Origin of the sequence: Siculibacillus lacustris, from assembly GCF_004328075.1 — a bacterium.
Classification (GTDB): domain Bacteria; phylum Pseudomonadota; class Alphaproteobacteria; order Rhizobiales; family Ancalomicrobiaceae; genus Siculibacillus; species Siculibacillus lacustris.
In genome coordinates this window covers 1-43139 of sequence record NZ_SJFN01000039.1, presented here as the reverse complement: position 1 = coordinate 43139, position 43139 = coordinate 1, and the positions used below count along the sequence as shown (strand labels likewise).

Below are 43139 nucleotides of genomic sequence, written 5' to 3'. Positions count from 1 at the left end.
CTTCTCGCCCCATTCGGCACCGGTGTGGGCGCCGATCTCCAGCTCCATCAGGCGCTCCGCGGCGAAGCCGATCATCTCGCGCAAAACATCGGCGTCGGCGCTCTTCTCCACGAGCGTCCGTAGGCTCATCATCATGTCGGTCATCGGTGGCTCCTCGGTCGGGTTGGTTCTCGCAACTCCGACCATACCGCCGCACCGCCGATGACCACCGTTCTCGTCAGCTACACCACTTCATGGGACACGACCTCGGATTGCGGGCGACCCACTCGGCACCCTCGCGCCGCCCGTCGGGCAACCACCGACTGACGATCGCGTCGGAGCGAGCGAGAGCGGCGGCGGCGATGCGCTGAAAGGCGATGCGGTGAGCGGTCGTCGCGACGGAACCGCCCCAACTGCGAGCGCCCTCCGTCCAAGGATCATGGTTCGTCACGAGGTTGTTGCCGCGATCGACGGCGAGGAAGCGGCGATATTTGTCGGTCATCGCACGCCCTCGCTCGTGTTGGTGCGGACGCCGGCATTGACGAAGACGGCGAGATCCTCGACCGCATAGGCCACACGGCGGCCGATCTTGCGATAGATCGGACCACCGCCGGAGACCCGCCACGCCTGGAGCGTGCGCGGGCTCAGCCCGAGCCGCCCGGCGGCATCCTTTTCGTCGATCAACACGGGGAGTGAATTCGAAGCGCCCATAGGGCTCGCCTCCAACTTCCGGGGGGCACGATTGCCACCAACCGGAAACGATGGAAGTCGAGCAGGTGCGCTCAATCAACGGCATAGGTCGGCATTGCCATAGTTTGCCAAGACCCGCCGCGCGCCGCATGATCGCCGTCCGTCGCTGCACGCGGGCGCTGCGCAAGAACGGGAGTGGTCGAGCCATGGCCTTTGAATGGGACTGCCGGCGATTCGGTCCCTACGAAGACGCACGCTTCGCCAGCGGACCCTCACGGACGGCATCAGGGCAGCTCGCGCCGAGATCGCGAAACGTCGGTCCATGAAAATCTGACCACCGCCTCGGCGGTGGTCACTCGGGCGGGGCGGGACACTCGGCAATTTTCGCCACGGTGGCGCGGTTGCACCTGGTCACGGCCTGGACGATCGACCCGCCCGCGCCGGAACCGGCAAGTGACGGCCTGCGACTCGAAGCGGCCATCCACATTAGCGCCGACCGGTCGACGACCTACAGCGATCGCTCGAAGAAGACCAACCATTCGGCCATGCGCGGTGAAACCGGATAATAGGCGGGGACCCGCCGAAATCCCGATCGCTCGTAGAGGCGGATGGCTTCGGCCTGCCGAATGCTGGTGTCGAGGCGCATCAACCGGTAACCGGCATCCCGCGCATCGGTCAGAATCTGGCTTGCGAGCGCGGACCCGACACCACGGCCGCGAAAGGATTCCGGAACGAACATCCGCTTCATCTCGCAGAACCCGCTGCCCAGATCGTGCAAGGCGACACAGCCGGCCGGCGCTCCGTCGACGTCGGCCAGTAGGAGACTGCCGGACGGTGGCGCATATTTTCCAGGAAGGGCGGCCAGTTCGGCAGAAAAGGCGGCCTCGTCGAAATAGCTGTCGATCAAGGCCAATTCGTCGGGGTGCCTCTCGCGGTGCCACCGCACGAAGGCGCGCATCAGGTGGCGGACGTGGTCCAATTCGGTTTCGGTGACGGCTCGAACGACACGAACGCTCATCTTCCCCCCTATGACAGTTCTGCGGACGCCTTCCACGACATTCGTTCGGGCTTGGCGCCGTCAGCGCGGGTCGCGCGGCGGTGTGAGCGGCGGCGGGCGACGACGCGACAGAATTACGATGGCGATGCCGCCGAGCACCGCCGACGCGGCGACGGCCAGTCGCAACGACAGTGATTCCCCCAGCAGCAATACCGCACCGAGCGCGGCAATCACCGGCACGCCGAGTTGGACCGTGGCGGCGAATGTCGCGGTCAGGCCCGGAAGGGCGGCATACCAGATGGCATAACCCAGGCCCGAGGCGACGGCGCCGGAAGCAATCGCCCAGCCGACGCCGGCGGGGTCGGGACGGGCGTGAGCGATCAGAACTGCGCTGCCGACGAGGCTCAGTGGGACGGTGCGCAAAAAGTTTCCCGCCGTCGCCACGATCGGATGGCCGGCGCGCCGGCCGCGCAGCGAATAGACGCCCCAGGCGATGCCGGCGGCGCTCATCGCCAGCGATGGGATCAGGGCCGGTGCGGTGATGCCGGGCGCCATTAGGGTGATCAGGCCGCCCGCCGCCAGCACCAGTCCGGCCGACTGGATCGGCCGAAACCGTTCACCCTGCGACAGGCCCCAACCGATCATCGTTGCCTGCACGGCGGCAAAGAGGATGAGCGCGCCGGTCCCGGCGGCCATGGCGGTATAGGCGAAGGAAAAGAACACGGCATAGGCGAAGAGCGCGAGGGCCGATGGCCAATTGCCTTCGGCGAGCGGTGAACGCCGCATCCGGGCGGCGATCGCGGCGAGAATCAGCGCGCCGGAAACGAGGCGAATCGAAGTGAAGGTCATGGCGTCGATCGGCGTGTCGCGCAGCGCCGTGCGGGCGAGAAGCGAATTGCCGGCGAAAGCGACGAGGGCGACGACCGTCAACGCCGCCGTGCGCAGTGGGGGCATGTCGTCGCCTCGCTCTCTGGGCGGATCGATTGGATCTTTGCGGTTTCAATCGATCCAATAGAGCGTATCTCGTGCGAAATGGGAACGACGCGGTCGGCGCAGGCGTTGAAAATCGTCGATGAGGGCGGCGCGACGATGCTCAGATGAAGACGCTCGGCGACCAAGGCACGAAAACACGGCCGAATGCCCGATTCACGGCCGGGTCCCATTTGGCGCCGTCGGCCATCGATGCCGGATTCACTGATTGATCCGTGCGACCCCAACGAGCTTCCGCTTTCGGCGCTTAGCGGAGGCTCGTCGATGCCTCGCGCGCCCCTTCATTCTGCACGCGTCTCTTGCACGATAGAACCACTCGAGGTGGTCGGGTCCTCATATCCGTGCCCAATCACGCGTTTGCGCGAGATTCGGGGGCGGTGTGTGTCTCGGAACTCGATAAGGTCAACAATCCGATAGAAACACGGTATTCACTCGGGCCTCATGAGATAGTGCAGTCCGACTATTGCGGCAGCAAATCCGGAAGCCGCGCCGACGCCCAGCGCCCAGCGCGGACCGAAGGCATCGGCAACCCAGCCGACGATCGGGGCGCCGATCGGCGTCGCGCCGACACCGATCGCCAGACGCAATGCCATGACACGGCCGCGCATCACCGGCTCGGTCGATAGTTGCATCAGACTGCTCGTCGAATTGGTGAAGGTCAGAATCGAGACGCCGACGACGACGAGCGCGGCACCGAACAACCAGACGTTGGGCGCGATCGCGGCGAATGCGAAGCCGAGTCCGAAGATCGCGGCGGTGAGGGGGAGAAGCCCGAACCGAGGTTGCTCCCGTCTGGCGGCGAGCAATGCGCCGGCGAGCGTGCCGAGTGCCATGACCGAAGTCAGCAGCCCATACTGATCGGCTCCGCCATGGAAGACGCCGGTCGACATGGTCGAGATGAAGATCGGGAACTCGAGCCCGAACGTGCCGACCAGGAAGAGCATCCCGAGGATGACGATCAAGTCCGGGCGCGACCGGACATGGCGGAAGCCGTCCACGAGGCCGCCGCGGGCGCGCCCGGCGCGTGCGTTGGGATGAAGTTCCGCCACGCGCAGAAACCCGAGCGACACGAGCACGGCACCGAAGGAGGCCGCGTTGATCAAGAACGCCCAACCAGAGCCCACGACCGCGATCAGGACACCGGCGACGGCCGGCCCGACCATTTGCGCGACGTTGATGGATGCGGAATTCAGCGCCACCGCGTTGGAAAGGTCATCGTCTCCGACGAGATCGGAGACGAAGGTCTGTCGGGCTGGGCCGTCGACCGCATTGACGCAGCCGGATAGGAGCGCGAGCCCGTAGACATGCCACAGCTGGACGAACCCGGTGACGACGAGAAGACCGAGGACGAGCGCCAGGATACCCGAAGCCGCCTGAGTGGCGATCAGGAGCCTGCGTCGGTCGAAGCGATCGGCCGCATAGCCGGTCCACGGCAGCAGGAGAAGCTGCGGCCCGAACTGCAGGCCCATCACGATGCCGACGGCCGTTGCGCTGTGATCCGTGAGTTCCGCCAGAACCAGCCAGTCCTGGGCGGTGCGCTGCATCCATGTTCCGACATTGGAGACGAGCGAACCGAGGGCCCAGACGCGATAGTTGAAGACCTTCAGTGAGCGGAACGTGCCGTTGGCCATGCCGTCAGGAGCCGGTGGGCGAATTGCCGCCGTGGAACCGCCCGAACAGACGCGCGGACATCACACCCATGAGCAGAACGCCCAGACCTGCGGCAGTGACGTGATCGGCGGCTCGGAGAGTGAAGCATCCCACGCGGGCAATGAGAAGGTAGGCGACGACGAAGTTCGCAAATCCCCAGAGCACGTTCACGGTCGAGGACGACAGACCTTCTCCCGATGGCTTGGCAAACGGGCTCTGAAAAGACCGCCCCATCATGCCGCTGACGAAATGCGGAACGGCGTTCGCCAGAAAGGCGCCGCCGAACAGGTAGGAGAGGTCGTGAAGCCATTCCATGGTCAGGCACTCCTCTGCAGAAGATCGATGATGTCCCGCGTCGTGCCGGTTTCCCCGATCCGGGGAAAAACGCGGGTGATGCTGTAGGTGTGGGCCTCGGCGTTCGCGTCGGTCATCGCGTCGATTGCGAGGGTGACGTTGAAGCCGAGCTCAAACGCTTGGCGCGCGGTGACCTCGACGCCGTTGCTGGTGGCGACGCCGGCAATCACGACTTGGGTGACCCCGAGTGCCCTCAAATGGGCGTCGAGACCGGTATTGGTGAAGGCGCCCGGTGTGTGCTTCGTCACCACGTGGTCCTGCGGCTGCCGGTTCAACTCGGGGACGAGATCGGTCCAGCCGGTTGGAAAAGCCCCATCGAGGCGCCGCTGTTCGGTCCGGCCCGGCGCAACGCCGGCGACGTTGACCAACACGACCGGCAAGCCTTGCGCGCGAAAGGCCGCCGACATCGTGCCGACGCGCTCGATCACGGCCTCGATGGGATGCGTCGCGAGCAGCGAAACAATGCCTTTCTGGAGATCGATGACGATCAACGCGGTCTTCGGATCGAGGGCGGTCAAGGGCATGGGCGTGTCTTTCCATCCAAACGATCGAGAAGCATCAGGAATCCCCCAAGCGTTTGATGAGCGCCGCGGCGGACAGCAGCGTCTGTCGTTCTGCCGGATGGAGTTTTGCCACGGCCGCGAGTAGCCACGCGTGCTTTGCCAGACTTCGCTTTCGTCGCGCCTCGGCACCCGCCGCCGTCATCGAAAACAAAACTTGTCGTCCATCGGAAGGATGCGGCTTGCGCTCGACCAGGCCCTCCTGCTCGAGGCCGGCCAAGATGGTGCCCATCGACTGGGGTTTCATCGCTTCCGCACGTGCGAGATCTGCGGTGGTCATCCCGCCGCTCTCTTCCAACAGGGCGAGAGTCGCCGATTGTGAGAAGTTCAGACCGTCCGGATTTGCATCCGCACGCAGGCGGCGCAGCACTCGTCCGATCGCCTGCGTCAGCGCGGGAACGACGATTTCGGGAGATATCGGTGGTTCAGGGATGGTAGCCATTTCTCATATATCGCACATCAACAGATAGACTGGCAAGGTTGCCTGCGGATATGAGCTGCCGATGGCTTTCCGCCCATCGATGGCGACGGCGATGGCGGCTGCTCCGGTGCGGACTTCAGGAGTTTCGCACAATGCAAGAGTATTGGATTACCGGCATCTGCTCACGATCTGCCCCTCGCGCAGGCTGCCCGTTTCCAGAGTGATCCGGTACCTCGTGAGCTTTCGGCGCGACGCGGCCGGTGACGTGAGCGACTGCAAACGCCCGAGTGCGGCATCTAGGCGTGCTTCGCTCGATGTTTCCGCTGCCGTGGATTGTGGTCGGGCGACGCCGATGTTCATTCCTGCAACCATCTGGCGAGAGCCAAGGAGACGAGCAGCGGTTGTTCGATCGTAGAAGCATGCCCACAGTCGGGGACGACGACCAGAGTTGCTCCGGGAATAAGGGACGCGATCTCCTCTGACCGCTCCGGCGGCGTGAGCGCATCGCAGTCGCCGACGAGTACGAGTGTCGGAACCCGAATCGCCGCGAGACCCGGGCGGGAATCGGGACGGTTGATGACCGCTTCGGTTTGCCGAGCAAACCCTTCCAAACCGACAGCTTGGCCCATCCTTCTATTGATCTGACGCAGGTTTGCGTCCGCACGGCGCGAGGGATGCAGGATCGAGGTCAGCGTTTCTTCGCTCCAGGCGGCAAAATCGCTCTCCCGAGCGCGCGCCAACATCACCCGACGCTGGCTTGTCTGCTCAGGTGTGTCGGGTTGTGCCGACGTGTCGAGGAGTGCCAGCCTTGCTACCCGTTCGGGTGCCTGCCGCATGATCTCCATACAGATGTACCCTCCCATCGAGATGCCCACCAAGGCGAAGCGCGGTGGAGCATTGGCCAGGACAGCGGCCGCCATCTCGGCGATCGTTTCCCCTGACAAGGTCGATGCGGTCGTGATCGGCCCGAATTCCCAGAGGGCAACCGATTGAGGAGCGAAGGCCTCTGCCGAACAGAGCAGGCCGGGTACGAATACGATCGGGGTCATCGTCACCACCTCTTGGTTTTGAAACGGTCCTCGTAGCCAAGTCTGACTGGGTTGCCTCGGACTGCCAACCGACTTGCGGGCATAGAGGTCACCCATATCAGCCTCCCGTAGGGAAGAAGGACGCGCGGTACGGTGCCGGTGTTGTCGATACGGATCGTCAAGAACGACGCGGGGTTACCGACATTTTGGAAGCCGTAGCCGACCGGTGCGACCCTTACACGCTTGGAACTGGCGTGGGGGCAGCGGCCGATATCGGCGCGAAGCGGTAGCGTCGCCCCCCTCGCGGAGGATCCGCACCGAGCCCAGGTGGCCGAGGCCGGGCAGCGCCACGGCGAGACATTCGGTCGCTTGCGGTATGCCGACGAAGGACTTGTCGACAGGTACCCGGAGGCGCACGGTGCGCCCCGACCGAGCCGGGAGCCAGGCTGTGCACGACGCACGACCGCACACCATCGAAGAATGCCGCCCCGTCGCTGCGCGGACGGCGGCTCGTGCCGCCCTGCCGCACCGTATCCGCCGCTCGGTGGCGCTCGGACCGCGGGGTCGTCTTCGCCGTCGCGCCCCGGTCGGCGAGTCCCGGGACCGCACCGGCCATGAAGGTTTCGACGCCGAGCCTCGTGCTCGGCGTTTCCGTCTCGGCGGAGCGCGGTCGCTCCCCGGTGGCCGGGTGACCACATCGGTCGATCGCCCGCCCGCGAGATCCGAGAAACCGGGACGCCGGCGGGTCCGAGCCATACCGGACAGCCGGACGCGATCCCGGTCGATGGGCAGCCGACGACGAGAGATCGACGCAGGCTCGACGCAACGGGCTTTCGTTGCCCGACGACATTCGATACGGCGAACGGCATGACATCGATCGACGACCTGGTTCGAGCCAATCACGACTATGTCGTCGGTTTGCGCAGACACTTTCGAGCCCACCCGGAACTGAGCGGCGAGGAACACCGGACCCAGGCGCGGATCGCCGCCGAGTTGGCGGCGCTCGGCCTCTCGCCGCGGCCGATCGCCGGTACCGGTCTGGTCGTCGACATCGCGGGAGGCCGTGCGTCCGGGCGGGCGGGCCGGTCGATCGTCGCGGTGCGCGCCGACATGGATGCCCTGCCGATCACCGACGAGATCGAACGGGACTACCGTTCGACCGTCCCCGGCGTCTGCCACGCCTGCGGCCACGACGGCCACATGGCGATGCTTCTGGGCACGGCCAAGTCCCTCTGCGAGATCGCCGAGCGTCTGCCGGGCGACGTCCGCCTGCTGTTCCAGCCGTCGGAGGAGCAACTGCCGGGGGGCGCCCGCTCGATGATCGACGAGGGGGCGCTCGACGGCGTCTCCGCCGTGCTCGGCGCGCATCTGTGGCAACCCTTTCCGGTCGGGACGATCAACCTGACGCCCGGGCGTCTGATGGCGAGCGCGTTGGAATTCGCGATCACCATCCGGGGGCGCGGCGGTCATGGCGCCGCGCCGCATCGCACCGTCGACCCGATCCTCGTCGGGGCCCAATTGGTCACCGGGCTTCGGACGATCATCGGCGCCCAGGTCGATGCCCACGAGACGGCGGTGCTGACGCTCGGCGCCTTCAACGCCGGCACGGTGTTCAACGTGATTCCGGACAGCGCGGAACTGAAGGGCACGGTGCGGGTGTTCGACGCGGCGCTCGGCCGGCGGATCTTCGAGAGCATCGACCGCATGTGCGCCGGGCTCTGCGCCGCCTCCGGTGCCGAGTACCAATTCGTTCCGACCATCGGCTATCCGGCGGTGATCAACGAGTCCGGGATCGCCGGACTGGTCGCCGAGGCGGCGCGCGAGGCCTTCGGAGAGGCGGCCGTCCGCGAAGTCGAGCCGTTGATGGGCGGCGAAGACTTCGCCTATTACCTCGAACGGGTGCCCGGTGCGTTCTTCCTGATCGGCGCCGGCAACGCCGACGCCGCCGTGTACCCGCACCATCATCCGAAGTTCGACATCGACGAGGCGGCTCTCGACGACGGGTGCCGAGCGATGACGCATGCCGTTCTCAAAGTGCTCGAGCGAGCGCCCTGAGCATCGACGACAACCAGGGCCGGCGACAAACCGACCGAACACGAGAGGTTGGAAGATGAGTATGCAACGGATGATATTGACGGTCTTTCCCTTCATATGGACGATCGGTCTCTTGCCGTTCGCCAATCATGTCAAACCGTTCGTCTTCGGACTGCCGTTTCTGGCATTCTGGCTGTCGTTCAGCATCTATGTGACGTTCGTCTGCATCCTTCTCCTGTACCGGCTCGATTCTCGCGCCCGCCGAGCCGAGGGGGGCAACCTCGATGACTGACCAGACGATAGCCCTCGCCATCATTTTCGTGTTCGTGGTCGGCGCGACGGTGATCGGCCTCATTCCAGGCTCCAAGAAGAAGCTGTCGGTGGAAGAATGGGCGGTCGGTGGCCGCAACTTCGGACGGTGGCTGAGCTGGTTCATTCTGGCCGGCGAAATCTACACGGCCTTCGCCTTCCTCGGCGGCAGTGGCTGGGCCTATTCGCGCGGTGGCCCGACCTTCTACATCCTGGGCTACGGCGCCCTCGCCTACATGGTCGGCTACCATCTGCTGCCGGCGATTTCGCCGATCGGCCGGCGCCACGGGTTGATGACCCAGCCCGACCTGATCGAGCATCTCTATGGAAGCCGCACCCTCGGCGTCCTCACGGCCGCCGTCGGCGTCTGCTTCCTGCTGCCCTACCTTCAGTTGCAGCTGACCGGCCTCGGCCTGATCATCGAGACCTGTTCCTATGGCGTGATCACGCGGGTTCCGGCGATGCTGATCGCCTTCACCCTGGTCGCCGCCTTCGTCTATCTCAGTGGACTGAAGGGCGTGGCGCTGACCGCGGTGTTCAAGGACGTCACGATGATCATCGCCGTGGTGTTCTTCGGCCTCTACCTGCCCTACCACTTCTTCGGCGGTCTCGGGCCGATGTTCGATGCCATCGAGGCGGCGAAGCCCGGCTTCCTGGCGGCGCCGGGCGGCACCAAGAACCTCGACGTCAGCTGGATGATGTCGACGCTGGTCTTGACCAGCCTCGGCTTCTACATGTGGCCGCACTTCACCGCCAACGCCTTCAGCGCCAAGAACGCCGAAGTCCTGCGGCACAACGCGGTGTTTCTGCCGCTCTATCAGATCTGCCTGTTGTTCCCGATGCTCGTCGGTTTCGCGGCGCTGCTGATTCTGACCCCGGCGCTGAAGACCCCGGACATGGCCTTCATGACCATCGTCCGTGAAAACTTCCCCGGCTGGGCCCTCGGTCTGGTCGGCGGTGCCGGCGCGCTGGCCTGTATGATTCCGGCGGCGGACCTGATCCTGTCGACCTCGATGCTGACCACCCGCAATCTCTACGGTCGGACCGTCGGTGCCGGTACGTCCGCGGAACATCAGGGCAAGGTCGTCCGCTTCGTGGTGCTCGGCCTCACGGCGCTCGCCCTGGCCCTGGCCATCGGCGCGCCGAACATGTTGGTCAACCTGCTGTTGACCGGCTATTCGGGGGTGAGTCAGTTCTTCCCGCTGCTGGTCCTGGGGCTGTTCTGGAAACGCGCCACCCTGGCGGGTGCCTTCTGCGGCCTGATCACCGGCGAATTCCTGGTGTTCTGGCTGATCCTCGACAAGCTGGACCCGCTGGCGATCCTCGGCCTCAACCTCAATGCCGGCTTCGTCGCCCTGGTCGCCAATTTCGTGGTGTTCGTGGCGGTCAGCCTGGTCACCTCGAGCGAGGCGAGCATCGAACGCAAGGCGCGGGCGATCGCCTGACGCAAGCCATCCGGCTCCCGACCGCGCGCGTCGCGGCCGGGGGCAGGTCGTCCAATCCCAGGTTCGGGCCGGCGGGCCGGGCCGCGGCGACAGCGCTCCGGAGAGCACCGCGACGACGGAATTCGCCTGTCGCGGCATCTTCCGCATCACGAAGCGAACCCGGCGCGCGTCGAGGGGGGCGAAACTCTCCACCTCGATCGAGCAAACCTCCGGCCGTTTCCCGAGTCGGAAACCGACCCGGGCGAGACGTGAGACGGGTCTCGCGGACGCGTCTCGCAGGCGCCTTCCGAATTCGAACGAGACCCGTGACCGGTCCGACCGCTTCGGCCGACCCCCTCCCTTGGTCGGTGCTTGACCGTCTCCTCGGCGGCGGGGAAAGTAGCCTCCCTTTTTTCGACGGCGGGCGTTCCACCGTCGGTCTCGTCCGCCCACGGGCGAGACGTCCGGGAGAAACCGCATGTCCGCGCCCGACGCTCCACCCGGCCCCGCCGCGACGAGCGCCATTCGCCTCGACGATGTTCGCATCGCGTTCCCGATCAAGGGCCAGTCGACCTATGAAGCCGTGGCTTCGACCTCGTTCGCGGTCGCCGAGAGCGAATTCGTGTCGATCGTCGGCCCCACCGGCTGCGGCAAGTCGACCTTGCTCAACGCCGTCGCCGGTCTGGTGAAGCCGGCCGGCGGCCGCGTCTCGGTGCTCGGTCGGCCGCTCGTCGGGTTGTGCCGCGAGGCCGGCTATCTCTTCCAGCAGGACGCGGTGATGCCGTGGAAGACGGCGCTCGACAACGTCGCCCTCGGCCTGGAGGTGGCCGGACGGCCGCGCGCCGAGGCGGAGCGCGAGGCCCGCGACTGGCTCACCCGCGTCGGCCTCGCCCGCTTCGCCGATCGCTACCCCCACCAGCTCTCCGGCGGCCAGCGCAAGCGCGTCGGCCTCGCCCAGGTGCTGATCCGCCACCCCAAGATCCTGTTGATGGACGAACCCTTCGGCCCGCTCGACGCCCAGACCCGCCAGATCATGGGCACCCTGCTGCTCGACCTGTGGGCCGCCGATCGCAAGGCGGTGCTGTTCGTCACCCACGATCTCGAGGAGGCGATCGCGCTGTCCGACCGGGTGCTGATCATGTCGGCCGGCCCCAATGCCCGCATCATCGGCGATCATCGCATCGACCTCGCCCGGCCGCGCGACACCGCCGACATCCGCCTGGATCGCCGCTTCCACGAACTGCACCGGGCGATCTGGAGCGAGCTCAAGGCCGAAGTGGTCAAGACCTACGGGGAGGCGAGCGCATGAGCCGCTGGAAACTCCTGGTCCTCCAGGTCCTGGTCGGCGTGGTGGCGATCGCCGCGTGGTGGATCGGCTCGTCGGTGAAGATCGCCGGCGTGCTGCTGCTGCCGCCGTTCTTCTTCTCCACCCCCGGCGACGTCTTCGCCCGGGTGATCCGCATGTTCGCCACCGGCATGGTCTGGCGCCATCTCGGCATCACCCTGCTCGAGACGGCACTGGCCTTCGCCATCGGCGCGGTCGGCGGCATCGTCTTCGGCTTCTGGTTCGCCCGCAAGCCGACGGTCGCCGCCGTCTTCGATCCCTATCTGAAGATGGTCAACGCGCTGCCCCGCGTCGTCCTCGCGCCGATCTTCATGCTGTGGCTCGGCCTCGGCATCTGGTCGAAGGTGGCACTCGGCGTCACGCTGGTGTTCTTCATCGTCTTCTTCAACGTCTATCAGGGGGTCAAGGAGGTCAGCGCCGTGGTGCTCGCCAACGCTCGCCTGATGGGCATGAACGAGCGTCAACTGTTCCGCCACGTCTACTGGCCTTCGGCGCTCTCCTGGATGTTCTCCTCGCTCCACACCTCGGTCGGCTTCGCGCTGGTCGGGGCGGTGGTCGGGGAATATCTCGGATCCTCCGCCGGTCTCGGCTATCTCATCCACCAGGCCGAGGGCGTCTTCGACATCGCCGGGGTCTTCGCCGGCATGTTCGTCCTCGCCGCCTTCGTCCTGGTGATCGACTGGGCGGTGACCCTGGTCGAGAACCGTCTGCTGGTCTGGCGCCCGCAGAGCGCCCTTCTCAACGAATGACCCTCGAAGAGGGCAGAACACGCGATCAACAGGGAGAAAACGCGATGAAGCGCCTCGCACTCGGCCTCGCGGCCGGTCTCGCCGTCCTCGGCCTCGCCGTCGTCCCGGCCCTCGCGGTCACCCCGGAGAAGCCCAAGATCGAACTCGGGGTCGGCGGCAAACCCTTGCTCTACTACCTGCCGCTGACGCTGGCCGACCGCCTCGGCTATTTCAAGGACGAGGGCCTCGACGTCACCATCGACGACTTCGGCGGCGGCGCCAAGGCGCTGCAGGCGCTGATCGGCGGCTCGGTCGACGCCGTCACCGGCGCCTATGAGCACACCATGCGGATGCAGCAGAAAGGCCAGGAGATCACCGCGGTGATCGAGCTCGGCCGCTTCCCCGGCATCGTCTGGGCGGTGGCCAAGGCCAAGGCCGACAAGGTCAAGACCGTCGCCGACCTGAAGGGCCTGAAGATCGGCGTCACCGCGCCGGGCTCCTCGACGCACCTCACCACCGTCTATCAGCTCGCCAAGGCCGGGGTCTCCGCCGAGGACGTCGCCTTCGTCGGCGTCGGCAGCGGCGCCTCCGCCGTCGCCGCGCTCGAACAGGGCAACGTCGACGCCGTCGCCCATCTCGATCCGGTGATCTCCAAGCTCGAAGCCGACGATGCGGTCAAGATCCTGGTCGACACCCGCACCGAGGCCGGCACCCGTGCGGTGTTCGGCGGCACCAATCCGGCCGCCGTGCTCTACGTCAAGGCCGACTTCGCCAAGGCCAATCCCAACACCGTCCAGGCGCTGACCAACGCCTTCTATCGGACGCTGAAGTGGCTCGACAAGGCGACGCCGGCCGAGATCGCCGCCGCCGTGCCGGAGGACTATTGGCTCGGCGACAAGGATCTCTACCTGCGCGCCGCCAAGGCGTCGCTGCCGACCTATTCCAAGACCGGCATCGTGCCGCAGGAAGGCATGACCTCGACCCTGAACTTCCTCGAGGTGACCGAGCCCGGCTCCTTTAAGGACGCCAAGATCGATCTCGGGCGGACCTTCGACGATCGCTTCGTCAAGAAGGCCGCCGAAACCATCAAGTGAGACGGCGGCGGGCGGTGGTTCCCATCGCCCGCCCACGATCCTGCGGACGGGGGCGGATCCTCGGAGAGCGAAGGCGAGACGGCTCGGCGGCCGTTGCCGCGCGGGCGCCGCCGCCCTCGGAAGACGCCGCCCCGCCCGGACTCGTCGGGGGACCTCGGGTCATGCGCTTCGTCCTCGGTCTGCTGTCCGGCCTCCTCGGCCTTCTCGCCGGTTGGTTCGGCCTCGCCTTCCTGGTCATCGCCCTCGCCGGTCACGACCAGGACGGCGGCATCGCCATGGCCGCGGTCTTCCAGATCGGACCGCTCGGCGGCCTCGTCGGATTGGCCGCGGGCGTCGGCCTGTTCCTGTGGAAGGGCCGGGTACGCGGACCGGCGACGCCGGCCGGTCCCGCGCCGACGCGGACCTCACGCCCCTTCGCGGTCGCGGTTCTGGCGGTCACGGCCGGCCTCGTTTGGTGGGGCTGGTGGGAATTCGTCCGCTCGCCCTACCTCGGCCATGGCTTCATGACCCTCGAGCTGCAGTTCCGCCTGCCGTCCGGCATGGCGCTGCCGGCGTCGGCCGCCGACGTGCGGCTCGCCGTGGAGGAAGACGGGCAATCGGCGATCCCCATCCTTCCCGAAGGGCGGTGGCACGGCCACGACGGCGATCGCCCGGTGATCCTCGCCAGTGCCTCGCTCAGCCGGAAGACGTCCCGAAGGATCGTGCGGCTGGTGATGCCCGACGTCCCCGAACGGGTCTGGTGGCTCGACCTCCCCGCCGACCCCGACCCGACGCCGGGCTTCACGCCCTGGCGCCTCGCGACCCCCGCCGCCGCCCCGGCGATCGAGATGAACTATCGCCTCGGCGCCGACCGGTGAGCGGAAAACGGCCGGCCGATGGGGGCGATCCACCGGCCGACCGTTCGCGGACCGCCGACCCGGCACCGGGCCGGGTCGACCCCGTCCTCACTTGTCGAAGATCAGATGCAACGGCTCGCGCACCTGGGCGTGGCGGACCTGGGCATTGTCGAAGAAGGCGATACCGAAGCCGTAGACCTTTGAGAGGTCGGCGAACTGGACGTCGAACTTCGACGCCGTGGTCAGCGGGCGCTCGAACACGATCGTCCACTTGCCCTCGGCCCACTTGGCCGAGACCTTGATCACGCCGCGATCGCCGGTGAAGGGCGCGACCAGGATCGACGACACTTCGTCCCCGGGGACGAACTTGGAATCGTCGAACGCGACCTTGTCCTCGGCCTTGAGCCAGTAGGTGCCGCCCTTGTTGGCCGGCTTGGCGTCCTTGCTCATGAACTCCGGCTTGCCTTCGACCAGCTTGATGTCGGCGTAGCCGCCGGGGTTGCCGGCAGCGCTGGCGTCGGACTTGCGCCCGGCGTCGGGGAACTTGGCCGCGTCGAAGCGGGTGCTGTCGAGATACTGGTTGTCGGCCTGGCCATTGAAGCCGCCACGGACATATTTCATGTGCCAGATGTCGCCGAGCTCGCCCTCGTCCTCGGTGTACTTGTTGCCGTAGGGCTTGCCGGGTTCGCCGGCGTGGCAGGAGGCCTGACAACCGAACTTCTCGTCGAAGCCGAAGATCGAGTGATCGATGTTCCAGATCAGCGCGGTCTTGTCCTCGTAGTACTTGTTGTTGTCGCCGCCCTTGTCGTCGGGATCGACGAGCTTCTTCCACGAGCCGTCGGCCTGCTTGACGTAGGGCATGCGCCGCACCGACAGGGTCGGATCGTCATAGACCACCCGCAGCCAGATCGTCTTGGCGTCGTAGGCCGCCTGGATGGTGCCGGTGGTGTTGCCCTGGCCGTCCTTGAAGTTGATGCCCTTCTGGGCCTTGACCTCGGTTGCCGGCGCGGTCTTCCAGACGCCGTCGACGACCGCGGCGTCGAGCACCGGCGCCGCGGCGACCTTGACCGCATGAACGTCGATCGGCTTCAGCGGCACCCGCTTTTCTTCTTCGGCGAAGGCTCCGCTGGCATAGAGGCAGACCGGAAGGGTCAGCGCGACGGTGGCGAACAGACGTCTCATGGTTGTTTCCCCCTGGTGTTGGATCGGCACGGCGAGATCACTCCTCGTGCCAACCGGTGATCATCATCTTGAACAGCGAAGTCACTCGGACACCGGTGGTGCCGAGATAGATGTGGGCGAGCATGAAGAGGATGACGACGCTACCGGCGATGTAGTGCAGGAAGGCGACCGGCAGCAGACCATCGACACCGAACATCTTGGCCGGTGCGAATTGCGGGTAGAGAAAGACGAGCCCGGTGACGACGACGACCGGCACGACCGCATACATGATCAGCCAGTAGACGATCGCCTGGAGCGCGTTGAAGTTGGCTTCGACGGTTGGCGGATAGGGGTGTGGATCGCCCTTGAAGATGCCCCAGCCGTAGTACACCGCCTGGCGCCAACAGCGCCCGAGCACCCCCGGCGGCTTCGGCACGTATTGCCACCAGTTGCCGGAGAGGATGTTGGCGACGACGAAGAAGCCGTAGGTCGCGACCAGGGCGACGCCGGCGATGTCGTGGATCCGCGCGGCGAGGCTGAAGGGCACCAGCAGCGGGCCGGAGCCGGCGAAATGCAGGCTGGCGCCGGTGATCGCCAGCACGATCATCAGGACGGCGTTGGTCCAGTGCCACAGGCGCAGCCAGACCGGCAGGAGATAGATCCGATGGCTCACGACGACCTCCTGCGGCGGATCAGGGCGAGGGCGATGCGGAGCGCGCCGTGGCCGAGGAGCACGGCGACGGTCAGTCCGAACAGCACGCCGACGGTGCGGTCGACGATCGGATTGCGGGTGGCGCCGACCACATAGGCGCTGTCGAGAATCGCCGCGTTGGCGAAGCCGAGGTCGGCGGTGCCGTTCTCGGCGGCGAAGCGATAGAGGCGGGTCGCCAGCGCGGTCTCCTGCGAATGGCAGGTGACGCAGTTCTTCTCGGCCTTGTCCTTGCCGAGAATCTCGTGAGACATGCCGAGGCTCTTCACCGGCGAGGTCGGGGTGTGGCATTCGATGCAGCGCACCGCCTGCCAGTGCAGCCGGGTGTTGGGCAGCCAGGCGTGCAGGGTGTCGAGATCGGGGCGGACCTTCTGCGGCGTCACGCTCGCCGAGAACAGCGCGAAGCGCAGGTCCGAGTTGTGGCAGCCGACGCACATGGCGTTGTCCTGGGCCACGATCTTGTGCGGGTCGCCGAGCTTGGCGGCGACGCGGAAGGCGTGCGGGTCATGGCAGGTGCGGCAGGTGAACTGCTCCTTGAAGTTCTTGGCATGGACCGAGGCTTCGAACTGGGTCTCGATCCGCAGCGCCTTGGTGGCGTGGCACTCGCCGCATTCGCTGATCGACTGCTTCGCGCCGGCCGCGTGGGGAAAGGCCTTGTAGCCCTGCCCGTGACAGACGGTGCATTCCATGCCGGCGTGATTGGAGGCGTCGAACTGCGCGGGATCGTGGACCAACTGCCGCAGCTTCTCGAGGTCCAGGTCGGCGCGCGGCGGGGCCTTCAGACCCTGCTCGGTGTGGCAGCCGTAGCAGGCGGCATTCGACTGGCGGATCTTCTCGACCAGGGCCGGATCGCTGGGGGCGGCCCCCTTGACCTCGGCGGCGAACGCCGAGGCACCCGAGACGGCGACCCCGGCGAGCACGGCGAAGGCGAACAGCGATTGGGTGACCGACTTCATGCGGATTCCCTCGTCTCGGCGAGGAGGGAACCGCAAGATCGAGGCCAGCCGGGCCGCGGCGGGAACCGCGGCGTTTCTCGGCGGTTTCGCGCGGGCGAGGCGATCGATGGTGTCGCGATTTCACGACAGCTGTCGTCAATCGGTGACGATCGCCCAGCGCTTCATGCGGACATAGAGATTCTGGCGGGGAATGCCCGACAGGCGGGCGGCTTCCGAGATGTTGCCGCCGGCCGCGGCGAGCAGACCGCGCAGGTAGTCCCGTTCGAAGTCGTGTCGGGCCTGCTGGTAGCCGAGCGGCCCCGGCGCGCCGACCGCGGCGGCCGGCCCCGGCGCCACCGCCTCGATGACTCCATCGAGATGCGGCACGTCGACCGGGCCGCCGGGATGGAGCGCCACCAGTCGTTCGATCGCGTGTTTCAACTGGCGGACGTTGCCGGGCCACGGCTGGATCTCGAGGGCGCGCAGGGCCGCCGGCGAGAACGGCCCGACCTTCTTGCCGAACTTGGCGGTGAAGTGGTCGAGGAAATGGGTCGCCAGCAGCACCACGTCGCCGACCCGATCGCGCAGCGGCGGCAATCGCAGCACCACCACGTTGATGCGGTAGAACAGATCCTCGCGGAAGCTGCCGGCCGCCACCGCCGCCGCCAGGGGGCGATTGGTGGCGCAGATCAGCCGGAAATCGCTCGACCGCCGTTCGGTCGCCCCGACCCGGGAGAAGGCGCCGTCCTGCAGCACGCGCAGCAGCGACGACTGCAGCTTGGGGCTCATGTCGGCGATCTCGTCGAGGAACAACGAACCGCCGTGCGCCTTCTCGAAGGTTCCGGCGGTGGTCTTGGCCGCCCCGGTGAAGGCGCCCTTCTCGTAGCCGAACAGCAGGCCCTCGAGCAGGCTCTCCGGCAACGCGCCGCAGTTCACGTCGAGATAGGGGGCCTTGGCCCGTCGGCTCTCGGCATGGAGCATGCGGGCGACGACGTCCTTGCCGGTGCCGCTCTCGCCCTCCAGCAACACGGTGGTGTCGAGTTTGGCCACTTGGCGGATCTGCTCGGCCAGACGCATCACCACCGGCGAGGCGCCGATCAGGGACGGCCCGGCGAGCGACGCCTTCAGCGCATCGATCTCGCGATAGGCGCGGTCCATCTCCAGCGCCTTGCCGATCACCCGTTCGAGATCGTCGAGATCCTCGAAGGGTTTGGTACGGTAGTCGAACAGCCCTTCGCGCACCGCCGCCATGGCGTCCTTCACGTCGGCGTGGCCGGTGATCATGATCGCCGTCAGGCGCGGCCGGATCTTGCGGAACTCCCGCAGCAGATCGAGCCCGTTGGCGTCCGGCAGGCGTTGGTCCATCAGCACCAGATTGAAGTCCTCGGCGGCGAAGGCGGCGCGCGCCTGCCCCCCGGTCTCGGCCAGCCGCAGATCGAGGCAGCGCCCCCGCAGCAACCCGTCGAGGAGGGTGCGGGTGAAGTGGTCGTCGTCGACGACGAGGATCTTTGCGCTCTGCATCTCTCGCCCCGATCAAGCCTTGTGTCCGACGTCCGGCGAACCCTCCGGCCGGCGACCCTCCGCGAGCCGTCCTTCGGGAAGCCATAGAGCAAAACACGCACCACCCGCCGGTCGGTTGCTCGCGGTGACGATTCCCTCGTGCAGCAGGGCGATGTGCATGACCACGGCGAGACCGAGACCGGTGCCCTCCGGGCGGGTGGTGAAGAACGGCGTGAACAGCTTGGCGGCCACCGTTTCGGAGAGGCCGGGCCCCTCGTCCTCCACCGTCAGGCGCCAGCCGGCCCGACCGTCGTCGAGGCGCTCCGGGGCGAGGGTCAACAGGATGCGCCCGTCGTCGCCCATCGCCTGCGCCGCATTGGTCAGGAGATTGAAGAGGGCGTGGCCGAGCAGGTTGGGATCGGCGCCGATCGAGACCTCGCCGTCCGGCAGCCGGCGTTCGACGCCGACGCGGCGCCCGATGCTCTGGTGGAACAGCGCCAGGGCCTCGTCGATGATCGCGCCGAGATCGCTCGGGCGGCTGTCGAAGCTCGAGACCTTGGTGAAGTTGAGCATGCGCTTGACGAAGGCGCTGCAATTCTGCCCGGCCTTGCGGATCTCGCCGAGCAGTTCGCGCACCCGCCCGGGATCGTCGACCGAGCGCTCCGCCAGTTGGGCCATGTTGATGACCCCGACCAGCGGATTGTTGAGCTGGTGGGCGATCTCGCCGATCATCGTGCCGACCGCCGAGAGTTTCTCGATCTGCACCAGACGCTGGTGTTCGTTGGAGATGGTCAGCAGCCGATGCTCCAGGGCGTGCTGGCGCCGGTAGTCGGCCTCGACCCCGGCGAGGGCCCGATTGAACGACAGGAAGACGATCGTCCCGGCGCCGAGACTGACCAGGGTGGCGAGCACCATCCAGAAGGTGAAGGTCGCCTGCGCGCGGCTGCGGTCGCCGACCGTCACCAGCTTGCCGAGTTCGCGACCCGAAGCATCGCGCAGCGGCAGGACCATGACCGCCAGCGTGCGGCCGTCGATCGACACGCTGCGGGCGGCGGTGTCGCGGACGGCGGTCTGCAACAGCGCGGTCTCGGCGCCGTCGACCTCGGCGACCGACTGCGACACCAACACGTGATCGCCGAAGTCGAGCGGGGCGATGGGACGCCCCATCAGACGGCGCCCCTGCTCCCAGGCCGCGTGATCGAGGAGATCGCGCGCCAACAGCACATAGAGATGCACGCCCAGGGACGCACCGGTCTCGGTGAGGAGCGGCCCGACCTCCTTGCCCAATTCGATGAAGCCGATGATCCGGCCGTCCTGCCGCCAGGGACTGACCGAGCGCAGCGTCAGGGTTCCGAACGATCCCAACTCGATCCCCGCCGCGGTCTCACCGGTGGTCGCGGCCTGGAGCATGGTGAAGCGATCGATCAGGCCGCCGGAGTGCTCGGGGTCGTGGATCCGCACGAGGTTCACCCGGTCCGGACCGGTGAAATAGAGATGGGTGAGGGCGTGGTCGCGATGCAGATCGCGAAACAGCGGCGCGGCCAATGTCTCCAACGCGTCGCGATTCTGGGAGGCCAGCGCCCGGGCCAGGGCATCGGAGGCTTTGAGCGCGGTCGCAGTGGCCTGCATCAGCCCGCTGGAGGTCGCGATCTTCTGCGCGAACAGGGTCTCGACCGAGGTCGCCACGGCGACGAAGTCGTCCTCGCGGGTCTGCCGCTCGATCCCATAGACGGTCATGATGAAGGCCGCGACGACGAAACCGACCAGCCCCGCCAGCCGGGCCAACATCCGCCGACGGATCGGTGGTCGCGTGGTCGTCGCAACGAGCGTCATTAAGAATTCGAGCCCGGGAGGTGAGCAAGGGTCGACGAGCGATCACCTCATCTTCTGACACTTCGCCGGGCAACTGGCAAATTTCGCGAGGATCTGCCGTTCGGGCCGTCACGCCCGTCGAGACCGACGCCGTCCTCCGTCTCCCCACGCCTGCGAGCGCCCCTCGTCCCTGCCGACCGGACCGCCGACGCGACCTCCAGCTCGGGTCAGATGACGAACACGCCGCGGTGTTCGGCCTCGCCTTCCGGTTCGACGTGGATGGTGACGACCGCCTGCGCGATCACGCCGGCCAGCGCCGTCTCGATGCGGTCGCAGATGGCGTGGGCTTCGCGCACCGACAGGGTGCCGGGAACCACCAGATGGAAATCGACGAAAGTCGCCTTGCCGGCATGGCGGGTGCGGATGTCGTGGGCCTCGAGCGCGCCGCCGGCGTGGGCGCCGATCGTCGCGCGGATCTCGGCGAGCGTCTCGTCGGAGACCGCCTCGTCGAGCAGGCCGGACAGCGAACTGCGCGTCACCTGCCAGCCCGACCACAGGATGTTCAGCGCCACGATCGCCGCGAGCAGCGGATCGAGGATCATCCAGCCGGTGATCACCGCCAGGAGCACACCGAGCACGACGCCGACCGACGAGATCACGTCGGAGAGCAGATGATGCCCGTCGGCGACCAGCGCCGGCGACCGCAGTTTCTTGCCCTGCGACACCAGAACCCAGCACCAAAAGCCGTTGAGCGCGCTGGCCACGCCGTTGATCAGCAACCCTACGAGCGGCGCCTCGAGCGGCTGCGGGGCGAGAAATCCCTTGTAGGCCTCGTGGATGATCAGGATCGCCGCGACGATGATCATCACCCCCTCGAGCACCGCGGAGAAGAACTCCGCCTTGTGGTGGCCGTAGGGGTGTTTGGCGTCGGCCGGCCGGGCGGCGACGTGGATGGCGATCAGCGCGGCGATCGCCGTGGCGACGTTGACGGTGCTCTCCAACCCGTCGGAGAGCAGCGCCACCGAACCGGTCACCCACCAGGCCAGCAGCTTCAGCGCGAGGACGATCAGTCCGACGACGATGCTGCCGGCCGCGATGCGAATGGTCCTGTCCATGATCCCCCCGAAGGCCGATCCCCGGCCGACGTCAATCGTCCGCACCCCAGCGCCGGCCGTGGCGACCATGGCCGCCGTGATCGTCGCGCCCGTCGTCCTCGAGTCGTTCGAGCGTGGCCGGATCGAACCGCCCCTTGACGATCTCGCCGCGCCCGTCGCGGCCGATCGCCTTGTAGCAGCCGTCGTCTGAGCGGATCTTCGCCGCCGTCCAGCCGTCCGCCTCGAGCTTCTTCTGCAGGGCCTCGCGCGGTTGCCAGTCGGCGAGCGGCACGTCGCAGCGCGGCTCGGCGAGCCCCGCCCCGGCGGACATCAGCAGCACGACGGCGGCGAATACGGCACGGCGGGACAAGGGACGGCATCCTCCTCGAGAGGGGCGAGAGATCCATTCCACCACGCGGGCCTGAAAGCGACCTGAACGCGCGGTCGAAAATCGCCGCCGCGTTCGCCGCCGCTCGGTCTAGACTGGTGCGACGCGGCGGCATCACGACGGCGAGACGACCCATGCGCATTCTCTCGATCGAAGACGATCCGGTGCTCGGCCAGGCGGTGCGCGACCAGATCGTCGCCGACGGCCATTCCGCCGACTGGGTCACGCGGCTGGCCGACGCCGAGAGCGCGATCCGCACCGCGGTGTTCGATCTCGTCCTGCTCGATCTGATGCTGCCCGACGGGCGCGGCCTCGACTTCCTGAAGCTGTTGCGCAGCGGCGGCGACGTCACGCCGGTGATCGTCCTGACGGCGCGCGATCAGATCTCCGACCGGATCGCCGCGCTCGACGCCGGCGCCGACGACTATCTGGTCAAGCCGTTCGATCTCGCCGAACTGTCGGCGCGCATCCGCGCGGTCGGCCGCCGCTATTCCGGCAATCCCAACCCGCTGGTGACGATCGGCGATCTCGACGTCGATCTCGGCGGCCGCACCGTCCACCGGGCGGGCCGGACGGTGGCCTTGACCCAACGGGAATGGTCGCTGTTCGAGGCCTTCGTGCAGCGGCCCAATCAGTTGCTGTCCAAGGCCCAGCTCGAGGAGCGGCTCTATTCCTTCGAGTCCGAAGTCGAGAGCAACACCATCGAGGTCTATGTCGGCCGGCTGCGCAAGAAGCTCGGCGCCGCGGCGATCGAGACGGTGCGCGGCATGGGTTACCGGCTCGGCTCGCCCGGGGGCGGCACATGAGCGGACCGGCGCAGCGCAGGTGGAGCCTCGGGCGCCGGCTCGGCGTCGGCCTCGTCCTCGCCGTCACCGTCCTGTGGCTCGCCGCGGCGACGGTCGCCGGCCTGGTCCTGCGCCGGGAGATCGACCAGATCTTCGACAGCGCGCTGCAGGAGGTGGCGCAGCGCGTCCTGCCGCTCGCCTATTCCGAACTCCTGTCGCGCGAGGCCGGGGATGCCGCCCAGCACATGGCGCCGATCGGCCCGCATCGCGAATTCATCACCTATGTCGTGCGCGACGGCGAGGGCCGGGACCTGCTGCAATCCTCCGACGCCGAGCCGCACCGCATCCCGAAGGGCCTCGACGACGGCTTTCGCTCGGTCGACGGCCTGCGTCTCTATACCGAGTCGGCGGTGCGCGGGACGGTCCGCGTGACCACCGTCGAAGCCCTCGCCCATCGCGACGCGGCGGTGCGGCGGGCGGTGCTGGCGCTGGTCTGGCCGCTCGCCGCCCTGGTGCCGGTGGCGCTCATCGCCGTCGTCCTGCTCGGGCGGGCGACGCTGCGGCCGATCCTGGTGTTCCGCCGCGAGATCGAGGCGCGGGGCCGCGGCAATCTCTCGCCGCTCGCCGCCCGTGGTCTCCCCGACGAGATCGCGCCGATCGCCGGCGCCGTCGATGCCCTGCTCGACCGGCTGCGCGGGGCGCTCGAGGCGGAACGATCGTTCACCGCCAACAGCGCTCATGAACTGCGCACGCCGATCGCCGCGGCGCTCGCCCAGGCGCAGCGCCTCATCGCCGAAATGACCGACGAGACCGGCCGCGAGCGGGCCCGCGCCGTCGCCGCATCGTTGCGCCGGCTGTCCGGCCTGTCCGAGAAGCTGTTGCAACTCGCCAAGGCCGAAGGCGGCGGCCTGATCGCCGAGAAGGCCGCGCCGCTCGGGCCGGTGCTGGCGCTGGTCGTCGAGGAGATCGACCGGCGCTTCGACGTCGCCGAGCGGCTCGACGTGGCGATTCCCCCCGACGGCGGCGGGCCGAGCGACCTCGACCCCGACGCCTTCGCGGTCTTGGCGCGCAATCTGATCGAGAATGCGCTGAAGCACGGCGCGCGCGACGGCAAGGTCGCGGTGCGCCTCGGCGACCATCGCTTCGAGGTCGAGAACGACGGGCCGGCGGTCGCCCCCGATCGGCTCGAACGGTTGACCCGCCGCTTCGAGCGCGGGCCGACCACGGCGGAGGGCTCGGGTCTCGGCCTCGCCATCGTCGCGGCGGTCTGCCGGGGGGCCGGTCTGAGGCTCGATCTCCTGTCGCCGATTCCCGGCCGCGCCGAGGGTTTCCTCGCGCGCGTCGAACTTCCGCGCAGCCGATCTGCCGCCTGACGGCGAGCTGAACGCCGCCCGGTCGGTCGTTCAGGTGCCTGTCAGGTCGCCGCCGCAGGGTGATCCGGTCGCCTCAGACCGGAGCCCCCGATGAAAAGACCTCTCCTCCTCGCCGTCGCTCTCCTGGCCGGCGCCGCCTCGATCGGCGTCGCCTTCGCCGCCACCGACGTCCTCCATCATCGCCACGGTGCCGAACATCGCGATTCCGTCGCCGCCTCCGACGACGACGGCGCGTTCCGCGTCGCCGATCGCGAGCGGCACGGGCACCACGATCGCGACGGCCGCCACCGCCGCCATCACGACGACGAGGGCCACGGCGCGCGCGACGGCGCCCGCGCCGAGCGCCCGGCGGCGACCGACCCCGCCGCGCCGGTCCCCGACAACCGCCTGTTCCAGGGCAAGGCCCGCCCGACGGTCGAAGTGAACTGACGCCGCGCCGCGGCGCGCCGCTCTCCCCTCCCGAGACAACGGAACCCGGATCATGAAGATCGTTCTTCCCGCCCTCGCCATCGGCGCGGCCTTCCTCGCGCCGATCGCCGCCGAGGCGAAACAAGTCACCGTCCAGACCACGATGAAGGCTTACGGCGGCAGCGGCGCCTATGCCGTGCTGTGGGTCGGCGACGCCGGCGGCAAGTACAAGGGCACGCTGTGGCTCGCCGGCGACCGCGCCAAATACTGGCGCCACCTCGCCGATTGGCAGCGCGCCTCGGGCGGGCGGCCCGCGGAGGTCGACGGCATCACCGGCGCCAGCATCGGCTCGGGCCGCACGCTGAAGATCACCGTCGACATCGCCGACGCGCTGATCGACGCCGGCTACCAGCTTCACGTCGACACCGCCGTCGAGGACGGCCGCGAGGTCCCCGCCGACGCGGTCGTGCCGCTGTCGACCGATCAGGCCGGCAAGCCGGTCGTCGGCAAGGGCTACGTGAAGTCGCTCCTGGTCACCTTCTGAACCGGAGGCTCTCCGCCATGCTCCGCCGCCTGCACAATCTGCCCGCTCTCGTCCTGGCGCTGGCCCTGGTGGCGATCGCCGTCACCGGCGCCGCGCTCTCGGTCCTGCCCGCCGTCGATCGCCTCTCGACGCCGGCGATCGAACGGGGCACCTCGGTCGCCACCCTCGCCGGCGCGGTGGCGGCCCGCCACGAGGTCGTCTCGACGATCCGGGTCCGGGCGAACGGCGTCGTCACCGCCGCCTTCACCGACGGAGAGACCAGCGGCGTCGAGCGCGTCGACCCGGCGACCGGGGCCGGCCTCGGCTCTTTCGCCCCGGCGCCGGCCACGCGCTGGCTGACCGATCTGCACCGCGCCTTCGCCGCCGGCGACGGCGGTCGGCTCGTCGCCGGCCTGACGGCAATTGCCATGTTGGTCGTGGCGCTCTCCGGTGTGGCGCTGCTCGCCCGCCGGCTCGGCGGCGCCCGCGCCCTGTTGCGCCCGATCCGCGGCTCGGCGCTCGATCGCCTGCACGGCGAAGTGGCGCGTCTCGCCACCGTCGGCCTCGTCCTCTCGTCATTGACCGGTCTGTGGATGTCGGCCTCGACCTTCGATCTCCTGCCCGAGATCCCCGCCGCGGCCCCGCTCGTCGCGGCGAGCACCGGCGCCCCCGCACCGATCGACCGCCTGCGCGCACTCGCGGCCACCGACGTCGCCGATCTCCGCGAACTGACCTTCGCCGACCCCGCCGACCCCACCGACGTCGTCCGCCTGCGCACCGCGCGCGGCGAGGCGATCGTCGATCCGGCGAGCGGCGCGATACTCGCTTTCACCCCGGCGACCCTCGTCGAACGCATCGACGACGTCGTCCGGATGCTCCATACCGGCCGCGGCGCCTGGGCGCTCGGCCTGCTCCTCGGGCTCTCGGCGGCGAGCGTGCCGGTGCTGGCCGGCAGCGGGCTGGTGATGTGGCTGCGCCGCCGCCGGGCTGCCGCCGCGACGGTCGGCGCCGCGCCGGCTGTGCCGGTCGCGGCGGCCGATACGGTCGTCCTGGTCGGCAGCGAGACCGACAGCACCCGCGGCTTCGCCGCGACGCTCGCCCGGGCGCTGACCGCGGCCGGCCACGCCGTCCACCTCGGCGACATGAACGACCTCGGCGAGGCCCATGTCCGCGCCGACCGCCTGATCCTCCTCGCCGCCACCTGGGGCGACGGCGGGGCGCCGGCCTCGGCGAAGCGCTTCCTCGACCGGCTCGCAGCCCTCGAAGGCCGCACGGCCGTGGCGGTCCTCGGCTTCGGCGACCGCACCTTCCCGAACTTCTGCGCCTATGCCCGTTCGGTCGCCGAGGCGCTCGCCGCGAGAGACTTCCCGAAACTCCTGGAGATGCGGCGGATCGACCGGCGCTCGGCGCAGGAATTCGCCCAGTGGGGCCGCGATCTCGGCGCCGTGCTCGGTCACGCCCTGGTGCTCGAGCACGTCGCCGAGACCCCCGCCACCACCGCGCTCGAACTGGTCGAGCGCGAAGACTACGGCGCAGCGATCGGCGCCCCGGTGGCGATCCTGCGCTTTTGCGCGCCGCCGACCCGGAGCGGTCGGCCCGGCCGTCTGCCGGACTTCGAAGCCGGCGATCTGCTCGGGGTGGTGCCGAAGGGCGAGGTCCTGCCGCGCTTCTATTCGCTGGCCTCCTCGAAGGCGGACGGCGTCGTCGAGATCTGCGTGCGTCTGCGCCCCGGCGGTCTGTGCTCGACCCGGCTGCATGCGCTCGAGCCCGGCGACACCATCGACGCCTTCGTGCGCGCCAACCCGGGCTTCCGACCGGCCGACACCGCCTCGTCGCTGATCCTGATCGGTGCCGGCGCCGGCATCGGACCGCTCGCCGGATTCGTGCGCGCCAGCGACGGTGGCCGGCCGATCCACCTCTATTGGGGCGGCCGCAACCCGGCGTCGGATTTCCTCTACGAGGACGAACTGGCCCGTCATCTCGCCGAGAAACGGCTGACCTCGCTCACCACCGCCTTCTCGCGCGGTCCGCTGCCGAGCGCCCATGTGCAGGACCGCCTCGCCGCCGATGCGCCGCGGCTGCGCGAACTGGTGCGCCACGGCGCGCAGATCCTGGTGTGCGGCAGCCGCGACATGAGCGCGGCGGTCTCCCGCACGCTCGACGGCGTCGTCCGTCCGCTGGGTCTGGATCTGGCGACGCTCCGAACCGGAGGCCGTTATGTCGAAGACGTCTATTGAACCCTCCGCCGCCGGGCCCGCTTCCGTGCGCCGCGTGCTGAGCGGACCGGCGATGGGCGCCCGCTGGTCGGCGATCGTCTACGCACCGCAAGCCTTCGACACCGCGGACCTGGCCCAGGCGCTGGCCGACGCGGTCGAGGAGGTCGAGAGCCAGATGTCGAGCTGGCGCCCGGACTCCGACCTCGAACGGCTGAACCGCGCGCCGATCGGCGAGTGGTGCGCGATTCCCCCCCGGCTGCTGATGGTGCTCGAGCGGGCGCTGACCATCGGGCGCCTGTCCGAGGGCGCCTTCGACGTCGGGGTCGGCGATCTGGTCCGTGCCTATGGCTTCGGCGGCGGCCGTCGCACCCCCGACGCCGCGCGGATCGCCGAAACCGCCGGCCGCGCTTCGTTCGTGCCGCCGAAGACGCTCGAGCTCGATCCGGTCGGCGGCCGCGCCCGGCGTCTGGCTCCGCTGACCGTCGATCTCGCCGGCATCGCCAAGGGCTACGGCGTCGATCGTCTCGCCGAAGTGGCGATCGGCTTCGGACTCGCCGCGTTCCTGGTCGGCATCGACGGCGAGTTGCGCGCCCGCGGGACCAAACCCGACGGGCGGCCCTGGGCGATCGCCCAGGAGCGGCCCGATCGGGCGATCCGCGACGTCCTCGGGGTCATCGACCTCACCGACGCCGCCGTCGCCACCTCCGGCACCTATCGCCATGTCGTCGAGATCGACGGCGAGCCGCGGTCCCACACCATGGATCCGGCCACCGGCCGGCCGCTCCGGGGCGATCTGGTCCAGGTCAGCGTGGTGGCGCCCGACTGCACCAGTGCCGACGCCTGGGCGACGGCCCTGTTGGTGATGGGCCGCGACCGCGGTCTGGCGTTCGCGCGCCGCCTCGGCCTGAGCGCCATCCTGGTCGGCGCCGACGGCGCGACGCAGTCGACCTTGTGACGGCGGGCCCGCCGGGCGGATCCCGCGGCGCGTCGCCGGGCCCCTCCGGCCTCCACGGGAACGGGCCGCGGCGGTCGCGGGCGGCGCTCTGAACCGCAGACCGGCGGAACGGATTGTTGTATGTATCCCGGCGCGGACCGAACCTCCGGGAACGGGAGGGCGCGCTTTCGCAGGGAACAAGGGGGCCCCGGGATGTCGACTCACTCTCTCGATCGTCGACGGTTGCTGACCGCCGCCGGCGCCGTCGGTGTCGCCGCGGTGTGGCCGCGCCGCGCCCGCGCCGCCACCAAGGTTGCCCTCGGTGTCCTGCGCCTCGGCAGTCATGCTCCGAGTTTCATCGCCTTCGAGCGCGGCTATTTTCGCGACGAGGGCCTCGACGTCGAATTGAAGTTCTTCGAGGCGGCCCAGCCCCTGGCCGTGGCGATCGCCTCCGGCGACGTCGACTACGGCGTCACCGCGATGAGCGGCGGCCTCGTCAGCCTCGCCGAGAAGAACGCCGTGCGGGTGATCGGCGGGGCGCTGCGCGAGGAGAAGGGCAAGGTCGGATCGGTGGTGCTCGCCTCCAACAAGGCCTGGGAGGCCGGGTTGAAGAGCCCGAAGGATCTCGCCGGCCGCAGCTGGGGCATCACCACCGCCGGCTCGTCGTTTCATTTCATGATCCACAAGGTCGCGCTGGCGGTCGGCGTACCGCTGGCGTCGATCTCGCTCCGGCCGTTGCAGAAGCTCGGCAACCTCGTCGCCGCCCTGTCGAGCGGCCAGATCGACAGCTGGGCGATCCAGCAGAGCATCGCCAAGAAGATGCTCAACGAGGGCACGGCGCGGGTGATCGGCACGATCTCCGACTACGCCCCCGACTATCAGGTGACGACGGTGTTCACCTCCAAGGCCAACGCCTCCGACGAGCGCGAGAAGACCAAGACCTTCATCCGGGCTTATGCCCGCGCCGTCGACGACTACGACGCCGCCTTCGTCGACCGCTCGGCGCCGGCCGGCGAGATCGACGCCCTGACCCGCATCCTCCACACTTATGTCAGCACCTCGAGCCCCTTCGCCGAGGTCCGCGAGATGCTGGTCGACGACGCCACCCGTATCAATCGCGGCCTCGCCCTGTCGTTGACCTCGATCACCGAGCAGCTCGACTGGTTCAAGGCCGAGAAGATGGTCAAGGACACCATCACCCCGGAGATGGTGGTCGACACCTCCTACGTGAAGATCCTCTGACGGTCCGACGTCGTGACCGCATGCCCCCCATTCGGCCCCGTCCGGCGGAGACCTCGATGGACCTGTTGATCGAGAAGGTCGGCCATTCCTATGGATCGGTCGAAGTTCTGCGCGACGTCTCGCTCGACATTCCGCGCGGCCAGATCGTCTGCCTGGTCGGCCCCTCCGGCTGCGGCAAGTCGACCCTGCTGCGCTTTCTCGGCGGGCTCGAGGTGCCGGACCACGGACGGGTGCTGACCGTCGGCGAACCGCCGGCGGATTCGCTCAATCCCCTGACCTACGTCTTCCAGCACTTCGCCCTGCTGCCGTGGCGGACCGTCGAGGGCAACATCCGGCTGGTGCTCGAGGATCATCGCCTCGGACGCGCGGAGACCGAGGCGATCGTCGCCGACGTGCTGGCGCGCACCCGCCTCTCGGAGTTCCGCGGCGCTCTGCCCAAGCAACTGTCGGGCGGCATGAAGCAGCGCGTCGCCATCGCCCGCGCGCTGGCGGTGCGGCCGGCGGTGATGCTGCTCGACGAGCCGCTCTCGGCCCTCGACAGCCAGACCCGCGAATTGTTGCTCGACGACCTCGTCGCCCTGTGGACGCGCCAGCCCTTCACCGCGGTCTACGTCACCCACAACCTCGCCGAGGCGGTGCGCCTCGGGCATCGCATCGTCGTGCTGTCGCGCCGTCCCGGCCGGGTGCGGGCGGTGGTGTCGGTCGACATGCCGCTCGCCGCGCGCAGCCTCGGCGATCCGATCCTCGAGGCGCATCAGAAGGAGCTGTGGGACCTGATGCGCGACGAGGCGATGGCGGCGGATCGGGAGTTGATCGGTGACTGAGCTCAGGGGACGTCCGGTGGCCTTTCGCGGGCGGGGCTTCGCGCCGCGGCCGATTCCCGGCATCGGGCTGGTGGTGTTCGTGGTGCTGATCGGCGCCGCCGAACTCGGCACGCGCAGCGGCTGGATCTCGGCGCTGACGCTGCCGCGCCCCTCGGCGGTGTTCGCCAATTTCGTCGATCTATGGAAGAGCGGCCTGCTGTGGGTCCATCTGGTGCCGTCGCTGCGGCGCCTCGCGGTCGGCGGCTGCCTCGGCATCGGCGTCGGCGTGTCGCTGGGGGTCGCGATCGGCCTGTTCGGGCTGGTCCGGGCGGGGCTGGTGCCGCTGGTCGCGGCGCTGTTTCCGATCCCCAAGATCGCCCTGCTGCCGCTGTTCGTGATCTGGTTCGGCATCGACGAGACCTCGAAATACATGCTGATCGCCTTCGGCACCTTCACCCCGACGGTGGTCGCGACCTATGGCGCGGTCGACAACGTCGATCGCGGCCTGATCCGCATGGGCCAGAGCTTCGGCCTGAGCTGGTGGTCGATCGTCACCAAGATCGTGCTGCCCGGCGCCTTTCCCGGCATCCTGTCGGGCCTCAGGGTGTCGATCTCGATCGGCATCATCCTGCTCGCCGCCGCCGAGATGCTCGGCGCCGAATTCGGGGTCGGGGCCTATATCCTGGAGGCCGGCTCGCTCTACGATCTCGAGCGGCTGTTCACCGGCGTCGCTCTGCTGTCGATCCTCGGGCTGATCGTCAGCCGCGCGATCACCGCCGTCGAGAACCGCTTCCTCGATTGGCGCGGCTGAGGCGGCGCCTCACCGGAGCGCCGCCGTCGGCAGGATCGACGCGACCAGGGCGGCGAGGCGCTGGGGGAGGGTGAGATCGGGATCGTCGCGGATCAGGCGGGCGCCGAGATTGCTCGGCGGCGTGCCGACCGAACAGCCGCCGCTGCGCGGATCGCGGACGAAGTCGCTGACGTAGCCGCGATGGCGCCCTTCGACGACGCGCACACCGCAGTTGCGAGTCTCCCGCGGCCCGGCCCCGGCGCCGTCGACATGGCGCGACCAGCAGCCGTCGGTCCATTCCCAGACGTTGCCGGCGACGTCGGCGAGGCCGTGGGAGTTGGTGCCGAAATGGCCGAAGGGCCGCGGCTTGCGATCGATCGGGGCCGCCTTCGCCGATTCGGCGGCATAGGCGGCGAGCCAACGCCGGGCCGGATCGCGCGGATCGGCGGCGGCCACGGCGGTCTCTTCGACATGGGCTTCCGCCGCGAGCCGGACCCATTCGGCGTCGGTGGGCAGGCGATAATGGTGTCCGGTGGTCCGCGACAGCCAGGCCGCATAGGCGGTGGCGTCGCGCCAACTGAGGCCGACCGCCGGCAGATCGTCGCGGGCCGGGGCCTCGTCGGCGTCGTCGGGTCCGTCGCAGGCCTTCGCCGCGACACAGGCGCGATAGGCCGCGGCGCTGACCTGGGTGCGCATCACCGCGAGCGGCCGTTCGAACGTGACCGCGACCACCGGCGCATCGACGCCGCTGCCGTCGCGGCTGAAGTCGCCCGCGGCCCGGTAGGTGACCGTGGTCGGTGGCAGGATCACCAGATCGGTCGAATCGGTCGGCGGCATCGTCGGCGTGCCGATCAGCATGCCGACGGCGACGACGGTCGCGAGGCCGGAGGAGAGCAGGACCCGATGACGGGGGATCGACATGGTGATCGCTCCTCGGCCGGGCCCTGGACGGACCCGGCCCCTTGCGGTGCTCAGTGGGTGGCGATCGGGCCGGCGGCGGAGACCAGCTTCATCAGGTCGTCGTTCCAGGTGCCCTCGACCTTGAAATGGGCGGTGGCGCCGAGTTCGGTCGCTTCGATCAGGTTGTGGTTGACGTAGGCGTAGATCCCGGGCTGGCGGAAGGTGTAGAGCGCCGCGCCGGCCGATCCGCCGCGGATGAACCAGGTCTCGAGCCCGGTCTGGGGCGGGTTGTCGAACTTGCCGGTCTCCCACACGTAGTCGCCGTGGCCACCGATGATGTGCGGGCGGGTGTCGCGATTGGCCTGGGCGTGGACGATCAGCACCGTCTCGCCGACCTTGGCGGTGAGCGCGTGGTCGCCGGTCAGCGCCCCGACCTTGCCCTCGAACACCACGTGCGACGGGATCAGGCCGCGCATGGTCTTGGTGACGTCCTCGTAGGCGTCGCCGAGCGACGGGTAGGTCTTGTAGGCGCCCTTGGCGTCCTTGGGGACGTAGAAGTCGCTCTCGCCGATGTACCAGACGCGATCGTAGTGGAGCTTCTTGCCGGCGCGATCGGTGAGACCGCCGCGTGGCATCACCATCACCACGCCGTTCATGCCCGAGGTGACGTGCCAGGGGATCATGCCGGGAGGGGCGCAGTGATAGACGAACACGCCGGGCCGGGTCGCCTTGAACCGCAGGGTCGCCTGTTCGCCGGGCGCCACCAGGGTCAGTTCGCCGCCGCCGAGCGCGCCGGTCGCGGCATGGAAGTCGATGTTGTGCGGCATGGTGTTGGTGTCGGGGTTGATCAGCGTCAGCTGCAGATAGTCGCCCTCGTGGACGATCATCATCGGCCCCGGGATCCAGCCGTCGTAGGTCATGGCGTGCATCTTGGTGCCGTCGGAGTCGATGACGATCTCCTTCTCGACGATGGTCATGGTGAACTCGACCACCTTCGGCGCCTCGGCCGTCGCCTGCTCGTGGGCATGGACGAAGGGCGGGGCGACCAGATCGACCTTGACGTGGCGCAGCGCCGCGACGTCGTCGCCCGTGGCGGCGGCGAGGGCCGGAGCAGCGGTCGCCGCGGCGGCGGCGAGGGCGACCAGGGTGGAACCGAACAGGGCATCGCGACGGGAGAGCATGACCGGCGTCCTTCACAGCGGGTTTCGTGGGGCAGCAGCGTGTTTCGTTGGGAGGACCTTGCGCCCGGTCGGCGCTTCCTTCGTTGTCCGGGAACAAACTGGATTACACTCGCAGGTCGCGGCTCCACCGGAAGGGCCGTCCGGCCGCCCCACGCGGAGGAACCAGCGCTTGTCCGCCCGACGCCTCGATCGATCCCTGATCCGCGACCTCGGCCTGTTCCACTCGCTCGGCGAGGCCGATCTCGACACCGTCTTGGCGACCGCGCGGGTGCAGCGGATCGCCGAGGGCGCGACGGTGTTCGAACAGGGCACCGTCGCCGATGCCTTCTATGTCCTCCTGCACGGTCGGCTGAAGGCGGTGCAGTCGACGCCCGACGGCCGCCAGGTGGTGGTCCGCCACCTCGATCCCGGCGACCTGTTCGGCATCGCCATGGCAATGCGCCGCCCGGATTATCCCGCGAGCGCGGTGGCGGTGGTCGAGAGTCTGGTGATCGGCTGGCCGGCGAGCGAATGGGACGGCTTCGTCGGCCGCAATCCCACGGTCGCCCTCGATACGCTGCGCACCGTCGCCGAGCGTCTCCAGGACGCCACCACCCGCATCCGCGAATTGTCGACCGAGGAGGTCGAGCGCCGCATCGCCCATGCGGTGTTGCGGCTGGTCGCTCAGGCGGGCCGCAAGACCGACGAGGGCATCCTGATCGATTTTCCGATCACCCGCCAGGAACTGGCGGACATGACCGGATCGACGCTGCACACCGTCAGCCGCACGCTGAGCGCCTGGGAGGCCCAGGGGCTGGTGAAGAACGGGCGCCGCAAGATCGTGGTCTGCGCCCCGCATCGGCTGCGCCTCGTCGCCGACGGCGGCGAGCGCGAATCCGACTAGCGGGGGGCCTCGTGCGCCCGCCCGGCGGCGGCGGCCAATTGGGCGAGCACCGTGGCGCGGTCGAGCGCATGCTCGGCGCAGGCCTCGGCGATCGTGTGCATCCGCCCGACCGGGCAGCCGATGCAGTGCATCCGGTTGGCCAGGAACACCGCGATCGTCGCGGGCCACCGCCTCATGACGTCGTCGACGACGCTCTCCGGGTCGATGTCCATCGTCGCCGACCTTCCATTCGAGTTGGTCGTGACGATAGCGCCGCGGCGGCTGGCGTCGTTGTGCGGGAACAACCCCACGGGCGATGCCCGCGCCGCCGGTGATCGCCGCTCACCGGCGCGACGGGTCGCCGCCGGCCCTGCCCCCCCTTCACTTCTTCGGGACGAAGGCCGCGGTCGCGCCGTAGCGCTCGCCGGTGATCTCCTCGGGCGGAATCGCCGCTTCGATCGCCGCCACGTCGGCCGCCGACAGCAAGACGCTCGCTGCCGCGGCGTTCTCCTCCAGCCGGTCGATCCGCCGCGTGCCCGGGATCGGCACGATGTCGTCGCCCTTGGCCAGCACCCAGGCCAGCGCCAATTGCGCCTTGGTCGCGCCGTGGCTCTCGGCGATCTCTTCGAGGACCGCCACGAAACGGGCGTTGGCGGCGAGCGCCGCCTCCTGGAAGCGCGGCAGGCGGCGGCGGAAGTCGCCCTCGGCGAGGTCGGTCGCGGCGGTCACGCTGCCGGCGAGGAAGCCGCGGCCGAGCGGCGAGAACGGCACGAAGCCGATGCCGAGCGCCCGCGCGGCCGGCAGCACCTCGGCCTCGACGCCGCGCGTCCACAGCGAATATTCGCTCTGCACCGCGGCGATCGGATGCTCGTGGTGGGCCCGGCGCAAGGTCACGGCGTCGACCTCGGAGACGCCGACGAAGCGCACCTTGCCCTGGCGCACCAGGTCGCCCATCGCCCCGACGCTCTCCTCGACCGGCACCTTGGGGTCGACCCGGTGCAGATAGAACAGATCGATCACCTCGATGCCCAATCGCTTCAGGCTCTCCTCGGCGACCTTGACCGCGGTCTCCGGACGGCCGTCGAGCCCGATCATGCGGTCGACCGACGAGCCGGTGTCCGGGCCGATCTCGAAGCCGAACTTGGTGGCGATGGTGACCTTATCGCGCAGGCCCTTCAGCGCCTTGCCGAGCAGGATCTCGTTGGTATAGGGGCCATAGACCTCGGCGGTGTCGAAGAAGGTGATGCCGATGTCGACCGCGCGGCGCAGCGTGTCGATCGATTTGGCTTCCTCCTGGCCGCCGTAGGCATGGCTCATGCCCATGCAGCCGAGGCCGATGGCGGAGACTTCCAAATCGGGACCGAGACGGCGGGTGCGCATGGCGGAACTCCTCGAGGAACGGGTACGGGTTGGTACTATGGCGCCTGTCGCGGCGCTTGCCCAGGTTCACCGACGCCGACTCAGGGTCGCGCTCTCGGCAAGGGAGGCGATCCGGGAAGCCCCGACCTGCCGCGCGCTCGCGCCTCTGCTAGGATCGCCGGTCCCGAGATCGAGCGAGGACGACCACGTGAGCGATACGATTCCTGAGACGGCGAACGACCCGGCGATCGGCGAAGCGCGCGCGCAAGACGACGCGGCGGTGGTGGCATTGTGGACCGCCTGCGGGCTGGTGCGGCCGTGGAACGATCCGTTCGACGACATCCGCCTGTGCCGCGAGTCCGGCCACGGGGTGCTGCTGGTGGCGCGCGACCAGGGCCGGGTCGTCGGCGCGGTGATGACCGGCCACGACGGCCACCGCGGAGCGGTCTATTACCTCGGCGTCGATCCCGCCGCCCGCCGCGCCGGCTGGGGGCGGCGTCTGGTCGCCGCGGCGGAAGATTGGTGCCGGGCGCGCGGGCTGCCCAAGATCAATCTCCTGGTGCGCAAGGAGAATTCCGGCGTTCTCGGGTTCTACGAGGCGCTCGGCTGGCGCGACACCGGCTGCGTCTGCCTCTACCGCGCCCTCGACCCCGACAAGGCCGAGGTCGAAGCGGCCCAGAAGGCCGAGTGGGCGGCACGCGTCGCCGCGAAGGCGGGCGCCGGGCGCTGAGGGGGCGTCGAGCGCGGCGCGCCGATCGTCGCGATCGCGCCCGCGCGGCGGTCGGTCCCCGCTTCGGATCTGCCGGGGCCCGCAGGAGCGGGCGCCGTCGCCCGCCCGCGCGTCGCGGCCTTGGTCGCTCAGGTGTCGTCCGAGCCGCCGAAGTCGCCGCCGTCGTCGGACGAGTCGAACAGGCCGGCGGTGCGGGTGTCGTCGCCGCCGAAACCGCCCGAGCTGCGGTCATAGCCGCCGCGGTCACCCTCGAAGACGTTGACCGTCTCGTTGACGATCGTCGTCGGCTGATCGAACAGGCCGGCGCTCTGGCCATAGCCGCCGTAGCCGTGCGAGCCGCCGCCGAACAGACCCTTGATCGCCTCGAAGGCGAACAAACCGCCGGCCACGCCGGCGCCGGTCCGGAGCGCGCTGCCCCAGAAGCTGCTGCCCTGCTGCGGCGCCGTCTGGCCCCAGGGGCCGGAGGCGGGGGCCTGCGGCGGTCCCCACGGTCCCGGCGTCGGCGCGGGCGACGGGCCCCACGGACCGGCACTCGGGGCGGGGGCGGGCGCGCCGCCGAACAAGCCGCCGCTCGTCGGCGCGGAGCCGACGTTGGCGAGCTGCTGCTTCAGCGCTTCGTTCTCTTGCGCGAGAGCGGCGCGGGCCCGGTCGGTCAGCACCAGGGCGCGCACCAGCGCCAGCCCGGCGCCACGCTCGGCCGCGAGCTGCGCCGCCACGAGGCCGGAAGCCTCGGCGTCCGGCTGACCCTGGTCCATCGCCTTCAGACGGGCGAACACGTCCTTGATGATCTCGGCTTCCTGCGGCGTCATGGCCGGCTCCTCGTCTCGGATCGTGGACGTCGCCCGCGGGCGATCGTCCGGAAAGAGAGATGGGGAGTGCGAGGCGGGATGCAAGACGCGCGCGATCAGGTGCGGAAGTGCTTGGAGAGCTTCAGGCCCTGGGCCTGGTAGTTGGAGCCGATGCCCTCGCCGTAGAGCCGCGCCGGGCGATGGGCCATGCGCTCGTAGACCAGTCGCCCGACGGTCTGGCCGTGGTCGAGGATGAACGGCACTTCGTGCGAGCGCACCTCAAGCACCGCCCGGGCGCCGCGGCCGCCGACCGGGGCATGGCCGAAGCCAGGATCGAAGAAGCCGGCATAATGGACCCGGAATTCGCCGACCAGCGGATCGAACGGCACCATCTCGGCGGCATAGTCCGGCGGCACGTGCACCGCCTCGCGCGACACCAGGATATAGAATTCGTCCGGATCGAGGATCAGCGAGCGCCGGCCGCGATTGTCGATCGGCTCCCAGAAGTCGTGGAGGTCGAGCGCCCCCTTGCGGTCGACGTCGACCAGCCCGGTGTGGCGCTTGGCGCGGTAGCCGACCAGTTGCCCGCCGCTGCCCTCGGCCCCTTCGAGGTCGATCGACACGGCGAGACCCCCGTGGAACATCGCCTCGCCGCCGCTGACGATCGGGTCGCGGGCGTGCAGCGCCGCCAGTTCGCGGTCGTCGAGCCGGGTGTCGCCGCGCCGGAAGCGGATCTGCGACAGCCGCGAGCCGGCCCGCACCAGGACCGGGAAGGTGCGCGGGCTGATCTCCAGATAGAGCGGCCCCCGGTAGCCGGCGGGGATCGTGTCGAAGGCCCGGGTGTGGTCGACGATGACGCGGGTGAACACGTCGAGCCGCCCGGTCGAGCTCTTGGGGTTGGTCGAGGCCGCGACGTCGGCCGGCAGTTCGAGGCTCTCCATCAGCGGCACGATGTAGACGCAGCCGGTCTCCAGCACCGCGCCGACCGACAGATCGATCTCGTGCAGGGTCAAGGCCCCGACCTTGTCGGCGACCGAACAGTCCGGTCCCGGCAGGAACGATGCGCGGACGCGCAGCGCCCGCGATCCCAGCCGCAGGTCGAGGCTCGCCGGCTGCACCTGATCGGCGTCGAACGGCCGCTCGGTGCGGATGCCGCCGGCCTGCGCCAGCGCATGGATGTCCTGCACCGCCAGGATGCCGTCCACCGCTACTTCGTCCATGTCGGGGATCCGCCTCGTCGTCGTCCGTGGTTTCCTGCGGTTTCCTAGCCGATCGTCGCGCCCGCCGCCAGCCGGGCGATGGGGGAAAGCCCGCATCGACGGCCCGTTGACGCGCCCGGATCGCAGGACTAAGACGAAACGGTCCCGTGGTCATTTGAGCCGGCCGGCTTGCCGCCACGTTAAACAACGATGCTAAAAGGGCCGGGATCTGGGACAAGTGACCCGGTCCGGCGCCCGTCGGCCGGGTTTTCGTTTCTTCGTCGGCGCACGCGCGGCGGAGGACCGTCCGGAGTGAGAGCCATGTCCGATACGCCGCGCCGTCGCCGCCCCGCCACCGAACTCGTCCACGGCGGCATCACCCGCTCCCAGTGGGCCGAGACCTCCGAGGCGCTGTTCCTGACCCAGGGCTACGTCTATGCCAACGCCGAAGAGGCCGAGGCGCGCTTCCTCGGCACCTCGCCCGGCTATCAATACACCCGCTTCGGCAACCCCACCGTGACCATGTTCGAGGAGCGCATGGCGCTGCTCGAAGGGGCGGAAGCCGCCCGCGCCACGGCGACCGGCATGGCCGCGGTGACCGCGGCGCTGCTCTGCCAGCTCTCCGCCGGCGATCACGTGGTCGCCGCCAAGGCGCTGTTCGGCTCCTGCCGCTACGCGGTCGAGGAGCTCTGTCCGCGCTTCGGCATCGCCTCGACCCTGGTCGACGGCACCGACCTCGCCCAGTGGAAGGCGGCGATCCGCCCGAACACCAAGGTGCTGTTCCTGGAGAGCCCGACCAATCCGACCCTCGAGGTTTACGACATCGCCGCGATCGCCGAGATCGCCCACGACGCCGGCGCCCGGCTGATCGTCGACAACGTCTTCGCCACGCCGTGCTGGCAGTCGCCGCTCGCTCTCGGCGCCGACGTCGTGGTCTATTCGGCGACCAAGCACATCGACGGTCAGGGCCGCTGTCTCGGCGGCGTGGTGCTGTCGAGCCAGAAGTTCGTCGACGACCATCTCCAGGTGTTCATCCGCCAGACCGGCCCGTCGCTGTCGCCGTTCAACGCCTGGGTCCTGCTCAAGGGGCTCGAGACCCTGTCGCTGCGGGTCGAGAAACAGACGGCCAACGCCGCCCGCCTCGCCGATGTGCTGGTCGGCCTGCCGGGGATCTCCCGGGTGATCTATCCCGGCCGCGCCGATCATCCCCAGGCCGCTCTCGTCGCCCGCCAGATGCGCGCCGGCTCGACGCTGATCGCCTTCGAAGTGGCCGGCGGCAAGGCCGGGGCCTTCGCCTTCTCCAACGCCCTGGAGATCGTCAAGATCTCCAACAATCTCGGCGACGCCAAGAGCCTGATCACCCATCCGGCGACCACCACCCACCAGCGCCTGAAGCCCGAGGCCCGCGCCGAACTCGGCATCACCGACGGCCTGCAGCGCCTGTCGGTCGGTCTCGAGGACATCGACGACCTGATCGACGACGTGACGCAAGCCGCGCGCGCCGCCGCCCGCCGCTGACCTCAGGCCGGCGCGGCCCGGGGGGTTGCGCCGGTCGCCGGTTGCGGCATGATGACGGCGAGAAGTCGGTCGGGACGCGATCCGCGCGCCGACGACGGCGGTTGCCCACGGGTGTCGAGATGTATCAGGCGGTCACGCACGGAATCCGGGTCACGGTCACGCCGGAGTTCCAGAGGGACAAGTCGGAGCCCGAGGAGGCGCGCTGGTTCTGGGCCTATACGGTGGAGATCACCAACATCGGCGCCGGCCCGGTGCGCCTGCGCGCCCGCCATTGGCGGATCGTCGACGCCCGCGGCCAGACCCAGGAGGTCAACGGCCCCGGCGTGGTCGGCGAACAGCCGCTGATCGAGCCCGGCGCGACCTTCGAATACACGTCGGGCTGCCCGCTGGCGACGCCGTCGGGTTTCATGGTCGGCAGCTACCGCATGCAGGACGCCGCGGGCGCCTTCTTCGACGTCGACATCCCGGCCTTCTCCCTCGACGTCCCGAGCGTCCCGCGGGTGCTGAACTGAGGGCTCACATCTTCCGATACCGGACCCGTGCCGAGCGCTCGATCGCCGCGGAGATCAGCGGGTCGAGGTCGAAGGCGTCGCGCAGCATCTCCAGGAAGCGCAGTTCCTCCTGGTCGGCGACCCGGTCGACCGCCACCACCTCGACGCACAGTGCGTAGGCGGTCTCGTAGAGCTTGTCGGGCAGCGCCGCCTTGGCGCGCTGCAGCAGGCGGTCGAGGCCGTCGTCGGCTTCCAGGAAGTTCGCCGTTTCGTCGGCCAGCGCCGGCAGACGCGCCCGGTCGAAGTCTTCGAACACCGGCAGCGTGCCGACCAAGAGCCCGATCTCGGCGACCTCCTTCTCGGTCATCCGGCGGTCGGCCATCGAGACGGTGACCATCAGATGAATCAGGGCCTCGTGCGGACTGAAGGGCTTCGGCATGGAGTCTCCGTGGGGATCCGTGGGAAAGGGGCGGCGGGACGGTAGGTCCGCGGGCGGCCGCTGGCAAGTCGACCCTCGTCGTGGCCGCCGCATCCGGCGACACGTTGACGCTCCATCCCGCCGCGACTAGTGTCCGCCGGCCCCGCCCGGGGGCGCGATCCCGCCCGAATGCCTGTGAGGTACCGTCCATGACCGCTGCGACGCCGCGCGCGCTCGATCTGTCCGCCGAACTCGTGGCGGCCGCCGCCAAGTCCAAGGCGTGGCCGTTCGAAGAGGCGCGCAAGATCGTCGCCCGGCTGGAGACCGCGCCCAAGGACGTGGTGCTGTTCGAGACCGGCTACGGCCCCTCGGGCCTGCCGCACATCGGCACCTTCGGCGAAGTCGCGCGCACCTCGATGGTCCGCCACGCCTTCCGGGTGCTGACCGGCGACCGCATCCCGACCCGGTTGCTGTGCTTCTCCGACGACATGGACGGGCTGCGCAAGGTGCCCGACAACGTGCCCAACAAGGAGATGGTCACCGCCCATCTCGGCCGGCCGCTGACAGAGGTCCCCGATCCCTTCGGCACCCACGACAGTTTCGGCGCCCACAACAACGCCATGTTGCGCGGCTTCCTCGACGCCTTCGGTTTCGACTACGAGTTCGCCTCGTCGACCGAATATTACCGCTCCGGCCGGTTCGACGCGACGCTGCTGGCGGTGCTCGCCAACTACGACGCGGTGATGAAGATCATGCTGCCGTCGCTCGGCGAGGAGCGGCGCGCCACTTATTCGCCGTTCCTGCCGATCTGCCCGCGCACCCGCATCGTCCTGCAGGTGCCGATGGAGCGCATCGATGCGGCCGCCGGCACCGTGACCTGGCGCGATCCCGAGACCGGCGAAGCGGTGACCCAGTCGGTCACCGGCGGCAACGTCAAGCTGCAGTGGAAGCCCGACTGGGGCATGCGCTGGGCGGCGCTGGGCGTCGACTATGAAATGGCCGGCAAGGATCTGATCGACTCGGTCAAGCTCTCGTCGAAGATCTGCCGGGCGATCGGCGGCCGTCCGCCCGAGGGATTCAACTACGAGCTGTTCCTCGACGAGAAGGGCCAGAAGATCTCGAAGTCCAAGGGCAACGGCCTGACCATCGACGACTGGCTGACCTATGCCTCGCCCGAGAGCCTGTCGCTCTACATGTTCCGCGAGCCGAAGGCGGCCAAGAAGCTGTTCTTCGACGTGATCCCGCGCAACGTCGACGAATATTACCAGTTCCTCGACGCCTTCGATCGCCAGACGCTCGAGCAGCAGATCGCCAATCCGGTCTGGCACGTCCATTCGGGCGAGCCGCCGAAGAAGCACATGCCGGCCTCGTTCTCGATGCTGATGAACCTGGTCTCGGCCTCGAACGCCGAGGACGCCGGCGTGCTGTGGGGCTTCATCCGCCGCAATTCGCCGGAGATCACCCCGGAGACCGCCCCGGAACTCGATCGGCTGGTCCAGTACGCGATCCGCTACTTCCACGACTTCGTCAAGCCGAACAAGGTCTTCCGCGCCCCCGACGCCGCCGAGCGCGAGGCGCTCGCCGCCCTCGATGCGGCGCTCGCCGCCCTGCCGGCCGACGCCGATGCCGACACCGTCCAGACCATCGTCTTCGACGTCGGCCGCGCCCATTTCCCCGACCCGGCCAAGAAGGGCCCGGACGGCGGTCCCGGCGTGTCGCTCGGCTTCTTCGCCGGCCTCTACCAGATCCTGCTCGGTCAGGAGAAGGGCCCGCGCTTCGGCTCCTTCGTGGCGCTCTACGGCCTCGCCGAGACCCGGGCGCTGATCGCCGCGGCGCTGTCCGGCGCACTTGCGTCGGTCTGAGGCCTCACGGAATCAGCCGCATCGGCCCCTCCGGCCCCGCCGCGAGCGGGCGGGAGACCGACGCGGGCGGCACCGGCGGCGGAGCGACCGTCACGGGCGGGAGCGGCGCCGCTTCGACCGTCGGCGGCAAGGCCCGGGCCGGGGCCTCGACGACGCGCGGCGGCGCCTCGGCGGTCCCGCCGGCCAAGGGCGCGGTGGTGCGATCGGGCGGCACGTCGACGCCGTTCGGCCCGGCATCGGGGAGCGGGGCCACCGGCGGCGCGACGCTGCGATGGACGCCGCGGCCTTCGCGCTGCGCCGTTTCGGCCGCCGCGCGCGCCGTCTCGCTGCTCTCGTCCGGGCGCGCCCAGCCCTGTTCCACCGCCCAGGTCGCCAGATCGATGCCGCCGATGGTGCAGGCGACGTCGAAGGTGCCGGTGCGCGCCGTCTTCGGCAGCGGGCAGGTGACCGTCCGGCCGCGCACGAAGGCGCGGATCGCCGCCAGCGCCCGTCGGCCGCAGGGCCAGATCTGCCCGGCCGCATCGCGACAGGTCTCGTCGAGCGGCACCGCCACCACCCCCGGCAGGCGCAGGTGCAGGCGTCCGGCGCCGAGCGTCGCGGCGTCCTCGACCACCACCGGCGCCAGCCGGCGCGGAACGATCGGCGCCGCCGGGAGGGCCGGCGGCTGCGGCGGCGCGACCCGTTGCGGCGGCGTTGCAGCGGCGGGCGGCGGCGCCAGG

45 protein-coding genes, 1 pseudogene and 1 riboswitch are annotated in these 43139 nt (G+C 69.2%); of the genes and pseudogenes, 21 read left to right on the top strand and 25 right to left on the bottom strand.

Annotated features, from left to right (window positions below; all coding sequences use genetic code 11):
• The 10 genes and pseudogenes from EYW49_RS19625 to EYW49_RS19580 all read right to left on the bottom strand — a co-directional run.
• A pseudogene (locus tag EYW49_RS19625) lies at positions 1–144 on the bottom strand (IS256 family transposase); the annotation flags it as partial.
• A 73-nt stretch (positions 145–217) separates the two neighbouring features.
• Positions 218–481 carry a hypothetical protein gene (locus EYW49_RS19620; protein ID WP_131311326.1) on the bottom strand — a complete coding sequence of 88 codons (264 nt, stop codon included), beginning with the start codon at positions 479–481 and terminating at the stop codon, positions 218–220.
• Positions 478–666, bottom strand: coding sequence for a helix-turn-helix transcriptional regulator (locus EYW49_RS19615; protein ID WP_228259692.1), 189 nt, complete (start codon positions 664–666; stop codon positions 478–480). Before EYW49_RS19615 ends, EYW49_RS19620 begins: the two co-directional genes overlap by 4 nt.
• Before the next feature lie 511 nt (positions 667–1177).
• Positions 1178–1687, bottom strand: a complete 510-nt coding sequence (locus EYW49_RS19610) for a GNAT family N-acetyltransferase (protein ID WP_131311324.1) — start codon at positions 1685–1687, stop codon at positions 1178–1180.
• 60 nt (positions 1688–1747) lie between these two features.
• On the bottom strand, positions 1748–2596 hold the full coding sequence (locus tag EYW49_RS19605; protein WP_228259691.1) for a DMT family transporter: 849 nt from the start codon (positions 2594–2596) through the stop codon (positions 1748–1750).
• 488 nt (positions 2597–3084) lie between these two features.
• Positions 3085–4287: an MFS transporter gene (locus EYW49_RS19600; RefSeq protein ID WP_131311322.1), complete on the bottom strand. Its 1203-nt coding sequence runs from the start codon at positions 4285–4287 to the stop codon at positions 3085–3087.
• Between the two features lie 4 nt (positions 4288–4291).
• Entirely contained in the window at positions 4292–4621 is a 330-nt protein-coding gene (locus tag EYW49_RS19595) for a hypothetical protein (protein ID WP_131311321.1), read from the bottom strand.
• Positions 4622–4623: 2 nt separating this feature from the next.
• Positions 4624–5184 (bottom strand): cysteine hydrolase family protein, encoded by a 561-nt coding sequence (locus tag EYW49_RS19590; protein ID WP_131311320.1) that lies wholly within the window; start codon positions 5182–5184, stop codon positions 4624–4626.
• Positions 5185–5218: 34 nt separating this feature from the next.
• Positions 5219–5662, bottom strand: a complete 444-nt coding sequence (locus EYW49_RS19585) for a MarR family winged helix-turn-helix transcriptional regulator (RefSeq protein WP_131311319.1) — start codon at positions 5660–5662, stop codon at positions 5219–5221.
• A 335-nt stretch (positions 5663–5997) separates the two neighbouring features.
• Entirely contained in the window at positions 5998–6690 is a 693-nt protein-coding gene (locus EYW49_RS19580; RefSeq protein ID WP_131311318.1) for an alpha/beta fold hydrolase, read from the bottom strand.
• An 846-nt stretch (positions 6691–7536) separates the two neighbouring features.
• Between EYW49_RS19580 and EYW49_RS19575 the strand changes: the two genes are divergently transcribed.
• From EYW49_RS19575 to EYW49_RS19545, 7 genes are all read left to right on the top strand, one after another.
• A complete protein-coding gene (locus EYW49_RS19575) occupies positions 7537–8724 on the top strand; it encodes a M20 metallopeptidase family protein (RefSeq protein ID WP_131311317.1) in 1188 nt (395 codons plus the stop codon).
• 55 nt (positions 8725–8779) lie between these two features.
• On the top strand, positions 8780–8995 hold the full coding sequence (locus EYW49_RS19570) for a DUF3311 domain-containing protein (RefSeq protein WP_131311316.1): 216 nt from the start codon (positions 8780–8782) through the stop codon (positions 8993–8995).
• On the top strand, positions 8988–10457 hold the full coding sequence (locus EYW49_RS19565; RefSeq protein ID WP_131311315.1) for a sodium:solute symporter family protein: 1470 nt from the start codon (positions 8988–8990) through the stop codon (positions 10455–10457). The genes EYW49_RS19570 and EYW49_RS19565 overlap by 8 nt, the downstream gene beginning before the upstream one ends.
• Positions 10458–10914: 457 nt before the next feature.
• Positions 10915–11745 carry an ABC transporter ATP-binding protein gene (locus EYW49_RS19560; protein ID WP_131311314.1) on the top strand — a complete coding sequence of 277 codons (831 nt, stop codon included), beginning with the start codon at positions 10915–10917 and terminating at the stop codon, positions 11743–11745.
• Entirely contained in the window at positions 11742–12530 is a 789-nt protein-coding gene (locus EYW49_RS19555) for an ABC transporter permease (RefSeq protein ID WP_131311313.1), read from the top strand. The genes EYW49_RS19560 and EYW49_RS19555 overlap by 4 nt, the downstream gene beginning before the upstream one ends.
• 44 nt (positions 12531–12574) lie before the next feature.
• Positions 12575–13603, top strand: a complete 1029-nt coding sequence (locus EYW49_RS19550; protein ID WP_131311312.1) for an ABC transporter substrate-binding protein — start codon at positions 12575–12577, stop codon at positions 13601–13603.
• A 161-nt stretch (positions 13604–13764) separates the two neighbouring features.
• The gene (locus EYW49_RS19545; RefSeq protein WP_131311311.1) at positions 13765–14460 is read left to right on the top strand and encodes a hypothetical protein; all 696 of its coding nucleotides are present in this window, start codon (positions 13765–13767) and stop codon (positions 14458–14460) included.
• Positions 14461–14547: 87 nt separating this feature from the next.
• Here the strand turns inward: EYW49_RS19545 and EYW49_RS19540 are convergent, their stop codons facing one another.
• The 7 genes from EYW49_RS19540 to EYW49_RS19510 all read right to left on the bottom strand — a co-directional run bounded on the left by EYW49_RS19540 (position 14548) and on the right by EYW49_RS19510 (position 22020).
• Positions 14548–15621 (bottom strand): ethylbenzene dehydrogenase-related protein, encoded by a 1074-nt coding sequence (locus EYW49_RS19540; protein ID WP_131311310.1) that lies wholly within the window; start codon positions 15619–15621, stop codon positions 14548–14550.
• 37 nt (positions 15622–15658) lie between these two features.
• Positions 15659–16273 (bottom strand): cytochrome b/b6 domain-containing protein, encoded by a 615-nt coding sequence (locus EYW49_RS23100; RefSeq protein WP_165498339.1) that lies wholly within the window; start codon positions 16271–16273, stop codon positions 15659–15661.
• Positions 16270–17265, bottom strand: coding sequence for a cytochrome c3 family protein (locus EYW49_RS19530; protein ID WP_131311308.1), 996 nt, complete (start codon positions 17263–17265; stop codon positions 16270–16272). The genes EYW49_RS23100 and EYW49_RS19530 overlap by 4 nt, the downstream gene beginning before the upstream one ends.
• A gap of 135 nt (positions 17266–17400) precedes the next feature.
• Positions 17401–18765, bottom strand: coding sequence for a sigma-54-dependent transcriptional regulator (locus tag EYW49_RS19525; RefSeq protein ID WP_131311307.1), 1365 nt, complete (start codon positions 18763–18765; stop codon positions 17401–17403).
• 12 nt (positions 18766–18777) lie between these two features.
• Entirely contained in the window at positions 18778–20577 is a 1800-nt protein-coding gene (locus tag EYW49_RS19520; protein ID WP_131311306.1) for an ATP-binding protein, read from the bottom strand.
• A gap of 206 nt (positions 20578–20783) precedes the next feature.
• Positions 20784–21671, bottom strand: coding sequence for a cation diffusion facilitator family transporter (locus EYW49_RS19515; RefSeq protein WP_131311305.1), 888 nt, complete (start codon positions 21669–21671; stop codon positions 20784–20786).
• A gap of 31 nt (positions 21672–21702) precedes the next feature.
• Positions 21703–22020: a PepSY domain-containing protein gene (locus EYW49_RS19510; protein WP_228259690.1), complete on the bottom strand. Its 318-nt coding sequence runs from the start codon at positions 22018–22020 to the stop codon at positions 21703–21705.
• A gap of 152 nt (positions 22021–22172) precedes the next feature.
• On the opposite strand from EYW49_RS19510, the gene EYW49_RS19505 reads away from it, so the two are divergent.
• The 9 genes from EYW49_RS19505 (at position 22173) to EYW49_RS19465 (ending at position 31133) form a co-directional block, all read left to right on the top strand.
• Positions 22173–22844, top strand: a complete 672-nt coding sequence (locus EYW49_RS19505) for a response regulator transcription factor (protein ID WP_131311304.1) — start codon at positions 22173–22175, stop codon at positions 22842–22844.
• On the top strand, positions 22841–24196 hold the full coding sequence (locus tag EYW49_RS19500; RefSeq protein ID WP_131311303.1) for an ATP-binding protein: 1356 nt from the start codon (positions 22841–22843) through the stop codon (positions 24194–24196). The genes EYW49_RS19505 and EYW49_RS19500 overlap by 4 nt, the downstream gene beginning before the upstream one ends.
• 90 nt (positions 24197–24286) lie before the next feature.
• Entirely contained in the window at positions 24287–24625 is a 339-nt protein-coding gene (locus EYW49_RS19495; protein ID WP_131311302.1) for a hypothetical protein, read from the top strand.
• Positions 24626–24677: 52 nt separating this feature from the next.
• Positions 24678–25148: a DUF2271 domain-containing protein gene (locus tag EYW49_RS19490; protein ID WP_131311301.1), complete on the top strand. Its 471-nt coding sequence runs from the start codon at positions 24678–24680 to the stop codon at positions 25146–25148.
• Positions 25149–25165: 17 nt separating this feature from the next.
• The gene (locus EYW49_RS19485; RefSeq protein WP_131311300.1) at positions 25166–27364 is read left to right on the top strand and encodes a PepSY domain-containing protein; all 2199 of its coding nucleotides are present in this window, start codon (positions 25166–25168) and stop codon (positions 27362–27364) included.
• Positions 27345–28298, top strand: coding sequence for an FAD:protein FMN transferase (locus EYW49_RS19480; RefSeq protein ID WP_131311299.1), 954 nt, complete (start codon positions 27345–27347; stop codon positions 28296–28298). The genes EYW49_RS19485 and EYW49_RS19480 overlap by 20 nt, the downstream gene beginning before the upstream one ends.
• Positions 28299–28490: 192 nt before the next feature.
• Entirely contained in the window at positions 28491–29519 is a 1029-nt protein-coding gene (locus tag EYW49_RS19475) for an ABC transporter substrate-binding protein (RefSeq protein ID WP_131311298.1), read from the top strand.
• Between the two features lie 56 nt (positions 29520–29575).
• Positions 29576–30343 carry an ABC transporter ATP-binding protein gene (locus tag EYW49_RS19470; RefSeq protein ID WP_131311297.1) on the top strand — a complete coding sequence of 256 codons (768 nt, stop codon included), beginning with the start codon at positions 29576–29578 and terminating at the stop codon, positions 30341–30343.
• Positions 30336–31133 carry an ABC transporter permease gene (locus tag EYW49_RS19465; protein WP_131311296.1) on the top strand — a complete coding sequence of 266 codons (798 nt, stop codon included), beginning with the start codon at positions 30336–30338 and terminating at the stop codon, positions 31131–31133. The genes EYW49_RS19470 and EYW49_RS19465 overlap by 8 nt, the downstream gene beginning before the upstream one ends.
• A 9-nt stretch (positions 31134–31142) precedes the next feature.
• On the opposite strand, the gene EYW49_RS19460 is transcribed toward EYW49_RS19465, so the two are convergent.
• On the bottom strand, positions 31143–32033 hold the full coding sequence (locus EYW49_RS19460; protein ID WP_131311295.1) for an SUMF1/EgtB/PvdO family nonheme iron enzyme: 891 nt from the start codon (positions 32031–32033) through the stop codon (positions 31143–31145).
• Between the two features lie 50 nt (positions 32034–32083).
• Positions 32084–33193 carry a copper-containing nitrite reductase gene (nirK, locus tag EYW49_RS19455; RefSeq protein WP_131311294.1) on the bottom strand — a complete coding sequence of 370 codons (1110 nt, stop codon included), beginning with the start codon at positions 33191–33193 and terminating at the stop codon, positions 32084–32086.
• 169 nt (positions 33194–33362) lie between these two features.
• Here nirK and EYW49_RS19450 point away from each other — a divergent pair, with 169 nt between their 5' ends.
• On the top strand, positions 33363–34076 hold the full coding sequence (locus EYW49_RS19450; RefSeq protein WP_228259689.1) for a Crp/Fnr family transcriptional regulator: 714 nt from the start codon (positions 33363–33365) through the stop codon (positions 34074–34076).
• Here the strand turns inward: EYW49_RS19450 and EYW49_RS19445 are convergent.
• Together EYW49_RS19445 and EYW49_RS19440 are read right to left on the bottom strand one after the other, a co-directional pair.
• Positions 34073–34288, bottom strand: a complete 216-nt coding sequence (locus EYW49_RS19445) for a DUF1858 domain-containing protein (protein ID WP_131311292.1) — start codon at positions 34286–34288, stop codon at positions 34073–34075. The genes EYW49_RS19450 and EYW49_RS19445 overlap by 4 nt on opposite strands.
• 148 nt (positions 34289–34436) lie before the next feature.
• Positions 34437–35435 (bottom strand): aldo/keto reductase, encoded by a 999-nt coding sequence (locus EYW49_RS19440; protein WP_131311291.1) that lies wholly within the window; start codon positions 35433–35435, stop codon positions 34437–34439.
• 187 nt (positions 35436–35622) lie between these two features.
• Between EYW49_RS19440 and EYW49_RS19435 the strand changes: the two genes are divergently transcribed.
• A complete protein-coding gene (locus EYW49_RS19435) occupies positions 35623–36144 on the top strand; it encodes a GNAT family acetyltransferase (RefSeq protein WP_228259688.1) in 522 nt (173 codons plus the stop codon).
• A 128-nt stretch (positions 36145–36272) separates the two neighbouring features.
• On the opposite strand, the gene EYW49_RS19430 is transcribed toward EYW49_RS19435, so the two are convergent.
• Together EYW49_RS19430 and EYW49_RS19425 are read right to left on the bottom strand one after the other, a co-directional pair.
• Complete coding sequence (locus tag EYW49_RS19430) at positions 36273–36953, bottom strand: DUF2076 domain-containing protein (RefSeq protein WP_131311290.1); 681 nt, start codon at positions 36951–36953, stop codon at positions 36273–36275.
• Positions 36954–37048: 95 nt separating this feature from the next.
• Positions 37049–38152, bottom strand: a complete 1104-nt coding sequence (locus EYW49_RS19425; protein ID WP_131311289.1) for a 2'-deoxycytidine 5'-triphosphate deaminase — start codon at positions 38150–38152, stop codon at positions 37049–37051.
• 136 nt (positions 38153–38288) lie between these two features.
• Positions 38289–38369: riboswitch (SAM riboswitch) on the top strand.
• 83 nt (positions 38370–38452) lie between these two features.
• Between EYW49_RS19425 and EYW49_RS19420 the strand changes: the two genes are divergently transcribed.
• The gene (locus tag EYW49_RS19420; protein WP_131311288.1) at positions 38453–39649 is read left to right on the top strand and encodes an O-succinylhomoserine sulfhydrylase; all 1197 of its coding nucleotides are present in this window, start codon (positions 38453–38455) and stop codon (positions 39647–39649) included.
• A 119-nt stretch (positions 39650–39768) separates the two neighbouring features.
• On the top strand, positions 39769–40161 hold the full coding sequence (gene apaG / locus EYW49_RS19415; protein WP_131311327.1) for a Co2+/Mg2+ efflux protein ApaG: 393 nt from the start codon (positions 39769–39771) through the stop codon (positions 40159–40161).
• Between the two features lie 4 nt (positions 40162–40165).
• Here apaG and EYW49_RS19410 read toward each other — a convergent pair whose 3' ends face one another.
• On the bottom strand, positions 40166–40579 hold the full coding sequence (locus tag EYW49_RS19410; RefSeq protein ID WP_131311287.1) for a tellurite resistance TerB family protein: 414 nt from the start codon (positions 40577–40579) through the stop codon (positions 40166–40168).
• Positions 40580–40767: 188 nt separating this feature from the next.
• Here EYW49_RS19410 and EYW49_RS19405 point away from each other — a divergent pair, with 188 nt between their 5' ends.
• Complete coding sequence (locus tag EYW49_RS19405) at positions 40768–42420, top strand: lysine--tRNA ligase (RefSeq protein ID WP_131311286.1); 1653 nt, start codon at positions 40768–40770, stop codon at positions 42418–42420.
• Positions 42421–42424: 4 nt separating this feature from the next.
• Here the strand turns inward: EYW49_RS19405 and EYW49_RS23095 are convergent.
• On the bottom strand, positions 42425–43139 hold a 715-nt coding region (locus EYW49_RS23095; protein ID WP_407695492.1), incomplete at its 5' end, for a thermonuclease family protein.

What these genes read in the sequence shown, in the direction of transcription:
- EYW49_RS19470 (WP_131311297.1), top strand. Translation starts at nt 29,576, where the DNA reads ATGGACCTGTTGATCGAGAAGGTCGGCCATTCCTATGGATCGGTCGAA.
- EYW49_RS19590 (WP_131311320.1), bottom strand. Translation starts at nt 5,184, where the DNA reads ATGCCCTTGACCGCCCTCGATCCGAAGACCGCGTTGATCGTCATCGAT.
- EYW49_RS19445 (WP_131311292.1), bottom strand. Translation starts at nt 34,288, where the DNA reads ATGGACATCGACCCGGAGAGCGTCGTCGACGACGTCATGAGGCGGTGG.
- EYW49_RS19555 (WP_131311313.1), top strand. Translation starts at nt 11,742, where the DNA reads ATGAGCCGCTGGAAACTCCTGGTCCTCCAGGTCCTGGTCGGCGTGGTG.
- EYW49_RS19420 (WP_131311288.1), top strand. Translation starts at nt 38,453, where the DNA reads ATGTCCGATACGCCGCGCCGTCGCCGCCCCGCCACCGAACTCGTCCAC.
- EYW49_RS19585 (WP_131311319.1), bottom strand. Translation starts at nt 5,662, where the DNA reads ATGGCTACCATCCCTGAACCACCGATATCTCCCGAAATCGTCGTTCCC.
- EYW49_RS19500 (WP_131311303.1), top strand. Translation starts at nt 22,841, where the DNA reads ATGAGCGGACCGGCGCAGCGCAGGTGGAGCCTCGGGCGCCGGCTCGGC.
- EYW49_RS19505 (WP_131311304.1), top strand. Translation starts at nt 22,173, where the DNA reads ATGCGCATTCTCTCGATCGAAGACGATCCGGTGCTCGGCCAGGCGGTG.
- EYW49_RS19570 (WP_131311316.1), top strand. Translation starts at nt 8,780, where the DNA reads ATGAGTATGCAACGGATGATATTGACGGTCTTTCCCTTCATATGGACG.
- EYW49_RS19460 (WP_131311295.1), bottom strand. Translation starts at nt 32,033, where the DNA reads ATGTCGATCCCCCGTCATCGGGTCCTGCTCTCCTCCGGCCTCGCGACC.
- EYW49_RS19430 (WP_131311290.1), bottom strand. Translation starts at nt 36,953, where the DNA reads ATGACGCCGCAGGAAGCCGAGATCATCAAGGACGTGTTCGCCCGTCTG.
- EYW49_RS19405 (WP_131311286.1), top strand. Translation starts at nt 40,768, where the DNA reads ATGACCGCTGCGACGCCGCGCGCGCTCGATCTGTCCGCCGAACTCGTG.
- EYW49_RS19560 (WP_131311314.1), top strand. Translation starts at nt 10,915, where the DNA reads ATGTCCGCGCCCGACGCTCCACCCGGCCCCGCCGCGACGAGCGCCATT.
- EYW49_RS19480 (WP_131311299.1), top strand. Translation starts at nt 27,345, where the DNA reads ATGTCGAAGACGTCTATTGAACCCTCCGCCGCCGGGCCCGCTTCCGTG.
- EYW49_RS19425 (WP_131311289.1), bottom strand. Translation starts at nt 38,152, where the DNA reads ATGGACGAAGTAGCGGTGGACGGCATCCTGGCGGTGCAGGACATCCAT.
- EYW49_RS19620 (WP_131311326.1), bottom strand. Translation starts at nt 481, where the DNA reads ATGACCGACAAATATCGCCGCTTCCTCGCCGTCGATCGCGGCAACAAC.
- EYW49_RS19575 (WP_131311317.1), top strand. Translation starts at nt 7,537, where the DNA reads ATGACATCGATCGACGACCTGGTTCGAGCCAATCACGACTATGTCGTC.
- EYW49_RS19580 (WP_131311318.1), bottom strand. Translation starts at nt 6,690, where the DNA reads ATGACCCCGATCGTATTCGTACCCGGCCTGCTCTGTTCGGCAGAGGCC.
- EYW49_RS19475 (WP_131311298.1), top strand. Translation starts at nt 28,491, where the DNA reads ATGTCGACTCACTCTCTCGATCGTCGACGGTTGCTGACCGCCGCCGGC.
- EYW49_RS19520 (WP_131311306.1), bottom strand. Translation starts at nt 20,577, where the DNA reads ATGACGCTCGTTGCGACGACCACGCGACCACCGATCCGTCGGCGGATG.
- EYW49_RS19550 (WP_131311312.1), top strand. Translation starts at nt 12,575, where the DNA reads ATGAAGCGCCTCGCACTCGGCCTCGCGGCCGGTCTCGCCGTCCTCGGC.
- EYW49_RS19440 (WP_131311291.1), bottom strand. Translation starts at nt 35,435, where the DNA reads ATGCGCACCCGCCGTCTCGGTCCCGATTTGGAAGTCTCCGCCATCGGC.
- EYW49_RS19595 (WP_131311321.1), bottom strand. Translation starts at nt 4,621, where the DNA reads ATGGAATGGCTTCACGACCTCTCCTACCTGTTCGGCGGCGCCTTTCTG.
- EYW49_RS19515 (WP_131311305.1), bottom strand. Translation starts at nt 21,671, where the DNA reads ATGGACAGGACCATTCGCATCGCGGCCGGCAGCATCGTCGTCGGACTG.
- EYW49_RS19545 (WP_131311311.1), top strand. Translation starts at nt 13,765, where the DNA reads ATGCGCTTCGTCCTCGGTCTGCTGTCCGGCCTCCTCGGCCTTCTCGCC.
- EYW49_RS19490 (WP_131311301.1), top strand. Translation starts at nt 24,678, where the DNA reads ATGAAGATCGTTCTTCCCGCCCTCGCCATCGGCGCGGCCTTCCTCGCG.
- EYW49_RS19610 (WP_131311324.1), bottom strand. Translation starts at nt 1,687, where the DNA reads ATGAGCGTTCGTGTCGTTCGAGCCGTCACCGAAACCGAATTGGACCAC.
- EYW49_RS19530 (WP_131311308.1), bottom strand. Translation starts at nt 17,265, where the DNA reads ATGAAGTCGGTCACCCAATCGCTGTTCGCCTTCGCCGTGCTCGCCGGG.
- EYW49_RS19410 (WP_131311287.1), bottom strand. Translation starts at nt 40,579, where the DNA reads ATGCCGAAGCCCTTCAGTCCGCACGAGGCCCTGATTCATCTGATGGTC.
- EYW49_RS19600 (WP_131311322.1), bottom strand. Translation starts at nt 4,287, where the DNA reads ATGGCCAACGGCACGTTCCGCTCACTGAAGGTCTTCAACTATCGCGTC.
- EYW49_RS19525 (WP_131311307.1), bottom strand. Translation starts at nt 18,765, where the DNA reads ATGCAGAGCGCAAAGATCCTCGTCGTCGACGACGACCACTTCACCCGC.
- nirK (WP_131311294.1), bottom strand. Translation starts at nt 33,193, where the DNA reads ATGCTCTCCCGTCGCGATGCCCTGTTCGGTTCCACCCTGGTCGCCCTC.
- EYW49_RS19495 (WP_131311302.1), top strand. Translation starts at nt 24,287, where the DNA reads ATGAAAAGACCTCTCCTCCTCGCCGTCGCTCTCCTGGCCGGCGCCGCC.
- apaG (WP_131311327.1), top strand. Translation starts at nt 39,769, where the DNA reads ATGTATCAGGCGGTCACGCACGGAATCCGGGTCACGGTCACGCCGGAG.
- EYW49_RS19565 (WP_131311315.1), top strand. Translation starts at nt 8,988, where the DNA reads ATGACTGACCAGACGATAGCCCTCGCCATCATTTTCGTGTTCGTGGTC.
- EYW49_RS19540 (WP_131311310.1), bottom strand. Translation starts at nt 15,621, where the DNA reads ATGAGACGTCTGTTCGCCACCGTCGCGCTGACCCTTCCGGTCTGCCTC.
- EYW49_RS19485 (WP_131311300.1), top strand. Translation starts at nt 25,166, where the DNA reads ATGCTCCGCCGCCTGCACAATCTGCCCGCTCTCGTCCTGGCGCTGGCC.